Origin of the sequence: Streptomyces solicavernae (genome assembly GCF_029968095.1) — a bacterium.
Lineage (GTDB): Bacteria > Actinomycetota > Actinomycetes > Streptomycetales > Streptomycetaceae > Streptomyces > Streptomyces solicavernae.
In genome coordinates this window covers 56,912-104,497 of sequence record NZ_JASCIR010000022.1, presented here as the reverse complement: position 1 = coordinate 104,497, position 47,586 = coordinate 56,912, and the positions used below count along the sequence as shown (strand labels likewise).

The window sequence follows — 47,586 nt, the reverse complement described above, 5'->3', positions numbered from 1 at the left end:
CCTGTTCACCCTGAAGGCCCCCGGCGCCGCCGGGGGCCTTCAGGTGTTCCGGCACCGCCTCCCGGCCGTCGCCCGACCCCCTCCCGGCTGTCGCCCGCGCGCCCCGTGCCGATCCGGTCGAAGTGGGTCAGCATGAGGTCGACGCCGCCGATCCTGCGAGCGGCAGAAAGCCGATCCTGCGAGCGGGAGAAAGGGGGTGTTGACCAGGTGGAAGGTACACAGATAACTTCGCCATACGGATTGTTGATTCCGTGCAGCGGAAAAACGTGACGTGGAGGGTGCAAGAAATGGGTCAGCAAGAGCAGGTGGCGACGAGCCTCGCGGGCGCGGTCAGCGAGGGCATCAGCGCGTCCCTCGCCCCGGTGGACGCCGAGCTGGAACGCCGGTACCCCGGAGACCCGGGCACCCGCCAGCCGGTCCACACCGTCTACGTACCGGGTGACGTGTTCGACGCCGACACCATCCGCAGCTGGGGGGACAAGGCCCTCGCCGCCCTCGACGAGCACGCCCCCGACGCCGCCACCTTCGCCGCGGCCGTCGGCCTGAGCGACGAACTGGCCGAGCCGGTCTACGCGCGCGTGCGCGCCAAGCTGGAGCGCGAGCCGATTGAAGACCTCCGTGTCGACTTCGAGGACGGCTACAAGGGCAAGGACGAGGACCACGACGCCGCCCGCGCCGCCCGCATCATCGCCGAGGCGTACGAGAACGGCACCGCCTCCCCGTACATGGGCATCCGCATGAAGTGCATGGAGTCCCCGGTCCGCGACCGCGGCATCCGCACGCTCGACGTCTTCCTCACCGGCCTGATGGAGTCCGGCGGCCTGCCCGACGGACTCGTCCTGACCCTGCCGAAGGTGACGTACACCGAGCAGGTCACCGCCATGGTGCGGCTCGTCGAGGAGTTCGAGAAGGCCCGCGGCCTTGAGCCCGGCCGGATCGGCTTCGAGATCCAGATCGAGACCAGCCAGTCCATCCTCGCCGCCGACGGCACCGCCAACGTCGCCCGCATGATCGACGCCGCCGAGGGCCGCGCCACCGGCCTGCACTACGGCACCTTCGACTACAGCGCCTGCCTCGGCGTCTCCGCCGCGTACCAGGCCAGCGACCACCCGGCCGCCGACCACGCCAAGGCGATCATGCAGGTCGCCGCCGCCGGCACCGGCGTCCGCGTCTCCGACGGCTCCACCAACGTCCTGCCGGTCGGCTCCACGGCCCACGTCCACGAGGCCTGGAAGCTGCACTACGGCCTCACGCGGCGCGCCCTGGCCCGGGCGTACTACCAGGGCTGGGACATGCACCCGGCGCACATCCCCACCCGGTACGCCGCCGTGTTCGCCTTCTACCGCGAGGGCTTCGAGGCCGCAGGCAAGCGTCTCTCCGCCTACGCCAACCAGGTCGACGGCGACGTGATGGACGAGCCCGCCACCGCCAAGGCGCTCAGCGGCTACCTGCTGCGCGGCCTGGACTGCGGCGCCCTCGACATCGCCGAGGTCGCCCGCCTCACCGGCCTCACCCGGGCCGACCTTGAGGGCTTCTCCTCGCCGCGCCGCGCGGCCCTCACGGCATCGGCCCAGTAACGGCCGGCCTCGGTGTCACTGCCGCCCCGTAGTCTGTACGCGTCCAGGCAGTAGGCCGTACAGAGGAGCGGGGCAGCGGTGGCTTCGGGGGAGAACCAACAGGGGGACGGCGTCGGCCGCCTGCTCGCGGGGCGGTACCGCGTCCAGGAGCAGCTCGGCCGCGGCGGCATGGGCATCGTCTGGCGCGCGGTGGACGAGGTCCTGGGCCGCCCGGTCGCCGTCAAGGAACTGCGCACCTTCACCGACGCGGCCGCCACCGAGCTGGCCGCGCTCCGCACCCGGATGCAGCGCGAGGCCAGAGCCGCCGCCCGGGTCCGGCACACCGGTGTCATCGCCGTGCACGACGTCGCGGAGGTCGACGGCCGCCCCCTGATCGTCATGGAGCTGGTCGACGGCCCGTCCCTCGACGACGTCCTGCGCGAGCGCGGCACGCTCCCGCCGCGCGAGGCGGCCGCCATCGGCGCCAAGGTCATGGAGGCCCTGGCCGCCGCCCACCAGGCGGGCGTCCTGCACCGCGACGTCAAGCCCGGCAACGTCCTCCTGGAACGCGGCGGCCGCGTCGTCCTCACCGACTTCGGCATCGCCATGGTCGACGACCCGGGCGACGGCAACTCCACCAACCTCACCCGCAGCGGCGAACTCGTCGGCTCCCTGGACTACCTGGCCCCCGAGCGCGCCCAGGGCCACGAGCCAGGACCCGCCTCCGACATCTGGGCCCTCGGCGCGACGCTCTACGGCACGGTCGAGGGCAACGCCCCCTTCCGCCGCACCTCCACGTGGTCGACGCTCACCGCGATCGTCAGCGAACCGCTGCCCGCCCCGGCCCTGGCAGGCCCCCTCGGCCCGGTCCTGCAGCAGCTCATGGCCAAGGACCCGCAGGCCCGCCCCGACGCCGCGACGGCCGTCCAACTCCTCACCGCCGTAGCCGAGTCCGACCGGGACGACGACACGACGGCGCTGCGGCCCGGCGCCCGCCCCACACCCGCACCTACGCCTACGCCTACGCCCACGCCCGGCGTCGTCCCGCCCGTGCACGGCGCTCCGACGGTCGGCTCCGGCGGTCTCCCGGTCACGCCGTCACCGGTCGGCGGGCCCAGCGGCCCTGGTGGCCCCGGCGGGCCTCCGTCGCCGAACGGCCCGTACGCACCGGGCCCGTTCGCCGCGCGGGGCGGGGACACCCCGAACGGCTCGGACACCCCGCTGGTCACTCCGGTCCCCGGCGCCCCGTCAGAGCGGGGGCGCCGCCGCCGGACGCTGATCATCGCGGCGGCCGTGCTCGCGGTGCTCGCGGCGGGCGGCGGTGGGTACGCGTGGCTGGCCGGTGGCGACGGGCAGCGCGTCGAGGCGGGCAGCACCGCCTCGCCGAGCGCGCCCGAATCCCCGTCCAAGTCGGCCGACCCGACCGCCTCGGGCAAGCCGAAGCCGACCGAGCAGGGGGACAAGTCCCCCTCCCCCTCGGCGAGTTCCCCGGGCGGGACGGAGGACGAGCCCGCCGAGGACGCCTCCAAGCCCGCGGCCGACGGCGGCACCACGGGCGGCGGCTCCGACGGAGGCACGGACGGCGGTACGTCCGGCGGCGGCACGTCGGGCGGCGGTTCGGGCGGTACGTCGGGCGGCTCGGGCGGCGGCTCCGAAGGCTCCGGCACGTCCGGCTCCTCGGGCGGGGGCGGGGAGCCTGCGCCGGTCTGCCACCCCGCGGGCGGCGGCAAGTACGACTGCAACGTCTGGCGCACGGCCGACTCGTACACGGCGTCCGGCGCGAAGGTCGGCGTCCTCAACGCCGGCACCAACTATTTCTACTGCCAGCAGAATTTGGGCCGCCGCGAGACCTACCAGGGCTGGACCAACGTCTGGTGGGCCAAGACGGACGACGACAGCGGCAACACCAACGTGTTCGTCAGCGACGTCTACATCAAGGGCGGCGAGAACGACAAGCCGCTGCCGGGCCTGCCGGTCTGCTGATCCCGGGCCTGCCGGTCTGCTGATCCCGGGCCTGCCCGTCTGCCGGTCTGCCGGTCTGCCCGTCTGACGGTCTGCTGGTCTGCCGGTCGGCTGATCCCGGGCCTGCCTGCCCGCCCGCCGATCGGCCGATCCCCGGCCGTCCGCCGTCCGCCGAGCTCGCGCCAGCTTGCTCCGGCTGGCTCTGCCCTGCTCTGCCCCGCCCCGCCCTGCCCCGCCCCGCCCTGCTCAGCCGGACCGACCGCCCAGCAGCTGATCGCCGAGCGCCGTCCGCCGGTACAGCACCTGCCGGCCGTGCCGGGCCCGCGTGACCAGGCCCGTGGCGAACAGCACCGCCAGATGCTGGGACACCGCGCTCGGCGTGACCCGGAAGCGCCGCGCCAGCTCCACCGTGGCCAGCGGCTCCTCCAGCTGGGCGAGCAGCCGCGCGCGCGTCGCCCCGAGCAGATCCGTCAGCGCCCCCGGAGGCGTGGCCGGCGGGGCGTCCACCCACAGCGTGCCGACTCCGCGACTCGGATACGCGAGCAGCGGCGCGACCTCCGACGTGACCGGCGGCGCGGGCTTGTGCGCGAACACCGACGGCACGAGCAGCAGCCCACGCCCCGCACCCGAGGTGCGGAAGCCCTCGCCGATCAGCCCGTGGATCTCCAGGACCCCGTCCCGCCACCGCAGATCCGGATGCATGTCGGCGAGCATCAACTTCATTCCGCCGGTGGCGAGTTGACGCGCCCGGTACGTCATGTCGGCCTCAAGGACGAGCCGGATCTGCGGCCACCAGGGCGCGATCGCCGCCTCCCAGTAGCGCGCGAGCACCCGGCAGAGGGCGTCCCGCAGGGCACACACCGCCACGTCGTCGCCACCGCCCGGCCCCTCCGACGCGACCCGCAACGGCCCCGGCAGCGCATCGGGCGCGTGCGCGTCCCGCAGATCGCGTCGTACGACGGCGGGCGCGGTGCCCCGTACGACGGCCAGTTGCTCGGCGAAGGACGCGAAGTGGGCGACCGGGCGCGGGGTGAGGAAGTCCGGCAGGGTGCGCCGGCGCGCGACCACGGACAGCAGCAACTCCCGGTCGAGCCCGCCGAGTCGACCCACTACGGCCCGGCGCCACGGCAGGTGCAGCGCGGACAGTCCGGGCTCGCGCAGCACCCGCAGACTCACCACGGTCTCGTGCAGCGGCGACAGCGCGAACCGGGTGTCGGCCACGTCTTCCGCACCGAGCGCGAAGCTGCTGATCATTAAGCGATACGCTACAACGATTCCGCGCGGCGCCGAGCGGCCGTGGGATACGGGACATGACAGCGAAGCCCCGTACGCACATGCCTGACCGTGCCCGCATCCGCATCCCCGGTCGTGCCCGCGTCCGCATCCCCGGTCGTGCCCGCGGTTCTGCTCGTCCCCCGGCGCTGAGCCGCAGGCTGATGCTGCTGCTCGCTCTCACCTGTGCCGTGGCCGTGGGCAACCTCTACTTCGCGCAGGCGCTCACGCCGCTCGCCGCGGCGGGCCTCGGGGTCTCGCCCGATGCGGCGGCCCTCGCGGTGACGGCCACCCAAGTCGGGTACGCGGCCGGGAACTTCCTCCTCGTACCGCTCGGGGACCGGCTCCCGCACCGGCGCCTCCTCGCCACGCTGCTCGGCCTGACCGGTCTCGGGCTGCTCGGGGCCGGGCTCGCCCCCACGCTGCCGTTGCTCGTCGCCGCGTCCGCCGCCGCGGGGCTCACCAGCGTCGCCGCGCCCGTGATCGGCCCGCTCGTCGCCGGTCTGGTCGCCCCGGACCGGCGAGGTGAGGTGTCCGGGCTGCTGGCGAGCGGTTCCATCGGCGGCATGCTCCTGTCCCGGGCGTTCGGCGGCTCGCTGGCGGAGACGCTGGGCTGGCGTGCGCCGTACCTGGTAGCCGCCGCCGTGATCCTGCTCCTCGCCTGGGTCGTCACCCGTGCCCTGCCCGCGACGCCGCCCCCGCCGACGGCCCGCGGGTCCTACCTCGCGCTGCTGGCCGCGCCCGTACGACTCCTGCGTGCCGAACCGGAGTTGCGTCGCTCCGCCTTCTACCAGGGCACGGTGTTCGCCGGCTTCTCGGGGGTCTGGACGGGCCTCGCCCTGCTGCTCGCCGGTCCGGTGTACGGGCTCGGCGCTCCGGCGGTCGGCCTGCTCGCCCTCGTCGGAGCGGCGACCATGATCTGCACTCCGTACGCGGGCCGCCTCACCGACCGGCGCGGCCCGGACCCGGTCAACCTGATCTGTCTGCTCGGCACGTTGGCCGCCGCCCCGGTGCTGGCCGTCGGGACGCTGGGCGGGGCGGCCGGGATCGCCGGGCTCGTCGTCGGCACGCTCCTCCTGGACGTGGCCATGCAGTGCGGCATGGTCGCCAACACCACGCGCATCTACGCCCTGCGGGACGACGCCCGCTCCAGTCTCACCACCGCCTACATGACCTGCGCGTACCTCGGCGGAAGCGCCGGTTCCTGGCTCGGCGCCCGCGCCTGGGAAGCGGCGGGCTGGCCGGGGGTGTGCGGCCTGCTCGCAGTCTGCGCCACGGCGGCGCTGGCGCGGCACGGGGCGGCGGTGCGGGGAGCGCCGGAAGGCGAATGCTCCGGGTCCTGACGTCCTGACGTCCTGACGTCCTGACGTCCAGACGTACGTGGGCATGGAGCAACTGTCAGTTCACCGGCGGCAGTTCGCCCGAGCCGCGCGGGACCAGGCGGGTGGTCAGCTCGATGCGCTGCGTCATGCCGGGCGCGCCGTCGAGCCGGTGGAACAGCCGCTCCGCCGCCGTACGGCCCAACTGCGCGGCGTCCTGGGCGATCACCGTCACGGCGGGGCGCAGCAGGTCCGCCAGCTCGAAGTCGTCGAAGCCGACGAGGGCCACCGGGCGTTCGAGGTCGGCGAGGACCCGTACGACCGTGACCGTCACCCGGTTGTTGCCCGCGAAGATCGCGGTGACCGGCTCCGGGCCGGAGAGCAGGGCCTCGGCCGCCGAGCGGACGCGGTCCGGCGCGGTGGAGCCGAGCGCCACCCACGAGTCGTGCACCGGAAGCCCGGCCTCCGTCATCGCGGCGCGGTAGCCGCGCAGGCGCTCGGCGGCCGTGTGGATACGGGCCTTGTCGCCGATGAAGCCGATCCTGCGGTGGCCGTGCGCGATCAGATGGGCCACGCCGTCGCGCGCGCCGCCGAAGTTGTCCGAGAGCACCACGTCCGCGTCGATCCGCCCGGCCGGGCGGTCCACGAAGACCGTGGCGACGCCCGCCTTGAGCTCCGGCTCCAGATAGCGGTGGTCGTCACCGGCCGGGATGACCACAAGCCCGTCGACCCGGCGCGCGCACAGGGCGAGCACCAACTCCTGCTCGCGGTCCGGGTCTTCGGCGCTTGAGCCGTTGATGAGCAGGGCGCCGTGCGCGCGGGCGACCTCCTCCACGGCGCGGCTGAGCGGGCCGTAGAACGGGTCGGCGAGGTCTTCCAGTACGAGTCCGATGCTGGCCGTGCGGCCCTTGCGCAGCACGCGGGCGCTGTCGTTGCGCCGGAAGCCGAGCGCCTCGATGGCCTCCTGGACGCGGCGCTCGGTGTCCGGGGTGACGCCCGGTTCGCCGTTGACGACGCGCGATACCGTCTTCAGGCCGACACCGGCGCGGGCCGCGACGTCCTTCATCGTGGGACGGTTGCCGTAGCGGTACTCGGGGCGGGCGGTCTGGGCCACGTGTGCTGTCCTGTTCTGGTACGACGGTGCCGCGTGGGGGTCGGCGGGTTCGACGGCTTGTGCCGTCGAGCATAGAGCCTAGACAACGTTGTCACTCTCGGTGGAGACTGTTCATGGACGCCGCACCGGCTGAACAAGCGGCAGAACAAGCGTCTGAACATGCGGCAGAACGAGCAGCAGAACAAGCGGCAGAGCATGCAGCAGAACGAGCAGCAGCAGAACGAGTGGCAGCAGAACGAGTGGCAGCAGAACGAGTGGCAGCAGAACGACCAGGAGATCCGACTCTGATGCAGAACGACATCGTCGCCGCGCTCGACATCGGCGGCACCAAGATCGCTGGTGCGCTGGTGGACCTGCACGGGCGGATCCTGGTGCGGGCCCAGCGGCCGACTCCGGCGCAGGAGGACGGCGAGACGGTGATGCGGGCGGTCGAGGCGGTCGTCACCGAGCTGTCCACCTCGTCGCACTGGCCGCGCGCCCGCGCACTCGGCATCGGCAGCGCGGGGCCCGTCGACGCCTCGAAGGGCACGGTCAGCCCGGTCAACGTGCCCGGCTGGCGCGGCTTTCCCCTGGTCGAGCGGGTGGTGGCGGCGAGCGGCGGGCTGCCCTCGAAGCTGATCGGCGACGGTGTGGCGATCACCGCGGCCGAGCACTGGCAGGGTGCCGCGCAGGGGTACGACAACGCGCTGTGCATGGTCGTCTCGACCGGCGTCGGCGGCGGCCTGGTCCTCGGCGGGCGACTGCATCCGGGCCCCACGGGCAACGCCGGGCACATCGGGCACATCAGCGTGGACCTGGACGGCGACCCGTGCCCGTGCGGGGCGCGCGGCTGCGTGGAGCGGATCGCCAGCGGGCCGAACATCGCGCGCCGGGCCGTGCGCGACGGCTGGGTTCCGGGGCCGGACGGCGACAGTTCGGCGGCCGCGGTCGCCGCGGCGGCGCGCGCGGGGGACCCGGTGGCGCGCGCGTCCTTCGAACGCGCCGCGCAGGCGCTGGCGGCGGGGATCGCCGCGACGGCCACACTCGTGGAGATCGACATCGCGGTGATCGGCGGGGGAGTGGCCAAGGCGGGCGACGTCCTGTTCACCCCGCTCCGCCGCGCCCTCCGCGACTACGCCACCCTCTCCTTCGTCACCGGCCTTACGGTGACCCCGGCGCGCACGGGCACGGACGCGGGCCTGATCGGCGCAGCGGCCGCGGCCCTGGGGGCGCCGGGGCGCCGACAGGACGACATGGTGCTGGGAGGCGGGGCGGTGTGAGGGCCACCGAGCCCCGCCGCCGGCGCTGGGCCGCCCCACCCGCGGCCCCTCGCGCGCAGCGGGTTGGCCGCACGGCGTGAACCGACCGGAGGTGACGAAGGGCTTCAGGCCGTCCAGTGGCCGGGGCGCGTCACCGTGTCCGGCAGCCGGGTGTGCGCGTCGCCCCGCGCCGCGTTGACCTGCGCCTGGGTCAGGAACAGTGCGCCGCGCAGATCCGCCCCCGCCAGGTCGGCGTCCCGCAGGTCGGCGCCGATGACGTCGGCGGTGCGCAGGTCCGCGCCCGCGAGGTCGGCGGCGATCAGGAGGGCGCCGCGGAGGTTGGCGCCGCGCAGGTCGGCGCGGCGGAGGCGGCCGCCGATGAGGTCGGCGCCGCGGTGGTTCCGCTTCCGGCCCGGTACGGCGGACCGCGCCAGCTCGCTCGCCCGCAGCAGCAGCGCGTTGATCTCGCCGCGCAGGACGTCCACGTCCACCGCGATGACCGTCTCGGCGTCCGCGCGGGTCAGGGCCCGTACATCGTCGAGGGCGCGCCGGAGGTCCGCCCGTACGGGCCGGGAGGACGGCAGGGCCAGGGCCTCGTTGACGTACCAGAGCAGTTCGTGCAGGTGCCGCATCACCGGGAACACCGCGAACATCTGCCGCGAACTGCCGGGCTCGGCGCGCCAGTCACGGCCGCCGAAGGTGACCTGCGAGACCTGCTGCCCGGCGCCGAAGCAGTCGTACACCGTGCAGCCCGGGTAGCCGCTCTCCCGCAGGCGGGCGTGGATGCCGCAGCCGAAGTCGGTGCGCAGATGGCCGCAGGGCGTACCCGCCGCCTTGTTCGCCGCGAAGTCCGACGAGGCCGCGAACGGCAGGGCGACGCAGCAGAGCCCGAAGCACCGCGCGCAGTCCGCCGTCAGCTCCTGCCGGGCGGCCCCGGCTGCGGACTCGGCTGCCGCCTCGGCGCCGGGTGCGACTTCGGCTGCGGACTCGGGTGCGGCTTCGGCGTCGGGTGGTGCGGCTTCGGCTTCGGCTTCGGACGCGGGTGCGGCTTCGGCCTCGGCTGCGGCGCTGCGGTCCTGTGCGGCGGCGGACGCGGCTGCTGCGGGCTGCTTCGACAAGGCGGCGGATCTCCAGGTGCGGGAAGCGCGGGACGGACCGCCATTGTCCCCGACCGGCCGCTGCCCCTGGCCGCCATTGTCCCCGACCAGCCGCTCTCCCCGGCCGACCGCTCTCCCCGACCGGAGGCTGTCCCCGGCCGGCCGCGCCCACCCGCACCGGCAGAGCCCAGGTCAGCCCTCGCGTGCGGTGCGCCTGCGCGCGAGGACCTGCTCCACGTCGTACGGCTTGATGCCGAGCGGAGGGCCGGGCGGCGGGCGGAACAGCATGGCGGAGATCTTCTTGTTGATCTCCGTGAGGATGCGGCGCGCGCCTGCCTCGGTCGGCGCCGCCTCCGCCGCCGCCAGCGCGTCCTCGGCCTCCTTGCGCAGGGCGAGCGCGGGCGGCAGTACGGAGACATGCTCACGGCGCAGTTTCTCCTTGAGCCACCACATCTCGTCGTAGGGGCGGTCGAGGCCGGGGAGCGGTCGGCCGATGCCGGGCAGGCCGGCGAAGTCGCCGCGCTGCTCCGCCTCGCGGATCTGCTTGTCGACCCACGACTCGAAGCTGACGCCGGGGGGTTTCCGCTCGGTCACCGCGCGCTCCTCTCGGAGGTCTGCGTACGTCGTTCTCCACGGTACGCCGGGCCGGTTACCCGGAGCGTGCGGGTAGGGTGTGATTCGCGGGGGGTTCGGCCGGGAAATGGCGCGATGTCGCCCCAACGCACCGGACGGGGACGTAGGTTGGCGGTGCGGGGGAGTGTGACGGCGCGAGCGGCGCGTACCGGGCCGGGCGGCGCCCGCACCGTACCCCGGGGGCGCACGAGACCCCGGGGGGCACACGAGCACGGACCGCGCGCCCCGCGCGACCGGCTCGCGGAACGGGCGATCGACACGGGCAGCCGGACGGAGGAGCGATGACCGCGCAGAGCCACCGCCTGACCATCACTGAGCTGTCGGCCCGCGAGGAGTCCGCCGTGCTGCGCGTCAGCGGCGAACTCGACCACCACGCCGAACCGTTCTTCCTCAGCACCCTCGGCACCAGCGTCGCCGCCGGGCGCGTGCACCTCGTCCTGGACGTCACCGCCCTCGCGTTCTGCGACTCGCGCGGCCTCAACTGCCTGCTCGCCATCCGCTGGCTGCTCGCCCGGCGCGGCGGCCTGCTGGTCCTCTCCGGGGTCGGCCGCCGCCTCGCCGAACTCCTCGCCCAGACCGGCAGCACCGACCTGCTGCCCGCCCGCCGCACCGTCGCCCAGGCCCTCGCCGACCTCCCCGAGGCCCACCGCCCCGCCTGGCCGCCACACCGCGACGGCACCGGCGCGCCGGACACCCGCGCGCCGGTCGGCGAAGGCTGAGCCACGCCGGCCGCCACCGCCCCCCACAGGCCGTACGAATCCGGCCAAGCGGCGCACCCCGCCCGCCGATCCTTGGCCGACACGCCGCGCATCACCCCGTACGGTCGCAAATTCCGTCATGTATACGGCGGTTGAGGGGATGAACCCGCCCGGTCTGGATAGCGATGTACCTCGGGCGCCCCGGGCTCGCCCGTGGCGCCGACGTATGGACCGACTGTCCGCCAGCACTCGGCAACCGACCAGCACTCGGCAGCCGACCAGCACTCGGCAACCGACCACCGAAGGGTTCTCCCACATCGTGCGACCGGCCCAGGAGTTCGGCGACAACCCTGTCGCAGTCAGGCAAACCGGCCACTACACGGAGGAATACGTTCCCAGCTTCGTCGAGAAGTGGGACTCGCTCATCGACTGGCAGAAACGAGAGGAGAGCGAAGGCAACTTCTTCGTAGACCTGCTGCGCAAACGAGGCGTGAAGAGCGTCCTCGACGTCGCGACCGGCACCGGCTTCCACTCCGTGCGGCTGCTCGCCGCCGGATTCGAGACCGTCAGCGCCGACGGCAGCGCCGAGATGCTCTCCAAGGCCTTCGCCAACGGCATGCAGGACGGCCACGTCATGCGCGTGGTGCAGGCCGACTGGCGCTGGCTCAACCGCGACGTGCACGGCGAGTACGACGCCATCGTCTGCCTCGGCAACTCCTTCACGCACCTCTTCGCCGAACGCGACCGCCGCAAGGCCCTCGCCGAGTTCTACGCGATGCTCAAACACGACGGCATCCTCGTCCTCGACCAGCGCAACTACGACGCGATCCTCGACGACGGCTACACCAGCAAGCACAAGTACTACTACTGCGGCGAGGACGTCACCGTAGAACCGGAGTACGTCGACGACGGCCTGTGCCGCATGCGCTACCAGTTCCCGGACGAATCCGTCTACCACCTCAACATGTTCCCGCTGCGCAAGGAGTACACCCGCAGGCTCATGACCGACGTGGGCTTCCAACGCGTCGACACCTACGGCGACTTCCAGCACACCTACCGCGGCGCACAGCCCGACTTCTTCGTCCACGTCGCCGAGAAGGAGTACCGCGCCGAGGACTCCGCGGACACCCGCTACTCCGGCGCCGTCAACACCGCCCGTACGTACTACAACTCGCCCGACGCCGACACCTTTTACGCCAAGGTGTGGGGCGGCGAGGACATCCACATCGGCCTGTACGAGCAGGACGGCGAACCCATCGCCGACGCCAGCCGCCGCACGGTCGAGCGCATGGCGGGCAAGCTCCCGCTCAGCGAGGACTCCGTGGTCCTCGACCTCGGCTCCGGCTACGGCGGCTCCGCGCGGCTGCTCGCCGAGCGGTACGGCTGCAAGGTGCTCGCGCTCAACCTCAGCGAGGTCGAGAACCAGCGCCACCGGCAGCTCAACGCGGCCCGCGGCCTCACCGACCGCATCGAGGTCGTCGACGGCTCCTTCGAGAACATCCCGTACGGGGACGCCGATGTCGACGTCGTCTGGTCCCAGGACGCCTTCCTGCACAGCGGCAACCGGGCCGCTGTGCTCCGGGAGATAGCCCGCGTCCTCAAACCCGGCGGCCGGCTGATCTTCACCGACCCGATGGCCACCGACGACTGCCCGCCCGGAGTGCTCCAGCCGATCCTGGACCGCATCCACCTCGACGCCATGGGCTCACCCGGCTTCTACCGCGGCGAACTGCGCGCCCTCGGGTTCACCCCCGGCGACGCGGCCGACGCGGACGGCTTCGAGGAGCACCGCGAACACCTCGCCACGCACTACGCGCGCGTGCTCGCGGAAACCAACCGCCAGGAGCAGGAGGGCCTGGCCCGCGAGGTCAGCCACGACTACCTCACCCAGATGAAGAAGGGCCTCGGCCACTGGGTCGACGGCGGCCGCCGCTCCCATCTGACGTGGGGGATCTTCCACTTCGTCCGGGGCTGAGATGTGACGGGGCGGCGGCGCCCACCGTGCCCGAGGCGCGCCGCCGTCGCCGTCGGCATGGTGGCGGCGCTGTCGGTGGCCGCGACGGTGGTGGACGTGAGCCCCTTCTCCACCAACGGCGCCCTCGTCCTCGCCGCCGCCCCGGACGTCGACCGCGACCGCTTCTTCCGCCAACTGATGGTGTACGGGGGCCTGGTGGTCGCCGTCGTACCGGCTGCGGTGTGGCTGGTGCTTGTGGTACCAGGGTGGGCATGACCTCTCGCCAGGACCGGGAACGGGAACAGGACCAGGACCAGGACCAGGAACAGGACCAGGACCGGATACCGGACCCGCGCGTCGCGCCGCCGAAGCTCGGGGGCGAACGCGAGACGCTGCGGGCCTTCCTCGACTACCACCGGGCGACCCTCGCCCTGAAGTGCGCGGGCCTGACCGACGACGAGCTGCGCCGGGCCTCCGCGCCGCCGTCGACACTGACCCTGCTCGGCCTCGTACGACACCTGGCCGAGGTCGAACGCGCCTGGTTCCGCCGCCCGTTCGAGGACCAGGACGTGCCCCTGGTCTGGTCCGACGAGACCGACTTCCAGGCCGCGTACGACGCGAACGCCTCGACCCGCGCCGAGGCCTTCGCCGCCTGGGAGGCCGAGGTCGAGACCTCGCGCCGGATCGAGCGGGCCGCCGGCTCCCTCGACGTGGCCGGATTTCAGCCGCGTTGGGGCGAGGAGGTCTCCCTGCGGATGGTGATGGTCCACGTGCTGCTTGAGTACGGTCGCCACAACGGTCACGCGGACTTCCTGCGGGAAGGGATCGACGGGACGGTGGGGGCGTAAGTCGGCGTATGCCTGAACTGCCGTTCCGTATAAGGGCGTTGAAGCTCTGATTCGGCCGGTGTCATCGGCCCATTCCCCCCGATCCCTTGCCCGCGCCTTTCACGCACGCAATTGGTGCCGCTCGACAGCGAGTCGAGCGGTCCGCTATTGCGTTCTTCCGCGGAGTGCGGGCGAGCGCGGGAGCCGTAAAGCGCGGCGCATGGCATCGCGCCTGTGGATGCTCTCTCCGTCGGGCCGCACCCGTCCCGACCTCACGGCATATGCCGACCGTGCCGTGCCTTCGGCGCATTCCGTCGCGCTCCCGGCCGGCTGCGGCCGCCGTCACCGAAAATGCCCAACAAGGCCGCGCTGTCCGGGAGTTGTGAACGGCACCCATTCCACCGGCTATTCCGCCAGGCGGAGTTCCCGCACCCGCGCGATTCCCGCGCCCGGAACGCGCTCTAAGGTGTGCCCTGCTCTGCCGGTGGTTTTCCCGGCACAGTGGAACGGGCAAGCCACAGTGGGCCAAGAGAAGAGGGGGAACCGTGATCATCTGGATCAACGGTGCGTTCGGTGCGGGCAAGACCGCCGCCGCACGGGACCTTGTCGAACTGATCCCGAACAGCACGCTCTTCGACCCCGAGGTCATCGGCCGCGGGCTGCGCCACCTGTTGCCCCGCAAACACCTGGACGAAGTGAGCGACCTCCAGGACCTGACGATCTGGCGACGCCTCGTCGTCGACACCGCCGCCGCACTCCTGCACCAGGTCGGCGGCGTCCTCGTCGTCCCCATGACCCTGCTGCGCCAGGACCACCGCGACGAGATATTCGGCGGCCTCGCCGCCCGCCGGATAGCCGTACGCCACGTCCTGCTCACCCCGGCCGAAACGATCCTGCGCGAGCGCCTGGCCGACCGCCCCGCACCTGAGGGGGTGGGCGACCCCATCGAGCCGTACCGGTCGGCCCTGGCCGGCTGGCTCACCGGCGACGCCCACCCCGTCGACACCAGCGCCCTCACCCCGTACGAGACCGCCGAGCGGATCGCCGACGCCGTGCGCGGCACCGACCTCGGGCTCTGCGACATCGTGCAGACCCCGGAGCCCACCGCCGAGACCCTTGCCTCGGGCGTGCTGCTCTTCGACGAGCAGGACCGGGTGCTGCTCGTCGACCCCACCTACAAGCCCGGCTGGGAGTTCCCCGGCGGCGTCGTCGAGTCCGGCGAGGCGCCCGCGCAGGCCGGGGTGCGCGAGGTCGCCGAGGAGACCGGCATCCGACTCGACCAGGTGCCGACCCTGTTGCTCATCGACTGGGAGGCGCCGCAGCCGCCGGGCTACGGCGGCATGCGGCTCCTCTTCGACGGCGGACGGCTCGACAGCGCCGCCACCGAACGCGTCCTGCTGCCCGGACCCGAACTCCGCGACTGCCGCTTCGTCACCGAACAGGAGGCGGCCGGCCTGCTGCCCCCGGTGCGCTACGAGCGGCTGCGCTGGGCCCTGCGCGCCCGGCGACAGGGCCGCCCGCTGTATCTGGAGGCGGGCGTGCCGGTGGGCGCGGCCCGAGAAGCGGGCTGAACCTGGGCCCGCGGCGGCGGTCGGTCAGGTCGCGGAGCCGGTGCCGACCGCCCACCTCAGCATGGACGGAGGGTCGGCGTGCGCGCCCTCCCGGAAGGCGTCGTCGTACGCCTGGTCGCCCAGGAGCGCGCGGGCCGTCCGCTCGCCCGCGTCCCGCAGCGGGGCGACCTCCGGCGTGCCGCGCTGCGGGTGCCCGACCGCCTGCCAGAAGCGGTCGCCCGTGCCGTAGGCGAGCGCCGACCGCTCCCCGTCGCCGGCCGCGGCGAACGCCGCCGACAGCATGTCGAGCCCCAGGGCGATGCCGAAGCTGTCCCCGATCTGCTGCTTCGAGGCCAGCATCGAGCGGGCGTGGTGCAGCGCCGCCTCGGGGTCGCCCTCGCTGAGGGCGATCACGCACAGCTGATAGTCGGCGTACGACCGGGTCCAGTGCTCGCCGTCCGCGACGCAGGAGGCACGGAGCGACTGCGCCTCCTGCCGGGCCTGTTCGAGCCGTCCGGAACCCGTCAGCGCGAAGACCCGCACGAGCAGGCACATGTACGCGGGCCCCGACACCGCACCCCGCAGCTGCGCACCGGTGGGAGGCAGGGCCTCGTCCACCAGGTTCAGGGCCTCGGCGGCCCGCCCTTCCAGGAGGTTGCTCAGGCCGTGCAGGTAGCAGGCCCGCAGCAGCCCCGCCTCGTCCCCGGCGCGCCGGGCGTCGCTCAGGCAGGCCGACGCCAGGCCGTGCCCGGCCGCGTAGTCCCCCTGGAGGATGTGGGTCAGGCCGAGCGCCCACAGCCCGTGCACCCGCACCGGGCCGCGCAGCGTGCTCGCCGGCAGGGCGCGTCCGACGTAGTGCTGCGCCTCGTGGAGGTGGCCGCAGCACATCCAGAAGAAGCCGACCAGCGCGGTGAGTTCGAGCGCTTCGTCGGGCCGGTGCACCAGGAGGTGGTCGGCGGCCGCGCACAGGTCCGGGTACAGCTCGCGGATCGTGCGGTACCACGCCGACTGCTCCGGGCCCGCCCACGCCGCGTCGGCCCTGCGGACCAGGTCGAGGAAGTGCGCGGCGTGCCGGTCGGCCGCCCGGTCCACCTCGTCGAGCTCCTCCAGCCACAGCCGCCCGTACTCGCGGACGGTGTCGAGGACGCGGTGCCGGCCCCGGTCGTGCACGACGACCGACTTGTCGACGAGGCCGTCCAGCGCGCGGTACACGTCGGGTCCGGACAGCGGGCCGCCGGCGCACACCGCGGCCGCCGTGCCCGCGTCGAAGTGGCCGCGTACGACGGAGAGCCGCGCCCAGAGCAGCCGTTCGGCCGGGGTGCACAGCTCGTGGCTCCAGCCGAGCGCGGTGCGCAGCGCGTCATGGCGCTGCGGCACCACCGGCCGTACGCCCGAGGCGTGGCGGTCGAGGCCGAGCCGCGGCCGCAGCAGGATCTCGTCGAGCGCGCTGTGCCCGAGCTGCCCGGCCGCCAGCTCCAGGGCGAGCGGCAGCCCGTCCAGGTGCTCGCACAACTCCCGTACGAGGTCGGTGGTTGCGCCGTCCGCGAGAGGGTGTCCCGCCTCCGCCGCGCGGTGCGTGAACAGCTCCACGGCGTCCGTCGCGCCCGGCAGCGGGTCGACCCGGATCACCCGCTCCCCGTCGAGATGCAGCGGCTCGCGGCCGGTCACCAGGACCGTGAGGCGCGGGCAGGCGGTGAGCAGGGCGGACACCAGGTGGCGGCAGGCGTCCAGGAGGTGTTCGCAGGAGTCCAGGACGAGCAGCAGCGGCCGCTCGCCGATCCAGCCGGACAGCACGTCGATCGGCATGCGCGGCGTGTGGTCCGAGAGCCCGCAGGCATCGGCCACCACCGCAGCGAGCAGCGCCTCGCCCCGGAGGGGCCACAGGTCCGCCCAGCAGACCGTGCCCACGTCCGGCGGGAGCCCGAGGCCGATGCGCTGCCGCGCGAGCCGGGACTTGCCCACCCCGCCGACGCCGGTCAGGGTCACGAGCCGATGCTGCTCAAGTGCGCTGCCCAGACGGCTCAGTTCGCCGCCTCGCCCCACGAACACGCTGCGTCCTCCAGAGTCCCGCACATACGGAGTCATGCACTCTACGGAGTCTCGGCCCGGCGGGGCACGGAGTCCTGCACACACAGATTCCGGATGCCCGGCCCCGGCCCCGGCCCCGGCCCCGGTCTACGGTACGGCCGGGGGCGTGGGTGGGGGTCAACGCGGCACGTACGCCTGGAGGAACAGCGCCTCCGTGACCGACAGGCGCTCCAACTCCTGCGGGGAGACGCTCTCGTTGACCGCGTGGATCTGCGCCTGCGGTTCGCTCAGGCCGATCAGCAGGATCTCCGCGTCCGGGTAGAGCGAGCTGAGGGTGTTGCACACCGGGATCGATCCGCCCAGTCCCGCGTACTGCATCTCCTCGCCGGGGTACGCGACCCGCATGGCCTCGGCCATCGCCGCGTACGCCGGGCTCTTGGTGTCGGCTCGGAACGGCTGGCCCTGGCCGATCTGTTCGGTGCGGACCCGCGCGCCCCACGGCGTGCGCGCCTCCAGGTGGGCGCGCAGCAGCCGCGTGGCCTCGGCGGCGTCCACGCCCGGCGGCACCCGCAGGCTGATCAGCGCCCGCGCGCCCGCCTGCACGGAGGGCGTCGCGCCCACCACGGGCGGGCAGTCGATGCCGAGCACGGTGACCGCGGGGCGGGCCCAGATCCGGTCGGCGACGGTCCCGTCCCCGATCAGCTCCACGCCGTCCAGCACCTTGGCGTCCTTGCGGAACTCGCCCTCCGCGTACTGCAGTCCTTCCCACACCTGGCCGCCGTCCAGCCCGTCCACGGTCGTCGAACCGTCCTCGGCGCGCAGCGAGTCGAGGACCCGCACCAGGGCCGCGAGCGCGTCCGGGGCGGCGCCGCCGAACTGTCCGGAGTGCAGGTTGCCCTCCAGGGTGTCCACCTCGACGCGTACGAGCGTCATCCCGCGCAGCGTCGACGTCACCGTCGGCAGGCCCACGCGGAAGTTGCCGCTGTCCCCGATCACGATCGAGTCGGCCCTGAGGAGTTCGGGGTGCGCCTCCGCGTAGCGCTCAAGGCCGCCCGTGCCCTGCTCCTCCGAACCCTCCGCGATGAACTTGACGTTGACCGGGACCCCGCCGTCCGCCTTCAGGGCACGCAGCGCGAGCAGATGCATGACGACGCCGCCCTTGCAGTCCGCGGCCCCGCGCCCGTACCACCGCCCGTCCCGCTCGACCAGCTCGAACGGCGGCGTCGCCCAGGCGGCCTCGTCCAGCGGGGGCTGCACGTCGTAGTGCGCGTAGAGCAGCACCGTCGGCGCGCCCTCGGGGCCGGGCAGGAAGCCGTACACCGACTGCGTGCCGTCCGGGGTGTCGAGCAGCGCCACGTCCCGGAAGCCCTCCGCGCGCAGCGCGTCCGCCACCCAGTTCGCGGCGCCCTCGCTCTCGCTCCTGGGGAACTGCGCGAAGTCCGCCACGGACTTGAACGCCACCAGCTCGGCCAGCTCCTGCTGTGCGCGCGGCATCAGGGCGGCGACGGTTTCGGCGATCTGCTGCGACGACATGGGCACGCTCCTTGTGGGTGCGACGTTGTGTACGTGTGGGGTGCGTGTGCGCCCTTCGAATACGGGCTCGATCTTCCCACAGGAGGGGGCGACCGACGCCCGCCGTAGGATGCCGTGGACAGCGGCGGAAGACAGCTGGATCGGAGCAGCAGCCCATCGTGAGCAGCGAGAACTCGACCGAGAACCCGGCCGAAGAGCGGCGGGAGCAGCCGGGCGACGCCCCGTCCGGCACGCCCCCCGAGCAGACGCGACCGCCCGCGGCGGACGGGTCTGGGGGGCACGGGCCTGCGGCGGACGGGCCTGCGGCGGACGGGTCCGCGGCGGCGGGGCCCGTGCCGGAGCCGGAGCCGGAGCCGGTGTCGGACTCGGTGGCGGGACGGAGCCCAGGTGCGGGGGCCGAGCCCGGGGCCGAGCCCGCGGCAGCGGCCAAGTCCGAGCCCGGGGCCGAGTCCGAGCCCGGGGACGAGTCCGAGGCGCAGACCCTCCGCAGCGCGGAGCGGCCCGGCTCCCGCGACATGTGGGACGTGATCGTCGTCGGCGCCGGGCCCGCAGGGGCCTCCGCCGCGTACGCCGCTGCCGTCGCCGGACGCCGTGTGCTGCTCCTGGAGAAGGCCGAACTCCCGCGCTACAAGACCTGCGGCGGCGGCATCATCGGCCCCTCGCGCGACTCCCTGCCGCCCGGCTTCGAACTGCCCCTGCGCGACCGGGTGCACGCCGTCACCTTCTCCCTCGACGGCAAGTACGCGCGTACCCGCCGCTCGAAGCAGATGCTCTTCGGCCTCATCAACCGGCCCGAGTTCGACCACCAGCTCGTCGAGGCCGCACAGAAGGCCGGCGCCGAACTCCGCACCGGAGCCACCGTTTCGCGCGTGGAGCAGCACGGCCCCGCGGTGCCCGACCGCCGCACCGCCGCAGTCGTCCTCGCCGACGGCGAGATCCTCCTCGCGCACGCCGTGGTCGGCGCCGACGGCAGCGCCAGCCGGATAGGGGCGCACGTCGGCGTGAAACTCGACCAGGTCGACCTCGGCCTGGAGGCGGAGATCCCGGTTCCGGAGACGGTCGCCGAGGACTGGAGCGGCCGCGTCCTCATCGACTGGGGCCCGATGCCCGGCAGTTACGGCTGGGTCTTCCCCAAGGGCGACACCCTCACCGTCGGCGTGATCTCCGCCCGCGGCGAAGGCGCCGCCACCAAGCGGTACTTGGAGGACTTCATCGCCCGCCTCGGCCTCGCCGGTTTCGAGCCGAGCATCTCCTCCGGCCACCTGACCCGCTGCCGCAGCGACGACTCCCCGCTCTCCCGCGGCCGCGTCCTGGTCTGCGGTGACGCGGCGGGCCTCCTGGAGCCGTGGACCCGCGAGGGCATCTCGTACGCGCTGCGCTCCGGGCGGCTCGCGGGGGAGTGGGCGGTCCGGGTCGCGGAGGCGCACGACGCGGTCGACGCCCGCAGGCAGGCACTGAACTACGCGTTCGCCGTACGGGCGGGCCTCGGCGTCGAGATGAGCCTGGGCCGGCGCATGCTGAGCGTCTTCGAGCGCCGCCCGGGACTGCTGCACGCCGTCCTCACCGGCTTCCGCCCCGCGTGGAACGCCTTCGCGAAGATCACCCGCGGCTCGACCTCCCTCACGGAACTCGTCCGCACCCACCCGGTCGCCCGGCGCGCCCTGTCGGCCCTCGACCGGGACGAGAAGCCGGGGGCGCGGGAGGGGGCTGCTACGGAATCGGCGTAGGGCGGAGGCCAGGTACGCGCACCCGTGTGTACGTGGACCTATGCCCCTCCCCCTGCGGACCGCCCCCGCGTACTCCCCAGGAAGTACCCCCGATGACCACCCACGGCGGACGCCGGGGAGGGGAAGTCCGGTCTAGCGTGGCCGGTATGGACGAGCAGCACACCCGGAGGCCGGGCGGCCCGGTGCCCTGGCGGCACGCGGGGCCGCCCGGTCTGCGGCGCTGGGACGACCGTGAGCAAGGGGCGGCGGACGGGGACCGGCTGCCCTGGGTCTCGACGCTGTTCGTGACCGTGTTCCTGCAGGTCGGGTCGGGTTTCGCGGCGCACGGCCAGCTCGGCGAGCGGGTGCAGCTGGACGGGCCGGGGCGGGCGCTGCTCCTCCTCGCGGGCGTGGTCCTGCTGCTGCGGCACCGTCTCCCGGTGGCCGTGCCTTTCGCCGCGTCGGCGGTCACGCTGGTGTACCTGGGCGCGGGGTACCCGTACGGCCCGGTGTTCCTGAGTGCCGCGCTCGCCTGCTTCGCGGCGGTCGTGGCCGGGCACCGGCACGCGGCCTGGGGTGCGCTCGGCATGCTCTGGGCCGGGCATCTGCTGCTCTCGCACTGGCTGTACGCATGGCTGCCGCCGGACGGCGACAGCGCGGCGCCCTGGGGGCAGGAACTCCTGGTCGTCGCCTGGGTGGTGGCGATCCTCGCCCTGTCCGAGCTGGTGCGCGCCCGCCGCGAGCAGTGGGCCAAAGAGCGCGCCGAACGGCAGCAGGCCGCCAAGCGCCGCGCGGACGAGGAGCGGCTGCGGATCGCCCGGGAGCTGCACGACGTACTGGCGCACTCGATCTCCGTGATCAACGTCCAGGCGGGCGTGGGGCTCGCGCTGCTCGACTCCGACCCGGAGCAGGCGCGTACGGCACTGACCACCATCAAGTCGGCCAGCAAGGAGGCGCTCGGCGAGGTGCGGCAGGTGCTCGACACCCTCCGCGCGCCGGGGGACGCGCCCCGCGCTCCGGCGCCCGGACTCGACCGGCTGCCCGAGCTGGTCGACCAGGCAGCGAGCGCGGGCCTCACCGTCGAAGTCACCCGCGAGGGCCCCGCAACGGCCCTCGCACCCGGCGCCGACCTGGCCGCGTTCCGGATCGTGCAGGAGGCGCTGACGAACGTCGTACGCCACTCAGGCTCGCGCAACGCGCGCGTACGAGTGCGGTACGAGGAAGCCACCGTTGAGCTGACCGTCGACGACGACGGCCCCGCGACCCGTACCGACGCGGGCGGCAGCGGCAACGGCCTCGCCGGAATGCGGGAGCGGGCCGGGGCCCTGGGTGGCACGATCGAGGCGGGCCCGCGCCCGGACGGCGGTTTCCGGGTGCGGGCCGTACTGCCGCAGCGTCCCGAGGGGAAGACGACGTGATCCGCGTACTGCTCGCCGACGACCAGGTGCTCGTACGGGCCGGGTTCAAGGCGCTGCTCGACGCCCAGTCGGACATCGAGGTCGCGGGGGAGGCGGCCGACGGCGAGGAGGCGGTGCGCCTGGTGCGCGAACTGTGCCCGGACGTCGTCCTGATGGACATCCGCATGCCGCAGCTCGACGGCCTCGCCGCGACCCGCGCCGTCACCGGCGACCCGGACCTCGGGCAGGTCAAGGTGGTCATGCTCACCACCTTCGAGCTGGACGAGTACGTCTTCGAGGCGATCCGCTCCGGAGCGTCCGGCTTCCTCGTGAAGGACACCGAACCCGCTGAACTGCTGCGCGCGGTACGGGCGGTGGTGCACGGCGACGCGCTGCTCTCGCCGGGCGTGACCAGACGCCTGATCGGCGAGTTCGCCGCACGTTCCAAGGAGCCGGCCGCCGCGGACGCGCTGAGCGAGCTCACCGAGCGGGAGCGCGAGGTGATGGCGCTCGTCGGCATCGGCCTGTCCAACGAGGAGATCGCCCGCCGCCTGGTCGTCAGCCCGCTCACCGCGAAGACGCACGTCAGCCGCACGATGGTGAAGCTGGGCGCCCGCGACCGCGCCCAACTGGTCGTCCTCGCCTACGAGTCGGGCCTGGTGCGGCCGGGCTGGCTGGGCTGAGCGGCGACGGCGTACGCGACCGCCCCCGGACCGCGCGACCACCACGGACTTCCCGGCCGCGGACCGCCCCGCTCGACCTCAAGCGGCGCTCACCCCCGGGTGCCCCTGACCCTCGGGTGCTCCTGACCCTCGGGTGCTCCTGACCCTCGGGTGCTCCTGACCCTCGGGTGCCCCTGACCTCCAGGTGACCCTCACCTCCAGGTGACCGCCGAAGTCTCCCGCCACAGGCGCGCGAGCCCCGGGTCGCCGGTGAGGCGCGGGGCGGGGAGCCGGTTCCACAGGGAGAGGTAGACCCGGGCCGCGGGGCCGCTCAACTCGCAGTCCGCCTCGCCCTCTTCGCCGCGCGTGGTGACCGGGGCGTCCGGCGAGAGCCGCATGGTCCACGCGTCGCCGGTGTCGGTGGCGCGCACCCGCAGCACCGCGGGCTTCTCCGTACGGACCCTGCTGCGCCGGCGCGCGTGGAAGCCGCGAAGCAGCTCGTCGATGCCGTCGACGGCGAAGCCGGGGGAGATCGCCACATGGCCGGTGCTCAGGCGCGCCGACTCGGCGTCCACCCGGTGCACCGTCGTCTCGTGCGCCTGCCGCCGCGCCCAGAACGCCAGCGGGGACGGCGCGGGCAGGAACGTCCAGCACTCCAGGTCGGCGGGGGCCGAGGCGAGCGCGTCGACGAGGGCGGCGTGGCCGGTGCGGAACCAGTCGAGCAGGGCCGTCCCGTCGAGGTCGGGGAGGCCGCCGTCGGGGTGCGGCGCGGTGTGGCCCTCGACCACGTGCGCGGTGGCCCAGCGGTGCACCATGCCGGTGTGCCGCAGCAGGTCACGGACCTGCCAGCCGGGGCAGGCGGACACGGCCGCGCCGGTCCCGGCCTCCTGCGCCGCGTGCGCGAGCAACCGGCCTTCCCGGTCCAGGACGTGGACGTGTTCGACAGTCTTCATGGCCAGATCATGCCCCCGGTTCGGCGGCCTAGGCAGCCCTCACGAGGTGCACCCATACGTTCCACGATCCGGTACGAGCAGGCCGCGGCGGACGTGTTACGTGCGTACGCCGGCGCCCCGTACCGCGTACCCGATCGCCGCCGAGGCCGCGGCCAGGACCGCCACGCTGGTCAGGGCCACCGGCAGGGAGAACCAGTCCGCCATGAAGCCGATCGCGGGCGGGCCGAGGAGCATGCCGCCGTAGCCGAGCGTGGAGGCCGCGGCGACACCGCTGGGGCCGGCCAGGGCGCCGGCGCGCTCGATCGCGACCGGGAAGATATTGGCCAGGCCGAGCCCGGTGACCGTGAAGCCGACGAGCACCGCCCACACCGAAGGGGCGAGCGACCCGAGCAGCATTCCGGCCGCGGCCGTCGCGCCGCCCGCCACCAATGTCCGGGTCTGGCCCAGGCGTTCGAGGAGGGCCGTGCCGCTGAGGCGGCCGACGGTCATGGCGAGCGCGAACACGGAGTACCCGGCGGCCGCGACGCCCGGATGCGCCCCCAGGTCCTGCTGCAGATGCAGCGCACCCCAGTCCGCGAGCGCCCCCTCGCCGTACGCCGTGCACAGCGCGATCAGGCCGAAGACGGCGACGAGCGGGCGCGTACGGCGGGCGGGGCGCGGAGACTCGGCGGCGGTCCGCTCCTCGGCGGGTGCCGGGGCCGCGTGGCGCAGCAGCGTCGGCGCGGCGGCCGCGGTGATGAGCAGGCCGAGCACGGTCAGGCCGAGCAGGTGCCGGGTGGGGGAGAGGTGCCCCGCGACCAGTCCGCCGAGCCCGGCGCCGACCATCCCGCCGAGGCTGAACGCCGCGTGGAAGCTGGGCATCACGGGCCGGCGCAGGGCGCGGACGAGGTCGACGGCGGCGCTGTTCATCGCCACGTTGATGCCGCCGTACGCAGCGCCGAAGACGAGCAGCACCGCGCCGAGCGCGAGCGGCGAACCGGCCAGCGGGGGCAGGGCGACGCTCAGCGGCATCAGGACGCCGCAGGCCACGGTCACGGCGTGGCTGCCGTAGCGGCGGCAGAGGCGGCCGGTCAGCGTCATCGTGACCACGGCGCCCGCCGACACCCCGAGCAGCGCGAGCCCCAGGTCACCGGCGGACGCCCCGGTCTGCTCCTTGATCGCGGGGATGCGGACGACCCAGCCCGCGAAGACGAAACCGTCGAGGGCGAAGAAGGCGGTGAGGGCGAGCCGGAGGCGCCTCAGGGCGGCGTTGTGCGGCTGGTCGGACGACGTTGTCCTGAGTTTGTTTAGAGTCGGCACAAAGTCAGGGTACGGGCCGGGAAGGGGCACCGGCAACGAGGAGAATGGGAACCATGGAGCTGTTCGACCTCCCCCGAGAACGCGCCGAGATCGCACCCGGCGCCGTGCACGTCCCGGGCTGGCTCGACCCGGACCGGCAGCGGGAGCTGGTGGCCGCCTGCCGGGAGTGGTCCAGGCCGCCCGCCGGACTGCGTACCGTCCGCACACCCGGCGGCGGCGAGATGACCGCGCGGCAGGTGTGCCTCGGCCGGCACTGGTACCCGTACGGCTACGCCCGCACCGTCGTCGACGGCGACGGCGCCCCGGTCAAACCGTTCCCGGACCTCCTCGGCAGGCTCGCGCGCGAGGCCGTGCGCGAGGCGTACGGACCGGGCCGCACGCCCGGCGCGTACGACATCGCGCTCGTCAACTACTACGGCGAGCAGGCGCACATGGGCATGCACCGCGACAGCGACGAACGGGCCGACGAGCCGGTCGTCTCGCTGAGCCTCGGCGACACCTGCCTGTTCCGCTTCGGCAACGCCGAGTCACGCGGACGCCCCTACACCGACGTGGAGTTGCGCAGCGGCGACCTGTTCGTGTTCGGCGGGCCGTCGCGATTCGCGTACCACGGGGTGCCCAAGGTGTGGCCGGGGAGCGGGAGCGGCGCCGTCGGGATGGAGCGGGGGCGGCTGAACATCACACTGCGAGTCTCCGGTCTCCCGGGCTGAGCCCTCCCGGATCATGGGAGACTCGCCTGCATGAACGGCAAGGCGGCGCCGAATGGGGCGGGTCAGGTGTCCACGCGGAACCGGCAGGTGTCCACGCGGAACCGACTGGAGAGAGGGCGCGGCGCACTCGGCCCCGCACTGGAACTGGTGCACACCGGACGCGCCCCGACCCGCGCGGTCCTCACCGCCGAGCTCGGCGTGACCCGTGCCACGGCCGGCGCCGTCGCCGCCGAGCTGGAGGCGCTCGGCCTGATCCACGTCGAGCCCGGAGCCGCCGCGGGCGCGCAGGGCCGCCCCTCGCACCGCCTGGTCGTCGCCGACGACGGCCCCGTCGTCCTCGCGGCCCAGGTGCACGCCGACGGATACCGCGCCGCGCTCGTCGGCCTCGGCGGCACCATCGCCGCGACCGCGCCCGGCTGCGAGACCGTCGACGCCGACCCGGCGCAGATCCTCGGCTCGCTCGTCCAGGCCGGGGTGGAGCTCCTTGAGCGGACCGGGCGGCGCTGCGTCGGCGCCGGGCTCGCCGTGCCGTCGGCGGTCGCCGAGCCCGAGGGCCAGGCGCTCAACCCGCTGCACCTGGCGTGGCCGGTCGGTGCCCCGGTCCGCGAGATCTTCGCCGAGCGGGTACGGGCGGCGGGCCTGCCCGGACCCGCGTTCACCGGCAACGATGTCAACCTCGCCGCCCTCGCCGAGCACCGCCACGGCGCGGGCCGCGGCGCCGCCGACCTGCTCTGCGTGGCCACCGGGCACCGCGGCGTCGGCGGTGCGCTGGTCCTCGACGGCCGCCTGCACACCGGGAGTTCGGGCCTCGCCCTGGAGGTCGGCCACCTCACCGTGAACCCCGAGGGCCGCCCCTGCTACTGCGGCAGCCGCGGCTGCCTGGACGTCGAGGCGGACCCGCTGGCGTTCCTCACCGCGGCCGGCCGCGCCCCCGGCCCCGAGGTGTCGCTCCTCCAGCGCTCCCGCGACCTGCTCACCCACGAGTACGACGACCCGGCGGTACGCGCGGCCGCCGCGGAGCTCATCGACCGCCTCGGCCTCGGCCTCGCCGGCCTGGTCAACATCCTCAACCCGGACCGCATCATCCTCGGCGGCCTGCACCGCGAACTCCTCGCCGCGGACCCGGAACGCCTGCGCGCCGTCGTCGCCGACCGCAGCCTGTGGGGCCGCAGCGGCGGCGTCCCGATCCTGCCGTGCACCCTCGATCACAACAGCCTGGTCGGCGCGGCGGAACTGGCGTGGCAGCCGGTGCTCGACGACCCTCCGGCGGCCTTGTCCTCCTAGGGTCATGCCGCCCCTGGGCCCCGCTCGTCGCCCTGGGGGCTCGTCTGTCGACCTGCGGGCCCGTCCTCGGACGCCGGACGGGCTGGAGAAGGCTGCTCCCGATCGCTGCCGCGCTCGTCACCGCGGCAGCGCCGCCCGCTCGGGCGCGGACAGGTGCAGTACGCGGTACACCTCGCCGCCGAGGCCGGCGGGCGGCTGCCCGGACCACAGGGAGAACTGCGTCAACTCCCAGTGATGCGGGTCGAGTACGACCGCGGCGCACACGGCACCGTTCCTCGCCGCCGTCTGCCGGGCGCTGTCCGACGCCGCCCCGACCGCCTCCGCCACGTCCGCGTCGGCCGGCAGTCGTTCCCGCAGGCGTACGGCGGACCGCGCCCCCTCGCCGGCCGCGCGCCCCTCCACGTACAAGTGCCCGTTGCCGTGCCGGACCGTGGGGCGGCCGAAGTCGGCGCACAGGCCCCGGAATCCCGGCCCGGCGAGGAACGCGGCCATCGCGGCGGAGTCGGACCAGAGGTAGAACGGCGCGTACTGGTTCACCGGCGAGCCGTCCCGGCCGCGCTCGCGCACCAGATACGCCTTGAACCCGAGCCCGGGCAGCTCGTCCAGGAGGTGTCCCCTGGCCTTCACGCGCTCGTGGATGACGCCCATGTCGTAACCGGCGGGCAGGGTGATCTCGTACTGCATGGCGTGCATGCTCAGCCCCTGTCCGCTCGCCGGTGCAGCAGCGCGAGCGCGCCGCGTACGGCCATGTCGAACGCCGCGGGGCTGCCCGACGAGCGGGCCAGGACATAGCCGCCCTGGACGGTCGCGACGAGCAGGGCGGCGGTCTCGTCCGGATCGAGTCCGGGGGCGAACTCGCCCTGGTCCAGGCCCTCTTGGACGATTTTCGCGAGCCGGTCGCGGAGCCAGTGCAGGGTCTCGTCCACGGGTGCGCGCAGCCGGTCGTTCGCGACGACGTCCGGGTCCATCGTCAGCCGCCCCACCGGGCAGCCCCGCAACACGTCCCGCTCGCGCGTCAGATACGCCTCGATCCGCTCGTACGCCGAACCCGCGCCGCAGAGCGCACGCTCCGCGGCGCCGCGCAGCTCCTCGGCGGTCCGGGCGATCGCGGTGAGGGCGAGGTCGGGCTTGCCCTTGAAGTGGTGGTACATGCTGCCCTGGCCCGCGCCCGCCCGCTCCTGGATCGCCTTCGGGCTGGTGCCCACGTACCCCCGTTCCCAGAGGAGCTCGCGGGTGGCCTCGACGAGTCGGTCGTGCGTTCCCTGAGTGCTCATGGCGGCAGTTTACATACTAGTAGGTACAGAGGCGTGAGGTCCCTTCCGAGCTGCGCGGGAAGCAGTCTGCGCAGCCCCTCGTACTCCCCGGGAGGTACGCGGACTGCCGCTGCCCGTACGACGACTCGGGCCCCCTCCGCGAGCGAATCTCGATGCATCACCAGCCATTACGGCGCGGCACTCGCCGCCACCGAGGAGATGAATCGACATGCAGACTCTGGCCAACTGGGACGGCGGGCCCGGCCCGTGGATCCTGTTCTTCCCGCTGATCTGGGCCGCCGTGATCGTCGGCGCCGTGACCCTGCTGCGCCGCACCGTCTGGCGCGGCCGGGGCCGAGGCCCGCACACCGGGCCCGACGCACAGTCGCCGATCACGGTGCTCGGCCACCGCTTCGCCTCCGGCGAGATCGACGAGGACGAGTACTGGCGGCGCCTGTCCGTCCTGGACGAGCAGTTCGGCCGCAGTGCCGGCGGGAAGGGCGGTGCGGCGTGAACACCGCGCCCGTCGCACATGCCGCAGCCCGGGTCGTCGACGCCGTGAAGGTGTACGGCAGCGGCGACACCGAAGTGAGGGCCCTGGACGGGGTGACCGTCGGCTTCCCGGCCGGCCGGTTCACCGCGATCATGGGGCCCTCGGGCTCCGGCAAATCCACCCTCATGCACTGCGCCGCCGGACTCGACACGCTCACCTCCGGCAGCGCCGCCATCGGCGGCACCGAGCTCAGCACCCTCGACGACCGCCGCCTCACCGTGCTCCGCCGCGACCGCGTCGGCTTCGTCTTCCAGTCGTTCAACCTGCTGCCCACCCTCACCGTCGCCGAGAACATCACGCTCCCGCTCGACCTCGCGGGCGTCCGCGGCGACACCGAGTGGATCGACGCGCTCGTGGACGTGGTCGGCCTGCGTGACCGGCTGCACCACCGGCCCGCCGAGCTCTCCGGGGGACAGCAGCAACGCGTCGCCGTGGCCCGGGCGTTCGCAGGCCGGCCCGACGTCGTCTTCGCCGACGAGCCCACCGGCAACCTCGACTCCCGCTCCGGCGCCGAAGTGCTCGGCCTGCTCGGCCGCGCCGTACGGCAGATGGACCGCACCGTCGTCATGGTCACGCACGACCCGGGCGCCGCCGCCCACGCCGACGAGGTCGTCTTCCTCGCCGACGGCCGCCTCGTCGACCGGATGCAGGGACCGACCGCGGAGCGCGTACTCGACCGTATGAAGGCCCTGGACGGCGCCCGCAGTGACGTCCCGGATCACCCCACCCAAGGAGTGCCGAACACCCAAGGAGTGCCGAACACCCAAGCAGTGCCGAACACCCAAGGAGTGCCGTCATGACCTCCGCGTCCGCCACCGCGCGGATCAGCCTCTCCTCCCTCCGCGCCCACAGGCGCCGCTTCGCCGGTACGTTCGCGGCCGTGCTGCTCGGCGTCGCCTTCCTCACCGGCACCCTGGTCATGGGCGACACCCTGCGGGCGAGCTTCGACTCACTGTTCGCGGGGGCCACCAGCGGCACCGACGCCGTGGTCCGCAGCGCCGACACCATCACCACGCCCGGCGAGAGCCAGGGCGCACGCGGCCCCGTCGACGCCGGCCTCGCCGCCCGCGTCGCCCAGGTGCCCGGCGTGGCCGCGGCCGCCGCGAACGTCCAGGGCCTTGGCCAACTCGTGGGCGCGGACGGCGAACCCATCGGCGGACAGGGCCCGCCCACCCTCGCCGGCAACTGGATCAAGGACACTCGGCTCAACCCGTACCGCCTGGCCGAGGGCCGCACCCCGGAGCGCAGCGGCGAGGTCGTGGTGAACCGGGGCGCCGCCGAGACCGGCGGCCTGAAGATCGGCGACAGCACCGTCCTGCGCACCCCGGACCCGGTGCGCGTCACGATCGTCGGGCTCGCCACCTTCGGCGGAGCCGACGGCATGTCGCAGACCACGTTCACCGGCATGACCAGGGCCGACGCCGAGAAGTACCTGACCCCCGAGCCCGGCCGGGCCGCCTCGGTCCTGGTCCGCGCCGGGCCCGGCACCGGTCAGCAGGAACTCGTCGACGCGCTGACGCCCGTACTGCCGAAGGGCGTCGAGGCGATCACCGGCGAGGCGTCCGCGGCCGAGAGCACCGACATGATCTCCGGGCAGTTCCTCGACCTGTTCACCACCTTCCTGCTGGTCTTCTCCGGCATCGCGCTGCTCGTCGCGACCTTCTCGATCCACAACACCTTCGCCATCGTCGTCGCCCAACGCACCCGCGAGAACGCCCTGCTGCGGGCCCTCGGCGCCGCCCGTGGACAGGTCGTGGGCGTGGCCCTCGCCGAAGCCGCGGTGGTCGCCGTGGCGGCCTCCGCGGCCGGGCTGCTCGGCGGGGTCGGGGTCGCGGCCGGGCTGCAGGCGCTGTTCCCGGCGATCGGATTCCCGTTCCCCGAGGGCGAGTTGGTGATCAGCGGGCTCTCGCTCGGCCTGCCGCTGCTCGTCGGGATCGTGGTCTGCCTCGGCTCGGCCCTGCTGCCCGCCGTCCGCGCGGGCCGCACCGCGCCGCTCGCCGCGCTCCGCGAGACCGCCGTCGACCAGTCCGGCACCGCCCGCAGCCGTACGGTCACCGGGCTCGCCCTCGCGGCGATCGCGCTCGCCACGACCCTGTACGGGGTCCTCGGCACCCCGTCGATCTGGCTCGCCGGCACCGGGGCCGTCCTGGCGCTCGCCGCATTCGTGGTGCTCGGGCCCGTCGCCTCGACCGCCGTGCTGCGCGTCCTCGCCCGCCCGCTCGGCCGGCTCCGCGGCGTCACCGGGGGCCCAGGCCGTGTCCGTAAAGTCCCGCCTGCCCCGCGACGCCTGGCACGCACTCTCGCCGCACCGGGCGAAGGCCCAAGTACATCCAGTACGAGGGCCTGCGCCCGGCACGCCGAGAGCACGCACCAGACGCCGCAGGGCCCGCCCTTCGGGCGGACGGCGCGACTTTCCGGACGCGACCTGGCCGGGCGCAACGCGCTGCGCAGCCCCAGGCGCACCGCCGCCACCGCGAGCGCGCTGATGATCGGCGTCGCCGTGGTCGCGCTGTTCACCGTCTTCGGCGCCTCCCTCAAGGCCACCATGGACCAGACCGTCGACCGCTCCTTCGCGGGCGACGTCGCCGTCAGCGCCCCCTCGTTCGGCGCGGGCGGCAGCGGCCTCAGCCCCGCGCTCGCGGACCGGGTCGCCGGACTGCCCGAGGTCGACAGCGCCGTCGGGCTCGGCCGGGGCGTCGCCGAAGTCGACGGCGCGGGGCGCCAGTTGACCGTCACCGACCCGGTCGCCCTCGCCAAGGGGCTCGACCTGGGCGAGGTGCGCGGCTCCCTCGACGCCCTCGGCGCCGACGGACTCGCCCTCTCCGCCGCCGAAGCGGAGGCCCGCGGTCTGGCGCTCGGCGAGCGCACCGAACTCGCCTTCACCGACGGCACACAGGAGACGTTCACCGTCCGCGCCGTCTACGCACGGCCCGAACTCGCCGGGGACTACGTCCTCACCCGCGAGGCCTGGGCCCCGCACCGCGGCCAGGACTCCGACACGGTCGTCGCCGTCACCTTCAAGGACGGCGTGGACGCAGCCTCCGGCAAGGCCGCCGTGGAGAGGACCGCCGCCGCGTACGGCAACCCGGAGGTGCAGACCCGCGAGGAGTACGCCCAGTCCTCGGCCGGCGGCATCGACATGATGCTCACCCTGGTCTACGCGCTGCTCGCCCTCGCGGTCCTGATCGCCCTGCTCGGCATCGCCAACACCCTGACCCTCGCCGTCCACGAGCGCACCCGCGAACTCGGCCTGCTGCGCGCCGTCGGCCAGACCCGCGCCCAGCTGCGCGCGATGGTCCGCTGGGAGTCCGTCCTGGTCGCCGCGTTCGGTACGGCGGGTGGGCTCGCGCTCGGCGGATTCCTCGGGTGGGTCCTCGTACAGGCCGCGCAGGGCACCGGCGACACCGACTTCGCGTTCGACGTGCCGCCCGTGCAGCTCGCGGTCGTGGCCCTCGTCGGGCTCGCCGCGGGAGGGCTCGCGGGGTGGCGTCCGGCGCGGCGGGCGGCCCGGCTCGACGTGCTGCGCGCGATCGCCACGGAGTGACGCCGGGCCGCCCGCGGACGGCTTCTCGACCGCCCGGTCAGCCGGCGAAGGCCGACCGGGCGGGAGCCTGGGGCGCGTGCGGGGGCAGCGCGGGGAGGGTGAACCAGACGACCTTGCCGCAATCCCCCTCGGGGCGTACGCCCCAGGTCTCGCTGACCGCCGCGATCATGGCGAGACCGCGCCCGCACGTGTCGAAGGGGGCGGCCGCGCGGAGTTCCGGCATCCGGGGATCGTGGTCGTGCACCGAGACCGTGAGCCGTTCGAGCAGCAACTCGATCTCCACGGTGCACTTCTTGTCCGGACCGGCGTGCCGGTGGACGTTGGTGAGAAGCTCGGTGACTCCGAGTTCGGCAAGCTCGATCAGCGGATCGAGGTGCCAGTGCCGCAGTTGGGCAGAGATGATTCTGCGGACTTTTCCGATGCGTGACGGCAGGGCTTGGAGCTCCACCGTGCAGTGCCTGCTCGGCTCGCTGATCACGGCTGCGACTCCCCGAAGGGTGAGGTCCGGAAGAAGACGACATAGATCCGGGAACGCCGCGCGTCCCTGGATCCCACAGTGCTGCCTGCTGCTGAAGGCGGTGGACGCCGGGTCACAGCGTGACCGCCGATAAACCCTGAGTGATGTGTGACCAGCGTGACGCAGGGGGTGCGGCTCCGCAACTCGGCGTCGGCTCAGGCCTCTTGCCGCCGCGGGGTCTCTCTGCCGCTGCCGATTCCCTTCAACGCGCCGCTCAGGCGCCGGAGAGCCGCCCGCCCGCGCGGTGCACCGCGTCGATGAACCGCCGCACCGAGGGCGGTCCGGACTCGCCGGGGCCCGGGTCGTCCTCGCCGAGCGTCAGCGAGTACCGCGTGCCGTTGACGGTGGCCTGCGCCTTGTCGTCCGGGCCGAACCAGGGCCGGCCCGCGGAGACCGCGGCGAGCGGGGCGCTGTCGATCTCGCTGCCGTAGCTGGTCAGCAACTCCAGGCGGCCGCCGCTGATCCGCACCTGACCGGCCCTCGTCAGTGAGCGCAGCCGCCGCCCGATCCGCACACCCTTGGCCGTGAACTCCGGCTCCGCCATCGCGCCCCGCCCCCTCGTTCCGTTCCCTGCCGCGTTGCTCAGCAGTGTGCCCGCCTACGTGATCGAGCACCAGTGGGTCCAACGTCGGCACGGGCCGGGTTGTTCCCTCGCGCGTCCCTCGTAGGTCCCCCTCGTACGCCCCTCGTAGGTCCCCTCGTACGTCCTCCCGTAGGGCCCCCTCGTACGGCGCGCCCCCCCGCGTCCCTTTGGGGTGCTCAAAGAAGCGTTTATGCAGGTGAGAAGCGTGCGGAAGGTGTTTATCATCGAGCTGTCCGACCGGATCTTCCAGGACCGGGCACGACGCCAAGGAGCGAGCGCGTGAGCACTGCACAGCAGCCCGGGGCCCCGACGGCCATGAGCACCCTCGACGTGGACCGCAGCGACGCGGCCTACCGCGACTGGCTGAAGGAGGCCGTACGCAAAGTGCAGGCGGACGCCAACCGCTCCGCCGACACCCACCTGCTGCGCTTCCCCCTCCCCGAGGAGTGGGGCATCGACCTGTACCTGAAGGACGAGTCGACCCACCCCACCGGCAGCCTCAAGCACCGCCTGGCCCGCTCGCTGTTCCTGTACGGCCTGTGCAACGGCTGGGTCCGCCCCGACCGCCCCGTCATCGAGGCGTCCAGCGGCTCGACGGCCGTCTCCGAGGCGTACTTCGCGAAGCTGATCGGCGTGCCCTTCATCGCCGTGATGCCGCGGACGACCAGCCGCGAGAAGGTCCGCCTCATCGAATTCCACGGCGCCCGCTGCCACTTCGTCGACGACCCGCGGACGATGTACGAGGAGGCCGCGGACCTCGCCGTCCGCACCGGCGGCCACTACATGGACCAGTTCACGTACGCGGAGCGGGCCACGGACTGGCGCGGCAACAACAACATCGCCGAATCGATCTACCAGCAGTTGCGGTTGGAGCGTTACCCCGAGCCCGCGTGGATCGTCGCCACCGCAGGCACCGGCGGCACCTCGGCCACCATCGCGCGCTACGTCCACTACCTGCAGCACGACACCCGCATCTGCGTGCCCGACCCGGAGAACTCCTGCTTCTTCGACGGCTGGGTCGACCACGACCCGGACCGCACCAGCGACTCCGGCTCCCGCATCGAGGGCATCGGCCGCCCGCGCATGGAGCCCAGCTTCGTGCCCGGCGCGATCGACCGGATGATGAAGGTCCCGGACGCGGCCAGCGTCGCCGCCGTACGCGCCCTGGAACAGGCCATCGGCCGCAAGGCGGGCGGTTCGACGGGCACCGGCCTGTGGAGCGCCCTGAAGATCGTCGCCGAGATGGTCGCCCAGGGCCGCACGGGCAGCGTCGTCACCCTCCTCTGCGACCCGGGCGACCGCTACCTCGACAAGTACTACTCGGACACCTGGCTCGCCGAACAGGGCCTGGACATCCGCCCGTACACCGCAGCGATCGACTCCCTGCTCGCGACCGGGGTGTGGCCGGACTAGCGGGCGACGACCCCTGGAGAGACGGCGCCGGGGAGGCGGCCTCCAGGGAGACAGCCCCCAGGGGGTTCAACTCCGTGTGGAGTTCGCCGCGATCCGCTTGTCGAGGCGGCTCGCGGCATCCTGGAACGACCGGCCGAGGCCCGGCCTCGCCGCCTTCAGCAGGGCGCGCAGCACGGCGGTCCCGTCCGCGGCGAAGCTCCACTGCACCCGCGTCCCGTTCCCCGCCGGGGTCAGCAGCCACTCCTCGGCGAGGGCCCGAAGGCCGGGGGCGTTCGCGGTGTCCACGCGGTACGCGTACCGCTCGACGGGGTCGGTGGCCAGGATCGTCTCCTGGAAACGCCCGCCGCCGACCAGCCTCACCTCGCGGCCCGCGCCACCGGCCGTCGGCCGGCACAGCGTCACGGCCCTGAACCACGCGGGCCAGCCCGTCACGTCCTCGGCGAGCCCCCGGTACACGGCGGCGGGCGGCGCGGACAGCTGCCGGGCGAACACCAGGCGCACCGGAGCGGTGTCGATGAACTCAAGCCCCACGGGGCTCAGTTGGCGGGCCATGGACTCAGCACCCCCAGCGGGAACGGCGGTCGTTCGGTCGGTCGGGCCCGGTCACCCTAGCTGTCGGACCGTCAGATGTCTGTACCCGCACCTTCAGCTGTACCTACACCCGTGCCTTCACCAGCACCTTCGCCCACGCTCGCCGCTTCCTCGCCCGCCGCTTCCTCGCCCGCGCCTTCCTCGTCTGCAGCGTCTTCGCCCGCAGCGTCCTCGCCCGCGACGACCAGCCGGTCGAGCCGCTCGGAGACCTCCGTACGCACCTCCGCCGGCAGCCCCCCGTCCGTCACCCAGGTGTCGACCTGGCCGAGGGTCGCGAACGAACTCAGGCCCACCGTGCCCCACTTGGTGTGGTCCGCGACCACCACGACGCGGCGCGCGGACTGCACCAGACTCCGGTTCGTCTCCGCCTCCGCGAGGTTCGGCGTGGAGAGCCCGGCCTCCACCGAGATGCCGTGCACCCCGAGGAACAGCAGGTCGAAGTGGAGCGTACGGATCGCCTGGTCCGCGACCGGGCCCACAAGGGAGTCCGACGGCGTGCGCACCCCGCCCGTCAGCACCACCGTGGCCCCGGCCTGCCCCTGGCCGGCCAGCCGCTGCGCCGTGTGGAACACGTCCGCGACCCGGACGGAGTTGGTCACGACCGTCAGCTCCGGAACGTCCACCAGCTGATGGGCCAGCGCGTACGTCGTCGTGCCGCCCGACAGGGCGATGGCGCTGCCCGGGGCCACCAGCGCGGCCGCCGCACGCGCGATGTCTTCCTTCGCGCTCAGCTCAAGCCCCGACTTGGCCTCGAAACCCGGCTCGTGCGTACTGGCGTCGACGACCGGGACGGCGCCCCCGTGCACCTTCTCCAGGACGCCCTGCCGCGCCAGCGCGTCCAGGTCGCGCCGCACCGTCATGTCGGAGACGCCCAGCTTGCGGGTGAGTTCGTTGACCCGCACCCCGCCCCGGCGTCTGACCTCGTCGAGGATCAGGGCGCGGCGCTGCTCCGCGAGCAGGTTCTGGTTCTCGCTCACGCCCGGTCCCGGTCCTTCCGTCGCGTACGGTTCTCGGCCTTCGGCCCTCGTGCGCACCCCTCGGCAAGCGGTCCGGCACGAGCGATTTCATCCTCGCACGCGGCACTGACAGCGCTGCCGTCGGCCGTACGTGCGGCGGGACCGTACACCTTTGGGAGATTCCGTGACGAGGGGTGCCCAGCGGGGCCGCGAACGAGGATGCTTGTACCGCACCGTCACATGCAGAATCACGGGGGGTCGGGGGACCAGTGGGGCGCGCGAACGACACAGCCGAACAGCGGCGGCAGGACCAGCCGCCGCCCGAGCCCGCACCCGACGCGAGCGGCGACCGCGTCGCCCTGGAACTCCTCGTCCACGGCGTCGGCGGCACCACCCCGCAGGAGATGCTGAACGACCCGAGCACGGTGCGCATCACCGGCGACGAGACCGCCGCCGTCCACCGCCGCGCGGACGACGTCGACGCCGAGCAGCGCCCCGAGGACTACGCGGACGAGCCGGTCGCCGAGGCGTACGTCTGGTCCAACCTCACCTCCGGCGACGGCGCCCGCGCGCTGTGGCTGCTGCTGCTGCCGTTCATGGTGGTCAACCTCGCCCACTGGATGCGCCCCACCGCCAAGGGCATGCGCCGCGCGGTGAGTGCCTACGGGATGCTCGTGCGGCTCGTCGCCCTCACCCTCACCGTGCTCCTGGTCGCCGCCGCCTGCGAGGTCGCCCTCGACCTGACCGCCTGGCAGTGCGCCGGCACGCGCGCGTGCGCCGAGGGCCGGGCCTGGCTCACCTTCCTCGCGCCCAGCGAGAGCGGCACCGGCTGGTGGACCCAGCCCGGCCGCCGCCTCGCCCTGGCCGCCCTGGCCCCCGCGGCCCTCACCGCCCTGCTCTGGTACCTCTCGCAGCGCACCTGGAGCGCGTACGAGTCCCAGCAGCCCCTGCCGCACCAGGACGAGCCCGAGGAGGACGGCACGCGCAGCGCGCTCAGCCGCCCCGGCTTCTGGTACGGGCGGCGCCTCGTCGCCCGCCTGCGCGCCGCGCACACCGCCGCGGGCCTGCTCACCGTCGCCGCCGCCGTGGGCACCTCCGCCGCCCGCTACGACCGCTCCGCGGGCAACGGCGCCCTGCACGCCTTCGGCGTGCTGCTCGAAGCGGTCCTGGCCCTCGGCGCCGTGACCGTCGTGGCCGTCGTCTGCCGCCGCGGCCGCAGCGAGTCCACCTTCGACGAACACCTCGACCGGGTCGTCCGGATCCTGCCCCTCGGGGCGCTCGCCGTCCTGGGGCTCGCCGTCGTCTACGCGGGGTGGGACCGCCCCGCGTGGCGCTCGTCGGGCCGGCTGCCGGGCGACGAGACGTTCGGCGTGATCGCCCTCGTGCAGGGTCTGATCGTCCTCGCGATGGCCGCGGTCGCCTGGGCGCTGCACCGCCGAAGTGCCGTGCCCGGCACGGTACTCGGAGGTGTCGGCGGGCCCGCCGTGGCGATGCTGGCGTGCGCCCTCGGCGGCGTCATGTCCGGCGGCGTCGCCCAGCGCGTCGGCGACTGGCTGGACGGAGGCGGCACGCCCGCGGCGGACGGCGCCGCCTTCCTCGGCCCGCCCGTCGTCCTGTCCTGGCAGGCAGCCGTGATCCCGGTCCTCCTCGTCGCCGTCCTGCTCCTCGCCGTCGTCCTCGCCCTGCGCACCCGCCGCCGCAGCCGCCGCGAGGTCGCCCGCGTACCGCTGGACTACGCGGGCGAGCGGCCCGACACCGAGCGCACCCGCCGCATCGCGGGCACCCGCGCGCGTGCCGCCCTCACCGACCGGGCCCCGGTCCTCGTCGGCATCGTCTCCGCCCTCACCCTGCTGCTCGGCGCCGCCGCGCTCCTCGGCGCCTGGTCGACCAGGCAGGTGCCCGGTGAGGCCGCCGAAGGCACCCCGGCGTTCGTCGAGGGCGTAGCCGACACCACCCAGGCCCTCGGCTCCTGGCTGATCGGCTTCGGCTTCATCCTCTTCGTCACCTGGGGCCGGCGCGCCTACCGCGACCCCTCGGCCCGCCGCACCATCGGCATCCTGTGGGACGTCGGCACGTTCTGGCCGCGCGCCGCCCACCCCTTCGCGCCGCCCTGCTACGCGGAGCGTGCGGTGCCCGACCTGACCTGGCGCATGGCCACCTGGACCCGGCAGACCGGCGGCCGCCTCGTCATCTCCGGCCACTCCCAGGGCAGCGTCCTCGCCGCCTCCGCGCTCTGGCAGCTGAGCCCGTCGGTGCGCCGCCGCGTCGCCCTGCTCACCTACGGCTCACCGCTGCAGCGCCTGTACGGCCGCTGGTTCCCCGCCCACTTCGGGCCCGCTGCCCTGATGTCCCTGCACCGCGAGGTCGACTGCTGGCGCAACCTGCACCGCCCCACCGACCCCATCGGCGGCCCCATCGGCCTGCCCGGCGCCTGCGGCCCCGACGTCGACCACGCCCCCCTCAAGGACCCCCTCGCCTACGGCCGTACGGAGAGCCAGCCCCTGCCCGCCCCGATCCTCGGCCACGGCGACTACCAGGCCGACCCCGTCTTCGCCCGGGTCCGCGGCACCCTCCTGGCCCGGCTTCGCCCCGGAGCGAGTCGTGAGCCCAGCCACGACTGCGTGGGCGACGACCGGCCGCACGCGTCAGGGGCGCACCACCCCGCCGAGCTGCCCGCGCCACGGGGTGACGCAACGGCGCCGGAGGCCGACCCGCCGGAGGCCGACCCGGTGGACGACCCGGTGGCGGCCGACCCGGTGGCGGCCGCCGACCCCGCAGCCGGTGCCGCGGAGCCCCGTCAGGGCAGCTCGGGCAGGTCCTCCGGGTAGAGCAGCGTCAGGTCGTCCGTACTGGCGTCGGCGAGCTGCGCGACCCGGCCCGCGTGCCGCTCCACCATCGCCTCGAAGGTCTGGCGCGCGGACCGCCCGTTGCCGAACGCCGGGCCCTTCGGCAGCTCCGTGAAGTACTTCAGGACCGCCTCGTCCGTGCCGCTGCCGAGGCGGTACTCGTGCTCGTCGGCCTGCTGTTCCACGATGCGGAGCAGCTCCTCCGGCGCGTAGTCGCCGAAGGTGATGGTGCGTGAAAAGCGGGACGCCACACCGGGGTTGACGGACAGGAAGCGCTGCATCTCGGCGGTGTAGCCCGCGACGATCACCACGACCGCGTCCCGGTGGTCCTCCATCAGCTTCACCAGCGTGTCGATCGCCTCGCGCCCGAAGTCCCGCCCCGAGTCCTCCGGGGACAGCGCGTACGCCTCATCGATGAACAGCACGCCGCCACGCGCGCGTTCGAACGCCTCCTGCGTACGGATCGCCGTCGAACCGATGTGCTCGCCGACCAGGTCGACCCGGGACACCTCCACCAAGTGGCCCTTGTCGAGCACGCCGAGCGAGGCCAGGATCTCGCCGTACAGCCGCGCCACCGTCGTCTTTCCGGTGCCGGGCGAGCCCGTGAAGACCAGGTGGCGGCGGACCGACGCGGCCTTGAGGCCGGCCAGTTGACGCTTGCGGCCGACCTCGATCATGTCGGTGAGGGCGCGCACCTCGCGCTTGACGCTGTCCAGGCCGACCAGCGCGTCGAGCTCGCCGAGGACGTCCTGCGAGCTGCGCACCTCTTCCTCTGCGGGCTCGGACACCGGTTCCGCCGGCCGCTGCTCGGGAACACCGCCCAACAGCCCCGCGGACTGGGTGGCCCGCTGCACCACGGGCCCGGCCGGGGACGGCGGGCGCACCCCGCCGCTTTCGTCGCTCGTGCAGTCCTCCACCTGAGGCCCTCCCGTGCCGCCCGCGGCCTGGGCGCCGCCGTCCCCGAACTCGTAACCACCGCGCGCGCAGCGCTCCGTACGGCAGCGGCGGAGCGTGGCCCGGCAGCCGTCGAGGACGTGGAAGCCGTAGCCGCCGCTGCCCGTCACCCGGCAGTTGACGAAACTGCCGCGCCCCTCGGCCGACACATAGAACCCTGCCTCCGAAGGAGAGGTGACCTCGCAGCGCTCCACCGTCGGATCGGCGCCCTTGGTGACGATGACGCCGGTCTGCGCGCCGTCGATCGTGCACCCGGAGAGGGTGCCGCCGCTGCCGTGGTCGCGGAACCAGGCGCCGGTGGCGACCTCGCGGATCCGGCAGTCGTCCAGCTGCGCGATGGCGCCGTCGCTCACCGACACCGCCGTGTTGCGGACCTGCGCGAGGTCGCTGTCCACGACGTCCACGCGTGAGCCCCGGTCAAGCACGAACAGCGCGTCCGGTACGTCCCGCACCCGGCAGGCGTCGAGCACCGCAGTGGCGCCGTCACTGACCCACACCGCCGGGTAGTCGCCCGTACTGTCGTGGATCTCCGACTGGTTGGCGTCCACGCGCGTGCCCGGGTCCCATACGGACAGGCCGTTGCGCCCGAAGCGGCTGATCGTGGACCGGGTCAGGGTGAGCACGGAGCGGGAGCGCAGGTCGATCGCGTTCTCCGGGATGTCGTGCAGCCGGCAGTCGGCGAGCGTCAGCACCGCGTCCGTGTCGAGCGTGATGCCGTCCGCGCTGGTGCGGTGCACCTCGCAGTCCGTGAGGTGTGCGCCGGCCCGGCCGGTGATCTGCACGCCGGTGCCCTTGACCTCGTACACCTCACAACCCAGGCCTTCCAGCTGGGAGTTCTCGCCGGTGACCGAGATGCCCGTGCCGGAGGCGTGGTGCACGCGGCAGCGCTCAAGGCGCGGGTGCGCGCCCCCGCGCACGGTCACGCCGCTCGGCCCGGCCGCGACGACCTCGCACTCCTCGAAGACGCCGCCCGCGCCGTCGAGCACGGCGATGCCGATGCCCGCGGGATTGTCGACCGTGCAGCGCCGCACCGTCGGCCGTGCCCCCGAGCGCACTTCGAGGCCGGCCGCGGACCGCGTGACGATCCGCACGTCGACCAGCTCGGGCGCACCGTCCTCGACGAGCAGCGCGGGCGCCGCCGCGTCCTGCCCCTCGAACTGGAGGTCCTGAAGGACGGCCGAGGCACGCAGGGTCAGCGGCACTCCGTCGGCGGGCGCTATCCGCACCGATCCGGGGGACCCTTCGGGGCCACGCAGCGTCACGGCCCGCTGCACCACAAGGTTCTCGCGGTACGTCCCGGGGGCCACGGTCAGCACGTCACCGTCGCCCGCCGCCTCTAGGGCCGCGGCGAGCGATCCGTACTCGCCCGTGCGGCGCCGCCACCGCGAAGTGCCGGTGTGCGTCACCTGGACCGTGCCCTGTGCCATGGCGTTGTCGTGCCCCCACCTCGTGCGATCCGTCGGACAGGCGTCCACCGTAGCGTGCGTGGGGGACGGGAGTTGACCGCTCACCCCGGTCTGTGGACAACCCGCCGGGCGGGCGCGGGGAGGTGTGGTGACGGTGCGGTGTCGGGCCTATGCGCAAGGCGTACGGGGCGGGTCACCGGGTGTTGCGGGCAGGGGAGTTCGGCGTGGGTGGAGTTCCGGTGCCGTTACGGCCGTTGTCAACTTCCGGTGCCCGTACGGCCCCAGTCCGGCCCCGCGGCCGCCCACTCGCGGTCCCAGGCCGCGTACCGGCGGCAGACCAGCCGCCACAGGACGAGCCGGCGCACGCCCTCGATGGTCGCTCCGGTGGCCGCGGCGACGCCGAGCCCGGCGAGCACGGCGTGCACGGTGGCGGTGCCGGGGTCCATCGGGCGTGCGACCGGCCGGCCGGACCGGTCGGTCCACAGCGGGACCAGGTCGCCGGGGGCGGCGACGGCGGCCGCCGTCACGGTGCCGGAGCGCTGTTGGCCGTCGGGAGCCGTCCAGTTGGCGACGACGCGGCGATGGCCGTCACGCGCGGTGGCGGTTTCCGGGTCGGGGTCGACGGGCGGCTGTGTCACGGTGCTGACCACGGTCGCCGTCACCTTGTGGCGGCTCTCGTGCTGCGCCCGCACCGCTTCGTGCAGGGCGTCCTGAGTGAGACCGCCCGCGAGTGAGCCGACGAACGGAGCGGCCACCGCGATGAGCACTGCGGCCGCAAGGGCCACCAAGGCCTCCACGAAATCCGTTGTACGGCGCAGCGGATTGTGCCGCCAGCGCCAGAGTCCCGCGATCGCCCGCACGATCCAGCACCTCCCCCTTCCGCGTCCGTCATTACCGCCAACGGCACGGTCCAAGCGCGGGTCGCGCCGAGAGAGAGCGAAATCACCCTTCCCGGCGGCGGGTCCGCGCACCTGTCCGGTCCCCTGCGAGCCGGCCGCGCTTGCGACGGACCGGCTCCGGTGCCCGGTGGCCGCGTTTCACGGACCTGGGTTCCGTACCGCCTCTTGCCCAGTGTGCGCCTGGACGCTTTCGGCCACACCCCGGGGCGGGAGGCGGCGACGCTCCGGATCGGGCCGGTGCCGTGCGGTTGTTGTGGTGAGTGGTCGCCGATGCCTCGTCGGTGGTCTCACCTTCGGGTTCTGTGCGCGGTTCTTTCGTGCGCTATTCCTTCGTGTGCGGTTCCTTCGTGCGCGGTTCCGCCTGGACCCCGGAGAGGGCCGACGAAGGTCGACGACCGGTTGCACCGTGGCGGGTTCCCCCTGTGGGCCGCGCTATTCGAGGATCTTCACCGGATCGCCGACGCGGATCGTGCCGGTGGTCTCGGGCACCAGATTCTGGCCGAAGACCAGCTGGTCACCGAAGCGCCGGTGCTGGGCGAGGGTACGCAACGGCTCCTTGCCGCGCTCGGCGGTGCGCTGGTCCGTGGTCGTCACGACGCAGCGGCCGCAGGGCTTGGCGACGCGGAAGGGAACCTCGCCGATGGCGATGCGGGACCACTCGTCCTCGGCCCAGGGCGCGGTGCCGTCGACGACGGCATTGGGCCGGAAGCGGTTCATGGGAAGCGGGCCCTCGTCGGCATGATCACCCTGCTCGATCAGGGAGTTGAGGGCGTCGAGGGACGACAGCGCGGCGATCAGGAGCGGGAAGCCGTCGGCGAAGCTGACCGTCTCGCCCGGCTGCGCGTACCCGGGGTCCAGGGGGCGGCGGTGGGCCGGGTCGTCCAGGTGCACCAGGCGTATCGCGGTGCCGAGCCAGTCGCTCAGCCAGGCGCTCGCGGGCTCCCCGGCGGGCACTGCCGCCACCTTGTCCCGCCACACCTCGACCGGGACCGTGCGCGAGGCGTCGGGCACCGGCACGGTGAGCGGCTCGCGCCCCGGCGCGGTCAGCCGGAGGGCGCCCCCGGGCAGTGGTTCGGCGGTCACGAGTGCGAGCCGTGGCTGCTGGCGCTGGGTGATGGACCGGCCGTCCGGCTCGACCACCATCCACCTGCGGTCACCGGCGAGCCCCCAGGGCTCCACGACGGCCTCCGCCGTGGCATGACCCTGCACCGACTTGAGCGGATGGATGTGGATCGAGCGCAGCGTTGGGTTCGGCATGGGGCCATCCTGCCAGGAGGCACTGACAGCCCCGGATCCGGTCGGCCCTTCAGTACCCGCGGCCGGGGTGCTGGCGGTAGTACGGGTCGTCGTGCGGGTTGGGCGCCGGTGCGGGGCGGGGCGTCGCCGGTCGCATCGCTTCGTAGCCCGTGCCGCCGCCGAACGGCCGCTGTTGCTGCGGCTGTCCGGCCCCGTACCCGCGCGGGGCGGTGGCCTGCTGCGGGATGTGCGCGGCGGGCGCGGGCTGCGTCGGCGCCTGCTGCTGCGACGGATAGCCGTAGGAGGAGGTCTGCGGGGAGGGCGCGGCCGGCAGGGCCGGCAACGCCGGCAGGCTGCTTCCGGTGTCGTACGCGGAGGGGACCCGGATCGGGGCGATTTGCGGAGTGCCGCGCTCGGCCACGAGCGAGTCATAGATCGGGGTGTCCGGGAAGGACGGCGCGGAGTAGTAACCGCCGCCATAGGTGGAGCGGGGGGAGGTCATGGCACATAAGTTAAGCCCAAGATGTGCTGGTTGGGGAGACCGATAAGAGGGTTGCTTCACGTGCCGACAGTGACCAGGCGTCCCCAATCCGAGCGAACTCGGCAAAAAACGGTCGCCCTTGATGGTGTTGATCGTGTAAAGCGCGCGTTACCGGCGGTTGACCAGTGATCTTCGATCCCCCGAGTGGGGCCGCGCGGATCCTCGGGGAATAGGTTGGCTGTAATTAATCGGTCGCTTCCGTGCGGCCGTTCATGAACCCTTCCGGACCCGGTCACTCGCAAGGGGAGCGGACATGTCAATGCCCAAGGGATCGAATGTTCCGGTGCCCGCACCGGCCGTGCGCGTCGAAATCGGCTGGCGGTCCGGTCCCGGCGTACCGGACGCGGACGCCTCGGCGTTGCTCCTCGTATCCGGAAAGGTGCGCTCCGACAGCGACTTCGTCTTCTACAACCAGGCCGACCACGCCTCCGGGGCGGTACGGCACGACGGCAAGCGGACCGCGGGCGGCCAGGTGACCGATGCGCTCGTCGTCGACTTCGCGCGCGTGGAGCCCGAAATCGAGACCGTCGTGCTCGCCGCGTCGGCCGACGGCGGCACCTTCGGACAGATCCCCGGCCTGCACGTCCGGCTGCTCGACGCGGCGAACGGCGCCGAACTCGCCCGCTACGACAGCGGGGACGCGTCCGCGGAGACGGCCTTCGTGCTCGGCGAGCTCTACCGCCGTCAGGGCGCCTGGAAGTTCCGCGCCGTCGGCCAGGGCTACGACAGCGGACTCGCGGGCCTCGCCACGGACTTCGGGATCGCCGTGGACGAGCCGCAGGCCACGCCGCCCTCGTCGCCCCCGCAGCCCTCGCCCGCCCCTCCCGCCTCCGCCGTGCCCGCCGTGCCCGCCCCGGCCCCTGCGGTGCCCACGCCGCCCGCTGCCGTGCCCGCCGCGCCCGCCGCCCCGGTCAGCCTCAACAAGGTGACGCTCACGAAGGAGTCCCCCGCCGTCTCCCTGACCAAGCAGGGCGGTACGTCGGGCGCGATGCGGGTCAACCTCAACTGGCAGGTCCGCAAGCCGCCGCAGGCGAAGGGGCTGATGGCCAAGCTCAACCAGGCCGTCGCCGCCGCCCAGGCGGGCGGCCTCGACCTCGACCTGGGCGCGCTCTACGAACTCGCCGACGGCCGCAAGGGAGTCGTCCAGGCGGTCGGCAACACCTTCGGCGCCCTGCACGAGCCCCCGTACCTCCATCTCGACGCGGACGACCGCACCGGCGCGCGCTCAAGTGGCGAGAACCTGACCATCAACCTGGACCACGCGCACGACTTCAAGCGGATCCTCATCTTCGTGATGATCTACGAGGGCGCCCGCAGCTTCGCCGACCTGAACGCCACCGTCACCCTCTCCCCGCAGCACGGCGCCCCCGTCGACTTTCACCTGGACGAGTGCACGGTGCCGTCAACCGTGTGCGCGCTCGCCCTGCTCACGCAGGAGGGCGGCGACCTCGTTGTGCGCCGCGAGGCCGCCTATCTGGTGCCGGAGCGCGGCGTCAGCATGCAGCGGACCCTCGACCACGCGTACGGCTGGGGCATGAACTGGACCCCTGGGCGGAAATAGCGGACGTCACCGGCCCGCGGCTGCCTCGCCGCGGTCCGGGCGCTCATAGGTGCGCCCTTTCCACGCGGCACCCTTTCCTCTGTGGTGCCGGATCGCCGAGTCCACCGTCATGAACAGATAGAGCAGCGCCGTCATCGGCAGCAGCGGCGCCAGCCACAGCGTCCGGCGGTAGTAGCGGAGCATCGGCAGATACGTCACCGTCATGATCAGCCACGCGCCGCCCCCGGCTGCCACGGCGACCGGCTCATCCATGACCAGCCCCGCCGCCAACGTGACCGGCGGCGCCAGGTACACCACCGCGAGCCCGAGCACCGTGCCGGCCAACAGGGCCGGACTGTGCCGCAGTTGGGCGTACGCGCTGCGCGACACCATCTGCCACAGGTCGGCGAGACGCGGATACGGGCGCACGCTGTCCACCCGCTCCGCGAGGCCGAGCCAGATCCGGCCGCCGCTGCGCTTCACGGCGCCCGCGAGGGCCACGTCGTCGATCACCGCGTGCCGGATCACCTCCGGCACCCCCGCGCGCTCGGCGGCGTCCGTACGCAGCAGCACACAGCCCCCCGCGGCGGCAGCCGTCCGCCCGCCCTGCCTCGCCACCCACCGGAACGGATACAGCTGCCCGAAGAAGTACACGAACGCCGGGACGACCAGCTGCTCCCACGCGCTCACCACCCGGAGCCGGGCCATCTGCGACACGAGGTCGAAGCCGCCGGAACGCGCCGCGGCCACCAACTCCCGCAGGCTGTCCGGCTCATGGGCGATGTCCGCGTCCGTGAGGAGCAGGTACTCCGGCACCCCCGCGGCCGCGTCGTGCTGGTACTCGCGGGCCGTCGCACGCGCGCGTGGTCCCGGTTTCCGGTCGTCCGTCGCACGCGCGCAGGCGATTCCGTGCCGCACCGCCCACAGCTTCCCCGTCCAGCCCGCCGGCGGCTCACCCGGTGACGTCACCGTCAGGGGCAGGCCCCGGTGCCGGTCGGCCAGGGCGCGCGCGAGACGGCCCGTACCGTCCGAGCTTCCGTCGTCGACGAAGACGATCTCGGCACGTCCTGGATAGTCCTGCGCGAGCAACGACGGCAGGCTCTCCCGCAGGACCGCGGCCTCGTCCCGCGCGGGCACGACGATGCACACGTACGGCCAGTCCGCGGGCTCGCGGCGCGGCGGCAGCCGCAGATCCGTACGCCAGAACAGGCCCTGGCCGAGCAGCAGCCAGAGCCAGGCAGCCAGGGACACGAGGGCGGTGCACGCAACTGCGCTCATCCCCGGGAGTCTGCCCCACAGGGCAGGGCCCGCAAGGGCGATCGACTATGGTGACCGGGTGAAGATCGCGCTAGTCGACTCCGGAATCGGACTCCTCCCGGCCGCCGCGGCGGTGCGCCGCCTGCGGCCCGACGCCGACCTCGTCATCTCGTCGGACCCCGACGGAATGCCCTGGGGCCCGCGTACGCCCGAGGACCTGACGCAGCGCGCACTCCTCGCCGCCGAGGCCGCCGCGGCGCAGCGGCCCGACGCCCTGATCGTCGCCTGCAACACGGCGTCCGTACACAGCCTGCCGACGCTGCGCGCCCGACTGGAGCCGCAGCTTCCGGTGATCGGCACGGTGCCGGCCATCAAGCCCGCCGCCGCCGGCGGGGGACCGGTCGCGATCTGGGCCACGCCCGCCACCACCGGCAGCCCCTATCAGCGCGGGCTCATCCGGAAGTTCGCGGACGGCGTCGACGTCACCGAAGTGCCCTGCCCCGGCCTCGCCGACGCGGTGGAGCAGGCCGACGAGAGCGCCATCGACACCGCGATCGCCGCGGCGGCCGCGCTCACACCGCCCGGGGTGAACGCCGTCGTCCTCGGCTGCACCCACTACGAACTCGTCGCCGGGCGCATCCGGGCCGCGCTGCAGGAGCCGGGGCAGCCGCCGCTCGCGTTCCACGGCAGCGCGGGCGCCGTCGC

The 47,586-nt window shown here is 73.7% G+C and carries 40 protein-coding genes and 1 pseudogene (1 of these 41 running past the window's edge); 22 read left to right on the top strand and 19 right to left on the bottom strand.

Annotation, left to right across the window (positions count from 1 at the left end; genetic code table 11):
• The first annotated feature begins 287 nt into the window (after positions 1 to 287).
• Both QIS99_RS23095 and QIS99_RS23090 read left to right on the top strand, forming a co-directional pair.
• Positions 288 to 1,577, top strand: a complete 1,290-nt coding sequence (locus QIS99_RS23095) for a DUF6986 family protein (RefSeq protein WP_282515507.1) — start codon at positions 288 to 290, stop codon at positions 1,575 to 1,577.
• A 78-nt stretch (positions 1,578 to 1,655) separates the two neighbouring features.
• Positions 1,656 to 3,539, top strand: a complete 1,884-nt coding sequence (locus QIS99_RS23090; RefSeq protein WP_282515506.1) for a serine/threonine-protein kinase — start codon at positions 1,656 to 1,658, stop codon at positions 3,537 to 3,539.
• Positions 3,540 to 3,764: 225 nt separating this feature from the next.
• On the opposite strand, the gene QIS99_RS23085 is transcribed toward QIS99_RS23090, so the two are convergent.
• A complete protein-coding gene (locus QIS99_RS23085) occupies positions 3,765 to 4,769 on the bottom strand; it encodes an ArsR/SmtB family transcription factor (RefSeq protein ID WP_282515518.1) in 1,005 nt (334 codons plus the stop codon).
• Positions 4,770 to 4,954: 185 nt separating this feature from the next.
• On the opposite strand from QIS99_RS23085, the gene QIS99_RS23080 reads away from it, so the two are divergent.
• Positions 4,955 to 6,133: an MFS transporter gene (locus tag QIS99_RS23080; RefSeq protein WP_282515517.1), complete on the top strand. Its 1,179-nt coding sequence runs from the start codon at positions 4,955 to 4,957 to the stop codon at positions 6,131 to 6,133.
• Between the two features lie 55 nt (positions 6,134 to 6,188).
• Here the strand turns inward: QIS99_RS23080 and QIS99_RS23075 are convergent, their stop codons facing one another.
• Entirely contained in the window at positions 6,189 to 7,175 is a 987-nt protein-coding gene (locus QIS99_RS23075; RefSeq protein WP_282515516.1) for a LacI family DNA-binding transcriptional regulator, read from the bottom strand.
• 207 nt (positions 7,176 to 7,382) lie between these two features.
• On the opposite strand from QIS99_RS23075, the gene QIS99_RS23070 reads away from it, so the two are divergent.
• Positions 7,383 to 7,511, top strand: a complete 129-nt coding sequence (locus QIS99_RS23070) for a hypothetical protein (protein ID WP_282515505.1) — start codon at positions 7,383 to 7,385, stop codon at positions 7,509 to 7,511.
• Complete coding sequence (locus tag QIS99_RS23065) at positions 7,511 to 8,482, top strand: ROK family protein (protein WP_282515504.1); 972 nt, start codon at positions 7,511 to 7,513, stop codon at positions 8,480 to 8,482. The genes QIS99_RS23070 and QIS99_RS23065 overlap by 1 nt, the downstream gene beginning before the upstream one ends.
• 104 nt (positions 8,483 to 8,586) lie before the next feature.
• On the opposite strand, the gene QIS99_RS23060 is transcribed toward QIS99_RS23065, so the two are convergent.
• The gene (locus QIS99_RS23060) at positions 8,587 to 9,378 is read right to left on the bottom strand and encodes a pentapeptide repeat-containing protein (protein ID WP_282515515.1); all 792 of its coding nucleotides are present in this window, start codon (positions 9,376 to 9,378) and stop codon (positions 8,587 to 8,589) included.
• Between the two features lie 372 nt (positions 9,379 to 9,750).
• Positions 9,751 to 10,152 carry a DnaJ family domain-containing protein gene (locus tag QIS99_RS23055; protein ID WP_282515503.1) on the bottom strand — a complete coding sequence of 134 codons (402 nt, stop codon included), beginning with the start codon at positions 10,150 to 10,152 and terminating at the stop codon, positions 9,751 to 9,753.
• A gap of 320 nt (positions 10,153 to 10,472) precedes the next feature.
• On the opposite strand from QIS99_RS23055, the gene QIS99_RS23050 reads away from it, so the two are divergent.
• The 5 genes and pseudogenes from QIS99_RS23050 (at position 10,473) to QIS99_RS23030 (ending at position 15,241) form a co-directional block, all read left to right on the top strand.
• A complete protein-coding gene (locus QIS99_RS23050; protein ID WP_282515502.1) occupies positions 10,473 to 10,910 on the top strand; it encodes an STAS domain-containing protein in 438 nt (145 codons plus the stop codon).
• A 298-nt stretch (positions 10,911 to 11,208) separates the two neighbouring features.
• Complete coding sequence (locus QIS99_RS23045; protein WP_282515501.1) at positions 11,209 to 12,864, top strand: glycine/sarcosine N-methyltransferase; 1,656 nt, start codon at positions 11,209 to 11,211, stop codon at positions 12,862 to 12,864.
• Between the two features lie 48 nt (positions 12,865 to 12,912).
• Positions 12,913 to 13,119, top strand: a pseudogene (locus tag QIS99_RS23040) (SLC13 family permease); the annotation flags it as partial.
• Entirely contained in the window at positions 13,116 to 13,691 is a 576-nt protein-coding gene (locus tag QIS99_RS23035; RefSeq protein WP_282515500.1) for a DinB family protein, read from the top strand. The pseudogene QIS99_RS23040 and the gene QIS99_RS23035, both read left to right, overlap by 4 nt.
• 524 nt (positions 13,692 to 14,215) lie before the next feature.
• Positions 14,216 to 15,241 (top strand): NUDIX hydrolase, encoded by a 1,026-nt coding sequence (locus tag QIS99_RS23030; protein WP_282515499.1) that lies wholly within the window; start codon positions 14,216 to 14,218, stop codon positions 15,239 to 15,241.
• A gap of 24 nt (positions 15,242 to 15,265) precedes the next feature.
• On the opposite strand, the gene QIS99_RS23025 is transcribed toward QIS99_RS23030, so the two are convergent.
• Positions 15,266 to 17,206 (bottom strand): ATP-binding protein, encoded by a 1,941-nt coding sequence (locus QIS99_RS23025; RefSeq protein WP_349017317.1) that lies wholly within the window; start codon positions 17,204 to 17,206, stop codon positions 15,266 to 15,268.
• A gap of 219 nt (positions 17,207 to 17,425) precedes the next feature.
• Positions 17,426 to 18,781, bottom strand: a complete 1,356-nt coding sequence (locus QIS99_RS23020; RefSeq protein WP_282515497.1) for a dipeptidase — start codon at positions 18,779 to 18,781, stop codon at positions 17,426 to 17,428.
• Positions 18,782 to 19,296: 515 nt separating this feature from the next.
• Here QIS99_RS23020 and QIS99_RS23015 point away from each other — a divergent pair.
• The 3 genes from QIS99_RS23015 (at position 19,297) to QIS99_RS23005 (ending at position 22,567) form a co-directional block, all read left to right on the top strand.
• On the top strand, positions 19,297 to 20,508 hold the full coding sequence (locus QIS99_RS23015) for a geranylgeranyl reductase family protein (protein ID WP_282515514.1): 1,212 nt from the start codon (positions 19,297 to 19,299) through the stop codon (positions 20,506 to 20,508).
• Positions 20,509 to 20,654: 146 nt separating this feature from the next.
• Positions 20,655 to 21,905 (top strand): sensor histidine kinase, encoded by a 1,251-nt coding sequence (locus QIS99_RS23010; RefSeq protein ID WP_282515496.1) that lies wholly within the window; start codon positions 20,655 to 20,657, stop codon positions 21,903 to 21,905.
• Positions 21,902 to 22,567 (top strand): response regulator transcription factor, encoded by a 666-nt coding sequence (locus tag QIS99_RS23005; protein WP_282515495.1) that lies wholly within the window; start codon positions 21,902 to 21,904, stop codon positions 22,565 to 22,567. Before QIS99_RS23010 ends, QIS99_RS23005 begins: the two co-directional genes overlap by 4 nt.
• A gap of 191 nt (positions 22,568 to 22,758) precedes the next feature.
• Here QIS99_RS23005 and QIS99_RS23000 read toward each other — a convergent pair whose 3' ends face one another.
• Both QIS99_RS23000 and QIS99_RS22995 read right to left on the bottom strand, forming a co-directional pair.
• Complete coding sequence (locus tag QIS99_RS23000; RefSeq protein WP_282515494.1) at positions 22,759 to 23,499, bottom strand: maleylpyruvate isomerase family mycothiol-dependent enzyme; 741 nt, start codon at positions 23,497 to 23,499, stop codon at positions 22,759 to 22,761.
• 96 nt (positions 23,500 to 23,595) lie between these two features.
• The gene (locus QIS99_RS22995) at positions 23,596 to 24,798 is read right to left on the bottom strand and encodes an MFS transporter (protein ID WP_408909612.1); all 1,203 of its coding nucleotides are present in this window, start codon (positions 24,796 to 24,798) and stop codon (positions 23,596 to 23,598) included.
• A 53-nt stretch (positions 24,799 to 24,851) separates the two neighbouring features.
• Between QIS99_RS22995 and QIS99_RS22990 the strand changes: the two genes are divergently transcribed.
• Positions 24,852 to 25,508 carry an alpha-ketoglutarate-dependent dioxygenase AlkB family protein gene (locus QIS99_RS22990; protein ID WP_282515493.1) on the top strand — a complete coding sequence of 219 codons (657 nt, stop codon included), beginning with the start codon at positions 24,852 to 24,854 and terminating at the stop codon, positions 25,506 to 25,508.
• 30 nt (positions 25,509 to 25,538) lie between these two features.
• Positions 25,539 to 26,792, top strand: coding sequence for an ROK family protein (locus QIS99_RS22985; RefSeq protein WP_282515492.1), 1,254 nt, complete (start codon positions 25,539 to 25,541; stop codon positions 26,790 to 26,792).
• A 117-nt stretch (positions 26,793 to 26,909) separates the two neighbouring features.
• Here the strand turns inward: QIS99_RS22985 and QIS99_RS22980 are convergent, their stop codons facing one another.
• Together QIS99_RS22980 and QIS99_RS22975 are read right to left on the bottom strand one after the other, a co-directional pair.
• Positions 26,910 to 27,485, bottom strand: coding sequence for a DUF4865 family protein (locus QIS99_RS22980; RefSeq protein ID WP_282515491.1), 576 nt, complete (start codon positions 27,483 to 27,485; stop codon positions 26,910 to 26,912).
• Positions 27,486 to 27,487: 2 nt separating this feature from the next.
• Positions 27,488 to 28,066 (bottom strand): TetR/AcrR family transcriptional regulator, encoded by a 579-nt coding sequence (locus QIS99_RS22975; RefSeq protein WP_282515490.1) that lies wholly within the window; start codon positions 28,064 to 28,066, stop codon positions 27,488 to 27,490.
• 208 nt (positions 28,067 to 28,274) lie between these two features.
• Between QIS99_RS22975 and QIS99_RS22970 the strand changes: the two genes are divergently transcribed.
• Genes QIS99_RS22970 through QIS99_RS22960 form a run of 3 tightly spaced genes read left to right on the top strand, consistent with a single transcriptional unit; the run spans position 28,275 to position 32,142 of the window.
• The gene (locus QIS99_RS22970; RefSeq protein ID WP_282515489.1) at positions 28,275 to 28,559 is read left to right on the top strand and encodes an SHOCT domain-containing protein; all 285 of its coding nucleotides are present in this window, start codon (positions 28,275 to 28,277) and stop codon (positions 28,557 to 28,559) included.
• Entirely contained in the window at positions 28,556 to 29,398 is an 843-nt protein-coding gene (locus QIS99_RS22965) for an ABC transporter ATP-binding protein (protein WP_282515488.1), read from the top strand. Before QIS99_RS22970 ends, QIS99_RS22965 begins: the two co-directional genes overlap by 4 nt.
• A complete protein-coding gene (locus QIS99_RS22960; protein ID WP_282515487.1) occupies positions 29,395 to 32,142 on the top strand; it encodes an ABC transporter permease in 2,748 nt (915 codons plus the stop codon). The genes QIS99_RS22965 and QIS99_RS22960 overlap by 4 nt, the downstream gene beginning before the upstream one ends.
• Before the next feature lie 37 nt (positions 32,143 to 32,179).
• On the opposite strand, the gene QIS99_RS22955 is transcribed toward QIS99_RS22960, so the two are convergent.
• Positions 32,180 to 32,620 (bottom strand): ATP-binding protein, encoded by a 441-nt coding sequence (locus QIS99_RS22955; RefSeq protein ID WP_282515486.1) that lies wholly within the window; start codon positions 32,618 to 32,620, stop codon positions 32,180 to 32,182.
• 253 nt (positions 32,621 to 32,873) lie between these two features.
• A complete protein-coding gene (locus QIS99_RS22950; RefSeq protein WP_282515485.1) occupies positions 32,874 to 33,203 on the bottom strand; it encodes a hypothetical protein in 330 nt (109 codons plus the stop codon).
• Between the two features lie 354 nt (positions 33,204 to 33,557).
• Here QIS99_RS22950 and cds1 point away from each other — a divergent pair, with 354 nt between their 5' ends.
• Entirely contained in the window at positions 33,558 to 34,655 is a 1,098-nt protein-coding gene (cds1, locus tag QIS99_RS22945; protein ID WP_282515512.1) for an L-cysteine desulfhydrase Cds1, read from the top strand.
• A 66-nt stretch (positions 34,656 to 34,721) separates the two neighbouring features.
• On the opposite strand, the gene QIS99_RS22940 is transcribed toward cds1, so the two are convergent.
• Both QIS99_RS22940 and QIS99_RS22935 read right to left on the bottom strand, forming a co-directional pair.
• Complete coding sequence (locus tag QIS99_RS22940) at positions 34,722 to 35,207, bottom strand: SRPBCC family protein (RefSeq protein ID WP_282515484.1); 486 nt, start codon at positions 35,205 to 35,207, stop codon at positions 34,722 to 34,724.
• A 71-nt stretch (positions 35,208 to 35,278) separates the two neighbouring features.
• Positions 35,279 to 36,223 carry a DeoR/GlpR family DNA-binding transcription regulator gene (locus tag QIS99_RS22935; protein WP_282515483.1) on the bottom strand — a complete coding sequence of 315 codons (945 nt, stop codon included), beginning with the start codon at positions 36,221 to 36,223 and terminating at the stop codon, positions 35,279 to 35,281.
• Between the two features lie 383 nt (positions 36,224 to 36,606).
• Between QIS99_RS22935 and QIS99_RS22930 the strand changes: the two genes are divergently transcribed.
• A complete protein-coding gene (locus tag QIS99_RS22930) occupies positions 36,607 to 39,030 on the top strand; it encodes a hypothetical protein (protein WP_408909613.1) in 2,424 nt (807 codons plus the stop codon).
• Here QIS99_RS22930 and QIS99_RS22925 read toward each other — a convergent pair.
• The 4 genes from QIS99_RS22925 to QIS99_RS22910 form a co-directional block, all read right to left on the bottom strand.
• On the bottom strand, positions 39,000 to 41,429 hold the full coding sequence (locus QIS99_RS22925; protein ID WP_282515482.1) for a right-handed parallel beta-helix repeat-containing protein: 2,430 nt from the start codon (positions 41,427 to 41,429) through the stop codon (positions 39,000 to 39,002). The genes QIS99_RS22930 and QIS99_RS22925 overlap by 31 nt on opposite strands.
• A 236-nt stretch (positions 41,430 to 41,665) precedes the next feature.
• Positions 41,666 to 42,268, bottom strand: a complete 603-nt coding sequence (locus QIS99_RS22920) for an Rv1733c family protein (protein WP_282515481.1) — start codon at positions 42,266 to 42,268, stop codon at positions 41,666 to 41,668.
• A gap of 471 nt (positions 42,269 to 42,739) precedes the next feature.
• Positions 42,740 to 43,564 (bottom strand): MOSC domain-containing protein, encoded by an 825-nt coding sequence (locus QIS99_RS22915; protein WP_282515480.1) that lies wholly within the window; start codon positions 43,562 to 43,564, stop codon positions 42,740 to 42,742.
• A 49-nt stretch (positions 43,565 to 43,613) separates the two neighbouring features.
• Positions 43,614 to 44,045, bottom strand: a complete 432-nt coding sequence (locus tag QIS99_RS22910; RefSeq protein WP_282515479.1) for a DUF6643 family protein — start codon at positions 44,043 to 44,045, stop codon at positions 43,614 to 43,616.
• A gap of 292 nt (positions 44,046 to 44,337) precedes the next feature.
• Between QIS99_RS22910 and QIS99_RS22905 the strand changes: the two genes are divergently transcribed.
• Positions 44,338 to 45,645, top strand: a complete 1,308-nt coding sequence (locus tag QIS99_RS22905; RefSeq protein ID WP_408909611.1) for a TerD family protein — start codon at positions 44,338 to 44,340, stop codon at positions 45,643 to 45,645.
• Positions 45,646 to 45,651: 6 nt separating this feature from the next.
• Here the strand turns inward: QIS99_RS22905 and QIS99_RS22900 are convergent, their stop codons facing one another.
• On the bottom strand, positions 45,652 to 46,902 hold the full coding sequence (locus QIS99_RS22900; protein WP_282515477.1) for a glycosyltransferase: 1,251 nt from the start codon (positions 46,900 to 46,902) through the stop codon (positions 45,652 to 45,654).
• Positions 46,903 to 46,960: 58 nt separating this feature from the next.
• On the opposite strand from QIS99_RS22900, the gene QIS99_RS22895 reads away from it, so the two are divergent.
• On the top strand, positions 46,961 to 47,586 hold the 5' portion of the coding sequence (locus QIS99_RS22895; protein ID WP_282515476.1) for a glutamate racemase. The gene runs 160 nt beyond the window's last position; the window shows 626 of its 786 coding nt (coding positions 1-626); it begins with the start codon at positions 46,961 to 46,963; its stop codon lies off the right edge, out of view.

Coding starts and splice junctions, on each gene's coding strand:
- QIS99_RS22900 (WP_282515477.1), bottom strand. CDS start 46,902: ATGAGCGCAGTTGCGTGCACCGCCCTCGTGTCCCTGGCTGCCTGGCTC.
- QIS99_RS22990 (WP_282515493.1), top strand. CDS start 24,852: ATGGAGCTGTTCGACCTCCCCCGAGAACGCGCCGAGATCGCACCCGGC.
- QIS99_RS23080 (WP_282515517.1), top strand. CDS start 4,955: ATGCTGCTGCTCGCTCTCACCTGTGCCGTGGCCGTGGGCAACCTCTAC.
- QIS99_RS22925 (WP_282515482.1), bottom strand. CDS start 41,429: ATGGCACAGGGCACGGTCCAGGTGACGCACACCGGCACTTCGCGGTGG.
- QIS99_RS23020 (WP_282515497.1), bottom strand. CDS start 18,781: ATGTCGTCGCAGCAGATCGCCGAAACCGTCGCCGCCCTGATGCCGCGC.
- QIS99_RS22960 (WP_282515487.1), top strand. CDS start 29,395: ATGACCTCCGCGTCCGCCACCGCGCGGATCAGCCTCTCCTCCCTCCGC.
- QIS99_RS22950 (WP_282515485.1), bottom strand. CDS start 33,203: ATGGCGGAGCCGGAGTTCACGGCCAAGGGTGTGCGGATCGGGCGGCGG.
- QIS99_RS23010 (WP_282515496.1), top strand. CDS start 20,655: ATGGACGAGCAGCACACCCGGAGGCCGGGCGGCCCGGTGCCCTGGCGG.
- QIS99_RS23095 (WP_282515507.1), top strand. CDS start 288: ATGGGTCAGCAAGAGCAGGTGGCGACGAGCCTCGCGGGCGCGGTCAGC.
- QIS99_RS23075 (WP_282515516.1), bottom strand. CDS start 7,175: ATGAAGGACGTCGCGGCCCGCGCCGGTGTCGGCCTGAAGACGGTATCG.
- QIS99_RS22970 (WP_282515489.1), top strand. CDS start 28,275: ATGCAGACTCTGGCCAACTGGGACGGCGGGCCCGGCCCGTGGATCCTG.
- QIS99_RS23070 (WP_282515505.1), top strand. CDS start 7,383: ATGCGGCAGAACGAGCAGCAGAACAAGCGGCAGAGCATGCAGCAGAAC.
- QIS99_RS23050 (WP_282515502.1), top strand. CDS start 10,473: ATGACCGCGCAGAGCCACCGCCTGACCATCACTGAGCTGTCGGCCCGC.
- QIS99_RS23065 (WP_282515504.1), top strand. CDS start 7,511: ATGCAGAACGACATCGTCGCCGCGCTCGACATCGGCGGCACCAAGATC.
- QIS99_RS22980 (WP_282515491.1), bottom strand. CDS start 27,485: ATGCACGCCATGCAGTACGAGATCACCCTGCCCGCCGGTTACGACATG.
- QIS99_RS22910 (WP_282515479.1), bottom strand. CDS start 44,045: ATGACCTCCCCCCGCTCCACCTATGGCGGCGGTTACTACTCCGCGCCG.
- QIS99_RS22975 (WP_282515490.1), bottom strand. CDS start 28,066: ATGAGCACTCAGGGAACGCACGACCGACTCGTCGAGGCCACCCGCGAG.
- QIS99_RS23015 (WP_282515514.1), top strand. CDS start 19,297: ATGTGGGACGTGATCGTCGTCGGCGCCGGGCCCGCAGGGGCCTCCGCC.
- QIS99_RS22905 (WP_408909611.1), top strand. CDS start 44,338: ATGTCAATGCCCAAGGGATCGAATGTTCCGGTGCCCGCACCGGCCGTG.
- QIS99_RS22930 (WP_408909613.1), top strand. CDS start 36,607: ATGCTGAACGACCCGAGCACGGTGCGCATCACCGGCGACGAGACCGCC.
- QIS99_RS22985 (WP_282515492.1), top strand. CDS start 25,539: ATGAACGGCAAGGCGGCGCCGAATGGGGCGGGTCAGGTGTCCACGCGG.
- cds1 (WP_282515512.1), top strand. CDS start 33,558: ATGAGCACCCTCGACGTGGACCGCAGCGACGCGGCCTACCGCGACTGG.
- QIS99_RS23000 (WP_282515494.1), bottom strand. CDS start 23,499: ATGAAGACTGTCGAACACGTCCACGTCCTGGACCGGGAAGGCCGGTTG.
- QIS99_RS22915 (WP_282515480.1), bottom strand. CDS start 43,564: ATGCCGAACCCAACGCTGCGCTCGATCCACATCCATCCGCTCAAGTCG.
- QIS99_RS23035 (WP_282515500.1), top strand. CDS start 13,116: ATGACCTCTCGCCAGGACCGGGAACGGGAACAGGACCAGGACCAGGAC.
- QIS99_RS22940 (WP_282515484.1), bottom strand. CDS start 35,207: ATGGCCCGCCAACTGAGCCCCGTGGGGCTTGAGTTCATCGACACCGCT.